The sequence below is a fragment of the Halalkalibacter oceani genome (assembly GCF_023715705.1).
Lineage (GTDB): Bacteria > Bacillota > Bacilli > Bacillales > Bacillaceae_D > Halalkalibacter > Halalkalibacter oceani_A.
Window position 1 is genome coordinate 1 of record NZ_JAMBOS010000011.1, and the last position, 56,737, is coordinate 56,737.

The following is a 56,737-nucleotide window of genomic DNA, read 5'->3' on the forward strand; positions in this document are numbered from 1 at the left end:
CACGGACAGGGCGTAACATACACAACTCACCTCACAATTAATCTACCTATATTATACTATATTTACCCGAATAATCGGATTAATATCTACAAAAAAAGACTGTTGAGAAGACTTTCTCAACAGTCTGAACGCCCATACCGAAACGGATTCGGTATGGGCGTTGTTCCAAAAGAAGATTAATGGTCCTCACTAATGACGGCTTCTGCAATATTCACGGCGTGATCACCAATTCTTTCCAGGTTGCTGACAATGTCAACAAAGATGATTCCAGCCGATCCGGAGCACCGGCCTTCGTTCACGCGTTGAATATGCTGCTTTCTCAGCTTTCTCTCCATCCGGTCGATCATCTCTTCTTTCTCGATAACAGAACGAGCCATGTCACCATCGACTTTATCCAGGGATAGAACAGCTTCTTTTAACGTGGAAATCGTTAAATCAAACATCTCTTGTAGATCAGACATCGCTGTCTCTGATAAGTTCACCTTGTTTGCTTTTTGATAGTCCTTCAATTCAACAATGTTTTCAATATGGTCGCCGATTCGTTCAATATCGCGAACCGTATCCATCAGCATCGAGTGCATTTTTGAATCCGGACCTGACAATGAACGTGAAGAAATCAAAATTAAATAGTCGGTAATTTTGCGATCGAGATTATTAATCGCTTCTTCAAATTGAACGGCCATTTCCGCATGACGCTTCGCTCCATTGTCAAGGTATTGACTGACTTCATAAAGTCCTTTTTCGGAGAAATCGGCCATTCGTAATACTTCCTGCTTCGCCTGTCCCAAAGCGATTGCCGGTGAACTGCCGATAAAACGCGGATCTAAATGCTTTGTCTTATACTCAATGCTGTATTCCTCACCAGGGACGAGTTTCGTCACGATGACCGCCAGCACCGCAATGAACGGCAGCTGAATCAGTGTATTCGATATGTTGAAGATCCCATGGGCAAAGGCAATTGTCATCGGCCGATTCAAGTCTAACGCTACAGCCAAAAACTCGATCAAATTCAAAAAGAGCGGAAAGACAATCAAGACGAGCACCGTCCCAATTAAGTTAAAAATGACATGAGTCAACGCTGCACGCTTTGCCGCAATTGACGCACCAATCGCCGCCAGCACCGCTGTTATCGTCGTTCCGATATTGTCACCGAACAACACCGGCAATGCAGAGTCAAGACCCATAGCCCCTTGTTCATAAAGCTGTTGTAAAAGCGCGATCGCCGCACTGGAACTTTGCACAAGCACGGTAAACACCGTACCGATCAGCACGCCCAGCAGTGGCGTTTCACTCATGCTGATTGTTAATTCTGTAAAGGCTTCAAGACCCCGAAGCGGCTTCATCCCTTCTCCCATTAATTCCAAGCCGTAAAAAAGCGCGCCGAAGCCAAAAATAACTTGTCCATAATTATTCAATTTTTTATTTTTCAAAAAGAAAATTAAGGCGGCACCGAGGGCAATAATCGGCAGCGAATAAGCTGAAATATCAATCCCGATGATAAACGCAGTTACCGTCGTCCCGATATTCGCTCCCATAATAACACCGATCGCCTGCTGTAATGTCATAAAGCCGGCATTTACTAATCCAATGGTTAAGACGGTTGTACCGGAGCTCGTTTGCAAGAGAACTGTTACAAACAGGCCGGCTATAACTCCCATTAACGGATTGGTCGTAAATTTATCAAGGAGATCCCGCAGCCGTTCGCCGGCTACCTTCTGTAATCCATCCCCCATGAATTTAATTCCAAACAGGAAAATCCCCAGACCCCCAAAAAACATGAACAAGAGTGATTGTAAATCCACAAATCCTCATCCCTTCATTTTCATAAGTCATCGTAAACTTTTGTCAGATTCGACAAAGCTCAACATCGACACCCTGTCTATTATTATTCATTTATGAACGTTTTGTAAATATGTATTTCGTATTTTTTCATATACGCTCTTTCTTTTAGTGATTCTTCCCTGAAATACACGGATCATACTAATAGTATTTTCGAATGACATTCGTTAAAATAAGGGAGGGAAAAGGAGGCAGTCATGAGTTTCTGGAAATGGTTTATGAAATGTTACGATCGAAAGGTGGTCGCCTATAGCCGGCTTCGGCCGATCACATCCACAATTTGGCATGTCCTTTTTGTCATGCTTTTGGCCAGCCTTCCATTTGTCCTTTCGACAATGATAAGCGCTGTCCATAATGTCGGACATCTGCAAGAGACATTACAAGCCGATCTTCCTGATTTCCAGCTTATTAATGGTCAATTAAGCATGGAACATCAAGATGTCTTTATCACTGAACATACAAATGATTATCTTTTTGTGATTGATCCCAATCATATGTACGCAAAGGAGGACTTGGCGGCGCTTCAAAATGGGATCGTTCTGCAAAAACAGGAACTGATTATGATTGACGGAGGTCATCTTCAGCCAGTACCATATCTTCTTCTTGGTGGACAGCAGCTTTCTGGTGATCAGCTCAAGGAACGAATAGACGATCTCGCCGGCTTTTTGCCAATTTTGCTCGGAGTCGTGAGCATCCTGATGTATGCCGCATTAGCTGGTACAGCCTTTCTCGGTATTACCGTCCTTGCCTTCATCGGTCTTGCTTTTCGCCGAAAACGACGCTTTCTTACTTATCGTCACTTATGGCTGATGACAGCGCACGCTTTCACATATCCAGTCATCATCCTTTTTTGGATCGACGCGTTATTATGGAAAGTACCATTCAGTGCTTTCGTACTAGCAACCTTTGTCTATCTCCTGCTGGCGATGAATTCCATTCCTTTGCCAAAACAAAAGAAGCGAGCCATTCCTTAGCGCTCGCTTCACATCAATAAAAGAGAGACGGGGCATGTTCCAAAAGGTAAAAAAACAACCCTTTAAACATGCCCCACTCCACTACTCGCTCTCCTTGTTCTCTTCCAGCTTCTTGACGACAATCCGCGTTCCATCAACGGACACAACTTCAATCGGTGCACCTGCTTCGATCCATTGCCCGCCGCTTGTCGCGCTATACTGCGCCCCTTCAATTTCAATCGAGCCGGTCGGGCGGAATGGCGTTAATGTCTTGCCTTCCTTTCCGACTAACGATGTGTAGCTCTCATTGAGAGAATTATAGCCGAGATCTCCCGTCAAGCGATTCTTCAAGGTCATCTTCGCCCACAAATTACGCGATGGAAATACCTTCAGGAAAAGGGCGGAACTAAACCCTCCCAAAAGGAAGCCCATTGAAACAAATACTCCGTAAAGAAACGTCGGAGCAGGGACAGCCAAGCCGATAATCATCAGAACAATTCCGAGTAAAGCGACCGTTCCGTCCGTAATCACCTTGCCATCAATGATGATCAAAGCAAGGCCTACTGCATAAAGAATGACGACCCAAAAGCCAACGTCCCCTGAAACGTGATAGGAAAAATACATCGCCATAATTGCGATACCTAAGAGAGCAAAAAGTCCTTTCGCCCGTACGAGCAATTCGCCAATTAAAAATAACGTCCCAAGAAATACGACTAAAAATCCGATACTAGCTGAATCTAACCATTCCATAACCCCGTCCCCCTTTCCTATACATACGGCTAACCCCCATCACTTGGTTTCAGCAAAACGGAAAAAAAGCATAAAAATTCGCTTTTATCCGTTTTGCCGGCACCAAGGGGCGCAAATCAGGTTCGGTTATGAACTGAAAACACCGCGCAGTGAATCAATCAGGCTGTTAATAAAATCAAGGAAGCTGCGAATAAAGCCTTGTGTTTCTTCCCGATTTAAAAATTCGCCAAGGTTGTCACGCACATTTGAAATCTGTTCCTGCACCTGATTCCAGTCAATGTTCAAGTCCTTCATTCGCATAAACAAGGAAACAAGTCCATTCAACTCTTCGTCAGTCAATGTAATCCCAAGCTCTTGAGCAATTCGGCGAATCAAATCGCGCAAATCATCCTCTGTTTCAACGGGATTGTTGGCGATTTCTTCCTTGATCCGGTTCATTAATTCCGTCGCCTGCTCCATGCCGATTGAATCACTCAGCTCGGCAGTCGTCACCATCTCTTCATTGGCAATTTGCTTTTGCTCTTCGGGAATTTCAATCTCTGTCGCGATTTCATACGCTTTGATCAGCCCGGTTAATGCCGCCGTTCCCGATACTTCGATCGGTGCTGTCACATAAATATCGGCATCCTCCACGCCGGCCGTAATCAGCGCATTGGCGTACATCGCTTCCGACACCCAGTTAATATTATTTGTTTCAACATTAATTCCTGCTCCACTTTCCCGCAAAGTAATTTTCGAAGAGGAAAGCGCGCGCGACCCAATTTGGCCCGCACTAATATAGTTGCCTAAATATTGATGCTCCTCTGCATTTGTCACATAGACAATCGGATCATTCTCCGTTGCCCCCATTTCATTTAACAGTGCCTGGCGCTGCTCCGCGCTAAGAGAATCACCAAGGGTCACAATCACATCCCCTGGTGCGGCATCAGCATAAACAAACATCGGCATCAGCAAACTAAAGACAAGTAAAAGCACCCAGCTTCTTTTTAAACGTTTCATCATAATCGACTCCTTTTTTTGACGAGCTATCTTTGTTCTTTCTAAGCGCTCTGTCAACACTCTATGTAACGAGTGTTCTATACACAAGGAAACACATTTATTGAACAAAAGAAAAGGGTCTTTTGTCTCATTTACCGATCAGCTCAAAGGAAGCGGGCGACAGCTTTTTCCAATTGGCAGGCAAGACCAACTGCTCACGAGCAGCAGTCCAATCAATGTTACACAGAAAAAGGAAGTGTAAATCATTTGCTCCACGTCGATGACCCATTGAGCATATAAGACCGGACCAAAGGCCACTCCCAAAAAACGCAGCATCGCATAAAGCGCAAAGACCGTTCCCCTTTCTTGCTCAGAAACAATCGAAGCGAGCGCCGCATTTGCGGAAGGCAGCATAATCCCAAAGCCCGCTCCGAACAGGAGAAGACCAGCAAGCACAATCGTCAGCTCTATCGAAAAAATCATACCTAAAATCCCGAGAATCATCAAGGCTGTGCCGGACAGCATCCCTCTTTTATAGCTGTCCTCCCGACCGTGCAGCTTCTTTCCGGTCGTATATGAAGATAGGGTCAGGGCAAGGAGCGGAACCGCCAGCAAAAGGCCGGTCCAGATTGGCGATGACCATTGCTGTTCTTCGAGCCGGAAAGACAAATAAAACAAAAAGCCAAACAGCATTAGCATCCCGAGCGCCCCGCCGGTAAAAATCGGCAGAAGCCAGCGCCATTCCCTGCGGAACAAAAGCCGCAAGCGCCGATATTTGAGTCGCATCTCTTCCTGTCCATTTTCCTGATTTTTCCGCGCCGGAAGAAAGGAGGCAATTCCGACAAACGCCAGCAAAGCAAACGCAAACAGCACTACGAAGCTGAGCGACCATGAATAGAGCAATAGCAGCGCTCCGATGACCGGGCTGACGACCTTCCCCGCGCCGTTAAACACCTCAATTAATCCAAATGCCTGATTTCGTTGTTGCCCCTGATACAAGTCACTGACGAGGGCCATTGCCAGCGGCGTGATGCTTCCCGCACCGATCCCCTGCAACACTCTGGCGACAAGCAGCAAAGCAAAGGAAGGCAGCAGGCTGCTCGTTGCCAATGAAGCGAGCAAGGCTCCCCCCATAATAAATGGAAGAGCGGTCAGGGCGACACGTTTCCGACCGTAACGATCTGACAGAACTCCACCTAAAGGGACAAACAAAGCAGCCGGAATCGAAAAACTCGTCAACAGCATCCCGCCTTGAAAGGTGGTAATCATTAAATCTGACTGCATCATCGGCAATAACGGAATAAACATCGAATTCCCAATCACCATAATGAACGGGAGCAGTCCGATAAAAACAATCAAATAGATGGGCTGGCGCTCATTCATCTGAAAAAACCTCCTGTACGTTCAAGCAAATTTGTCATAATTCTTTCTTGTCCACATATACTGGATAATAGTAGAAATAGGAAACAGGTAGAACGTGCCTTGAAGATCAACAGGCGCGTCCTGTTTCATGGAGGAGGACAAGCTAATGAAACGACTCGTGACAGTCGCTGTAGTTTCGATGATTTTATACTGCACTTATTATGATCTTTCGATTGGAACTTTACCCAACGGCTTAACGAAGGCGGCCGAAACCGAGCAGGAGGAACAGTCACACCCCGGGGGCGAGCAGCCTGTCCCTCCTCCTTTGGCGCAAGCACCTTATCAGGAGGTTATCGTTGAACCGGGCCACACCGTCTTGTCAATTGTCGAGCATCTTCATGAAGGACCAATCCCAGCTTCGATTCAGGAAATTGTCTATGATTTCAAAGAGCTGAACCAAGGACTTGAACCGGAGGATATGCAAATTGGCAAGGTTTACCGATTCCCGCTTTATCATTCGCATTAAGTGAGTTTATCCTTGCCAAACCGTAAAGGTCATTGATAGAATGAAGACGATTGTCTAATCTGAGATTAGAAGAAGAGACTGTCTCTTCGATATAAAGGAGCGAGGTCAATGACCGAACGAACACATCGTACAAAAACCCGGCCGGTAAAGGTAGGTAATTTGACGATTGGGGGAAATAATGAGGTTGTCGTGCAAAGCATGACAACAACGAAAACACATGATGTTGAAGCTACCGTTGCAGAAATAAAACGATTAGAAGAGGCAGGATGTCAAATTGTGCGGGTGGCATGTCCCGATATGCGGGCGGCTGAAGCGATTGCGGATATTAAAGCGCAAATCTCAATTCCGCTTGTCGTTGATATCCATTTCGATTATAAGCTGGCTTTAAAAGCGATTGAAGGCGGTGCTGATAAAATCCGGATCAACCCGGGAAATATCGGCAAACGTCATAAAGTAGAGGCTGTCGTCAAAGCGGCGAAAGAAAAAGGCATTCCAATCCGAATCGGTGTCAATGCCGGCTCGCTGGAAAAGCGCATTCTCGAAAAATACGGCTACCCGACCGCCGATGGAATGGTCGAAAGCGCCCTCCATCATATCAGCATTCTTGAGGAGCTGGATTTTCACGATATTATCGTCTCGATGAAGGCGTCTGATGTCAATTTGGCGATCGAAGCTTACGATAAAGCATCACGGGCGTTTGATTATCCGCTTCATCTCGGAATTACCGAATCCGGAACGCTTTTCGCCGGCACGATTAAAAGTGCGGCCGGTCTTGGGGCCATTTTAAATATGGGCATCGGCAACACGCTGCGGATTTCTTTAAGCGCCGACCCAGTTGAGGAAGTAAAGGTCGCACGTGAACTGCTGAAGTCATTCGGCCTGGCAGCCAATGCGGCGACGCTTATTTCCTGCCCGACATGCGGCCGGATTGAAATTGATTTGATCAGCATCGCCAATGAAGTGGAAGAATACATCGCCAAGATCAAAGCACCGATCAAGGTTGCTGTCCTCGGCTGTGCCGTCAACGGACCGGGCGAAGCACGTGAAGCGGATATCGGGATTGCTGGTGCCCGCGGTGAGGGGCTCTTATTCCGGAAAGGAGAAATTGTCCGGAAGGTTCCTGAGGAGATCATGGTGGAAGAGCTTAAAAAAGAAATTGACCAAATCGCCGAAGAGTATTTTGCCAAGCAGCAGGCTGAGCTTGCTTCAAAGGCTTAAACAGGGCGGTTTCGCACATTGCATAGGGGCTGGGCAAAAGATACACTTTTGCCCAGCCCCTCTTTTGTTCCCCGTCCTCTCCGCTAAAAGAACGGAGAGAAAAAGACGGTCATGAGAATCGAAACGGCCCCAATCCCAATCGCCCAGTTCCCGAGCGAAGTGGCACCATTTCGACGTGATACAAAGCCAACTACTATCCCGGCTGCTCCAAGCAATACCGGTAGGAAAAACAGCGAGAGTATGGAAAGAACGATCGCGAATGTGCCGACGCCGCGACCTGCTGTCACGTCATCTTCGTTCATTTCCGCCGTCTCTGCTCTTTCCGTATCCCGCTCTGCTTCTCCACCAAATCCGCGGACTCCCGCCATTCCCTGAACAGGGGCATATTCGGCCGCGCTTTCCTCTTGGAAATTCGATGGAGGTGTATCAACGGTCGGCTGGTTCGACGGCATCCCCTCAGCCTCTGCTTCCCCTCGTAATCCGAGGTTGCGATCATTATCTCGCCCCTCGACGTGGTTATTGACAAGCGTCAAAGAGCGATCGTCTTCATCCAATAACCTGATGGGTTCATCTTTTGGTTTTTGTTCATCTGCCATATGAATCCCTCACTTTCTTTATTTCGGGGAACAGTACTAGTATGACGCTTCCTCCCTGAATTATTGGTGACAATCATTTCTTCATCAGGAAAACAGACTAGACCGCTATTCTGATTTCGTGTATGGTTATAAGATAAGTTTTGTTTTAAATATTGAGGTGATTGTATGACGGCAAAAAAAAGAATCGGACTGGACATTGATGGAACCATCACCGCTCCAGATACTTTTATTCCCTACTTAAACAAGTATTTCAATAAATCACTAACTTTAGATGATATTGTTGAATATGACCTGACCAATATTTTGGAAATTAGCGAACAGCAGTTTTGGGAATGGATGGGAAAGCACGAAGGCATTATTTATGAACAGGCGCGTCTTGCCGAATATGCCGAACAGACGTTACATGAATGGACGAAAGAGCATGATTTGATTTATATTACGGCCAGAAGGGAGCACCTGGCTTCCGTTACGAAAAATTGGTTCACGAGTAGATCGCTGCCGTTTGACCATATTGAATTAGTCGGAAAGCACGATAAAATCGAGGCGATTCGCAGCCATCGGCTTGATATCTTTTTTGAGGACAAGCATGACAACGCTGTGGCGATTGCCGAAGAATTTAAAATCCCGGTTATTCTAATGGACACACCATACAATCGCCTGCCCGTACCCGGCAATGTCATTCGCGCTACAAACTGGCTCGAGGCCAAAGCGTGGGTCGACAAATGGCTTGCTGAATAAAGAAGCTGAGATAAAAGTTTTTTTAACCTTTCACCTCAGCCTCTAAGTAATGAGCGGAACCGCTACGATCTTTTAAAGCCCGTTGTGAGTAGAATTCTCACAACGGGCTTTTGACGAGCGGAACGATTGCTGCCGGATGCTAACCAGTAATGTTCCGCTCACTCTGTTTTTTATTCATCCTTTGCCCGGAAGGTATGGCAGCACGTTTCTTTTTTCTGTCTAGCTTCATGATGGTATTCCGCTTCGCCGTAAGGTTCAGCACCTGCCTCCATGTCAAAGTCAGCCGTTGAATTGGCATCAATCTCAACAAGGATCGCTTCAGCTTGACATTGGTTTCCTTCTCCCCAAAAGGTACAGTTCGCCACATTACATTTGACAAGTGGTTTTGCCATCATTCATCCCCTCCTGCTGTTAGGATGGATGAAAGCGGAGCGAACTACACGCGATAACAGCTGGGATTTTACACAGCTATTCTTGACATTGTTCACATTTCCCATAAATTTCAAACTTATGGCCGGTCACCTCGAAATCAGGAAATGTCGCCTTCAGCATATCCATCGGGCAGTTGTGAATATGCTTCGTCGCGCCACAATCAAGGCAGATCAAATGGTGATGATGCTCATCGGTCGAACAGCTGAACCGGAACCGTTTCTCCCCTTCGAGCTCAGTTGCTTCGAGAATTTCCATTTCTGTAAACAGCGATAAATTGCGATAAATTGTATCAAAGCTCATACCAGGATAATCTCCCTGCAACGACTCCAGTACTTCCTTTGCCGATAAGTACCGTTTTTCATCTGCAAACAGCTTGAGCATATCCTCCCGCTTCCCGGTATGCTTATATCCTTTTTCTTTCAATCGTTCCATTGCTTCATTCACATTCATGTCCAAACCCTCCTTACGAGCTGTGCAACTGGCTGCTGAGCTTCCTCCAGGCCTTTTGCGCATAAATGGTCACCAGCAGAATCATCACCGCGATCATCACGATCATGCCTCCAGGAGCAACATCGAGCTGAAAAGCGGAAATCAAGCCGCCAATGACCGCAATCTCGCCGAAAATAACCGAATAGACAAACATTTGCTTAAACCCTTTCGCGAGGCGCATCGCCGCGGCAACGGGTAACGTAATTAATGAGGAAACAAGTAAAATGCCGACAATTCTCATTGAAGCCGCAATCACAAGAGCGACCATTACAATAAAAATAAAATGAATCAGCCTCCGGTTCAAGCCGGCGACCACCGCCTGTTCTTCATCAAACGACAAAAAGAACAGCTCTTTATAAAACAATAATAGCACAATGAGGACGATAACTGTAATAACGGTGATCGTCCAAAGATCGGAACGACTGACAGCAATCACGCTTCCAAATAAATAATTGAATAAATCATTATTAAAGCCGTCAGCCAAAGAGATGAACACAACGCCAAGACCGATTCCCGCCGATAAAATGATCGGAATCGCAATTTCCTTATAGAACTTGTACACGCTCCGCAGCTGCTCAATCAGGAGGGAACCACCGACCGAAAAAACCATCCCCATGTATAATGGATTCATCCCCTGAAAAAAAGCAACATGCTTGCCGAGTAATAAGCTTGCAGCGATTCCTGAAAGCGTAATATGTGATAAAGCATCGGCGATCAGCGCCAGCCGCCGGACCATCAAAAAGACACCGAGCATCGGCGCGAGCAGGCCAATCATAATACCGGTAAAAAATGCATTCTGAAGAAATTCATATCGAAAAAACGCTTCAAGCATCTGTTAATGACCTCCATGACTATGATTATGGGAAAGCAAATGGACCTCATGGCCATAAAAGGAGGACAAATCCTGGTTTGCTGTAAATTCAGCCGTGTTCCCATGAAAATGTAAATGCTTGTTTAAGCAGGCTACGTCCGTCACATGATCGGTCATCGCGCCAATGTCGTGCGTCACCATGATCAGCGTCATCCCCCGGGCCTGATTTAATTCCTCAAGCAAGCCGTAAAATTGGCGGACATTCGTCACATCGACCCCGACAGTGGGCTCGTCTAAAATAAGCAGCTCCGGATCGCTCACTAAAGCGCGCGCGATAAACACACGCTGCTGCTGCCCGCCTGAAAGCTCACCAATATTTTGATGAAGGTATTCCGTCATCCCGACCTGCTCGACAGCCTGATACACCTTTTCCTTATGACGCTTATTCAAAAAACGAAACAAGCCGACCTTTCCATATAACCCCATCGAGACAACCTCATAAACGGTAGCCGGAAAACCGGAATTAAAGCTGTTCGCTTTCTGCGACACAAACCCGATTTTATCCCATTGCTTAAATTTATCGACACGCTGACCAAACAGGCGCAACTCACCGTGCTGCGGTTCAAGCAGGCCAAGCATCAATTTGATCAGTGTTGATTTACCCGAACCATTTGGACCGACCAGGCCTAAAAAAGCGCCTTTCTCAACTGTCAACGAAATGTTTTCCAGTACATTTCGATTTCCATAATGAAAGGAAACATCATGTATCGCTACGATTTCCTCCACAGTACCACCCTCTTTATTTCCAGTCTGACTCTCATAAGAATCATTACGATTTAAATGAATATCTTTTCTCATTATAATCGAATTTCGCGTTCTGTCCAGTCAGCCGCACATGAACTGCCGTTTTTGTTATAATGAATGAAGAAGTTACCTCTTTATTTAAATGAAACACTTGCTGTTTCTAACGTGATCTCAGTTAGGAGATGAACTAGTGTGATTGAACATGATTTTGCCGTTATTGATATCGGCTCGAACTCGATTCGGCTCGTGATTAATCAAATTGATCATAACGGCTGCTATAAGGAATTACATAACTACAAAACCGTTGCCCGTTTAAGTGCCCATATGAATGAAAAAGGAGCGTTTACCTCGGAAGGAACCGGAATTCTGCTTGAAACATTGACCCGCTTCAAGGAAGTTCTGCTCTTTCACCATGTGCAGAAGGTCACGACAGTCGCCACAGCCGCCATGAGAAAAGCGGCCAACCGTCATGAGATTGTTGAGCTTGTCCATGAGCGTCTCGGCTTTGACATCCGAATTCTATCTGAATATGAAGAAGCCTTTTATGGCTATCTGGCCGTCGTCAATTCGACTAATATGACAAATGGAATCACCGTCGACATCGGCGGCGGAAGTACAGAAATCACGTTATTTCAGGACCGTGAACTGCGACGGTATCATAGCTTCCCGTTCGGCGCAGTCACATTAAAGCAGCACTTCATTTCCGGCTGTGAAGCGACGGAAGCAGAGCTGCAAACAATCAAGGAATACGTCCGCTCCCAGCTTTCCAGCCTCGCCTGGCTGTACGAGTATCCTGATTATCCCGTGATCGGGATTGGTGGCAGTGCCCGGAACCTGTCATTGATTCACCAGCGTCAGAAGGAGTACCCGCTTGCCGGCCTTCATCAATATGAATTCCCGGCGGAGGAGCTGCGCCAATTAACGGACGCGCTCGCTTCCCTTTCCTATCAGGAAAGGCTGACGATCGATGGTCTCTCGAAGGACCGCGCTGATATCATCGTCCCGGCCGCCGAGGTCATTGCTTCACTGGTCGAGCTCGTTCAGGCCAAAACATTCGTCATGAGCCGGAAAGGACTGCGTGACGGAATCTTTTATGAAGAACTGCTGCGGACAATGGATACGGCCTGTTTTCCGAATGTCGCCGAGGAAAGTTTTTATCAATTGTCACATAGCTATGAAGTTAATCTTGACCATGCCAATCATATTTCTTATTTGGCGACAAGGCTGTACGCCGAGCTTGCCGCTGATTGCCAGGTGAGCCATCAGCGTGACGAAGCATTGCAGCTGCTGCGCCAAAGCGCGCGCGTGCTTTACATTGGAGAATTTATCAACAGTGAAGCCAGCAGTCAAAATACGTTTTACTTATTGACGAATATGACGATAGAAGGACTGTCCCATCAGGAGCGGCTGGCGATTGCTTTTATTTCATCCTTCAAATCAAAGTCGCAAATGTTGAAATACGCCAAGCCGTTCAAACACCTGCTCGATAAAAAGCGGCTGAAGCTGTATGAGTTTTTAGGGGCGATTATGAAGCTCGCTTTTTGCCTCGACCGCACAAGAAGAAAAACGATTGTCGAAGTCGGATCGAGCGCCGATGAAGACGGTCAGTTGGTTCTTCCCCTCTACTATCAGGAGGATGCCCATTTTGAACAGCTTCAGGCGCAAAAACATAAAAAACATCTCGAAAAAGCAATTCGCAAAACAGTAACCTTAACGTATCTCTCTAGTGATGCATTGAAAGCCGAATCTTAACATAAAATTTACAATCAACTGTTAAAATGAAAGGGTAAGACATTAGTCCTGCATACCGAGAGTAGGACTTTGTCTCCCTTACTGGCAAAAGATGAATATAGAGATTAGAGAGGTTGAATGCGAATGACAGAGCAAACAAACCAAAACCCGATTGACCTCAACAACCCCAATTATTACAACAATCGTGAATTAAGCTGGCTCGCCTTTAATGAGCGCGTGCTTGAAGAAGCGATTGATGAACGTAATCCTCTCTTGGAACGGCTGAAATTTCTTGCGATTTTCAGTTCAAATCTCGATGAATTTTTTATGGTACGGGTCGCCGGACTGAAAGATCAAGTAAAAGCCGGTTTCAACCGACCTGAAAATAAAGCAGGTCTTACACCGAAGCAGCAGCTGAACAAAATCTCCGAAAAGAATCATGAGCTCGTCCGCCTGCAGGATTCCGTCTATACGGAAACGATTGTGCCGATGCTGTATCAGGCCGGCTTCCAATTCCTGTCGATTGACGAATGCACGCCGGAGCAAATTGAATTCCTGCGCGACCGCTTTCACCATTATATATTTCCAGTGCTTACCCCGATGGCGATTGATGCATACCGGCCTTTTCCGATGCTCCTAAATAAAAGCCTCAATCTCGCCGTTGTGCTAAGCAAATCAGGAGAAAGCAAACGTCAGGATAAGAATCAGCTGGCGATTGTCCAAGTCCCCGCTGTCTTGAACCGCTTTATTCAGCTGCCGTCAGCGAAAGGCGTCGAACAGCTTATTTTACTGGAAAATGTGATCAGTCATTTTATCGGTGAGCTTTTTACCGGCTTCCATGTGAAATCCGTTTCTTCGTTCCGGATCACAAGAAATGCCGACTTAACGATTCATGAAGAGAGCTCCCGCGATTTGCTGCTGGAAATTGAAAAGGAATTGAAGAAGCGGAAATGGGGAGCGGCCGTCCGCCTGGAAATGCAGGAAGGGATGATGGACCCCAATGTTCTTAACCTGCTGCTTGATGTGCTTGAGATCCATAAGGACGACGTCTATTCCTTTAAAGGCCCGATCGATTTGACGTTCTTGTTTAAGCTTTACCAGAAGCTTGCCGCCTGGCATGAGCATCTCGCCAATGAAAATCTGATTCCGCAAACACCGGAGGATTTAATCGGGGAAGAGAATATTTTTCAGGCTATTTTGAAGAAGGACATTTTTTTACATCACCCTTATGAATCGTTTCAGCCTGTCGTTGATTTTATTTCCCTTGCGGCTGAAGATCCGCAGGTACTGGCGATTAAGCAGACGCTTTACCGTGTCAGCGGCGACTCACCGATCATCCATGCCTTGGCCCTCGCCGCAGAGAACGGCAAGCAGGTAACGGTACTCGTCGAGCTGAAGGCACGCTTTGATGAGGAAAATAATATACAATGGGCGAAGAAGCTTGAAAAATCAGGCGTTCATGTCATTTATGGCATCACCGCACTCAAAACCCACAGCAAGATCACGCTTGTCGTGCGCCATGAGAACGACCGGATTCAGCGCTTTGTCCATCTCGGCACGGGAAATTACAATGATTCGACGGCCAAGCTCTATACCGACATGGGCATCTTTACCGCTGATGAGCAGTTCGGTATTGATGCGACAAACTTTTTCAATTATTTAAGCGGGTACAGCGAAAAGCCTTCCTGGCACCATTTATCGACCGCTCCTTTCGAAATCCGGGAAAAATTTCTCGAGTTGATTGACCTGGAGATTGAGGCTCATCAGGAGCATGGGCAAGGACGGATTATGGCGAAAATGAATTCGCTGACCGATAAGCCGATTATTTTGAAGCTTTATGAAGCTTCACAGGCCGGTGTGCAAATTGATTTAATCGTCCGCGGTATTTGCTGCCTTCGTCCGGGAATCCCGGGTGTCAGTGAAAACATCCGCGTCCGCAGCATCGTCGACCGCTTTCTTGAGCATAGCCGGATCTTTTACTTCCATCACGGTGGAGAGGAACGGATTTTCCTCTCGTCAGCCGACTGGATGACACGCAACATGGAAAAGCGGATTGAAATCCTGTTCCCTGTTCTTAACGAACAGAGCAAAAACCGGATTAAGGAAATCTTTAAAGTCACCTTGCAGGATAATACAAAGGCGCGCGAGCAGATGAAGGACGGCACCTATCAATACATCAAACGACTGCCACATGAACAGCCGATTCAGAGCCAGCTATACTTCTACGAGCAGGCCGCCCGCTTCAACGAAGGAGAAGACGACTGAAGATCTTGAGGCCAAGCGCGGTTTATCCTTGGTCTCAAGATCAAAGAAGTGAGCGAAGTCCGCGCCGATTTTATAAAAGCCGTTACCGAAGCGGATTTCTTCGGTAACGGCTTTGCGCCTTCCTTTAATTCACATACGCAACCCAATTGAACTTATCGGCATTTTCCTGAATTTCAACGGCATACCAGCTTTCGGCATGTCCATTTTCGCTCAAATACTTTTCTAGGCCATACATGCCGCGATGATAAGCAGTTAAAGCATGATCCCAGTCCTCATATTCATGATAGAGAAAGCTTAAATATTCCACTGATAATTCAATTGAATAAAGCGGATCAAATAGCAGTTCATCCTCATATGGCAGTCCGGCCATCTCCGCAATCCACGGCGCTGTATTTTTCATAAACTGCGCCATTCCATAGGCATGTCCGTAGCGTGTTTCCGGACCGACCAGCGTCGGGTCAAATGTCCCGCCGGTTTCAGTTCGTAACAGCTCATAGACAAGAAATGGATCGATATCGCGCTGCTGAGCCCTCTCTCCAAGAAATAAGCCCCACTCTTTTTTGAATCTCCCGTCACTGTCCTGATAAAGCTGATCGGCAACCTCTTTTGACCGCAGCCATGTGTCATAATTGGCAGCGGGCACTTCTGCTTTCGGCTGCTGCAAATAATAAAGCTGGATTTGCTCCATTTCCTGAACGGTGCGAAGCTCCTCGTAAGCTAGCTCGTTTTCAGTAATTGTATGATGAAGCTGGCGGTTTTCGACATAAAAAAAGCCAGCTGTCAAAGTTAGTATGACAATGAGACTACTCAGAAAAACACGTTTCATCTCTCATTCCTCCTTTTGTTGCCGTTGCAATTTCAACGAGATCTATCGTACCGAAATCAAAAGTCGAACACAACTGGAGCGAATCGATGAATTTCGACATTTCCCGCGCTAAATGGTTTTTGAAAGAACTGACCCCCGCTTCTTCTTACCATTCCGGCTGCTTTTCGTCCTTTTCCTCTCAAATGCGAAAAATGAACTGGAAGTGATTTTCAAGCATAGGTAAGATTATCCCTTTCTCTTCCATTTATCGACATATTGATCTCCTTTACCATGCCCGCCACCAAGAAAAAAAGCACCCTCTCAAAGGATTGAGAAGCTGCTTTTCAATGAAGGGGAAGCGTGACCGTAACGGTCGTTCCGACATTATATGTACTTTCGATTCTAAAACTTCCGCCGTGGTCTTCGATAATCTTCTTACAGAGTGGAATGCCAATCCCTGTCCCGCTCTCTTTCGTCGTGAAAAATGGTTTGCCGATTTGCTTTAGCACCGATTCGGGCATTCCTTTTCCATTATCTTTGACATAGACGACATACTGTTCGTTTTCAATTCTCGTTCCGATCAAGAGAGTCCGGTTTTTATTGGTCTCTCCGTAAGCCTCTATTGAATTGCGTAAAAGGTTGAGCATCACCTGCTTCACCATTGATTCATTGACATGAACGAGCCTTGACGTTTCCGTTAATTCAATGTTCAGTTCAACATCATGCAGCAAGCATTCCGCATTTATAATTTCAATCAATGATTCCATAATCTGAACCGGAGACTGTCTTTTCCGGTCAATCTTTTTCCGGGAAACGGAAAGAAAGTCCTCGATAATGCCGTTCATTCGATTCAGCTCGGACAAAATGGTATCATAATACTTTTCAAATTCATTCGTTAATTTCGCCAGTTGTAAAAATCCCTTTATGACAGATAAAGGGTTTCGTAATTCATGCGCTACTCCGGCAGCAATATGGGAAACAGCTTCCATTTGGTGATGAAAGGTTAATAAATGTTCAAATTGCTTTTGCAAAGACCGGTCTTCGAGGATGATATACAGGCTTTCCTCTGCCAGAAAAGGCGCGACCCGGATTCGGTAATTTGCCTCTTCGTCCTCATAATCATCTTCCTGCCGCTTTTTCGTCTGGATCGTCTCTTCAAGCAGATCAAGACAAAAAGCGAAGAAAGGTTGCTGCTCCGCCAACTGATCAAGTGTATAAGTTAAATCAGCTTCCTTTATTTTCGTTGCTTCCAGAAAGGCATGGTTCCATTTTTGGATATGTAATTCTTCATCGACTTTCAAATAAGGTATCCCTAATTCTTCAATTAAAAAAAGCTGCTCAGCCAAGTCCTCCTGATTCGCGGTTTGGTAATTTATTTGTGATTGATATACTGTATCCATCGAATTTCTCCCTTTGGGGCTTGGGGCTGTTTGTCTATTTAGATCTTTCTCACTCAATGCGCCCCACTCCTTTTGTTAAACTGCCTTTTCTGCATATTAGCTCACCTGTGAACCTTATTTCGATAAGAAATGAAGGATTTCCTTTTTTTCTGCACATTTTCTTCGTGCTCTCATATACTGTCAGCATCTTGATTTGGAAAAAGGGGTGCTTCCATGAATGTCATCATGCAGCAGTTAATCAATAATAAGGTTAATTCATTGACGTCACCAGAGCTTCTTCAGCTTGCCAAGCAATACCAGATCCCTCTTACGTCGGAACAAGCGGACAAGGTGATTGCCATTCTCCGCTCTGAAAACATTGATGTAGCTGATCAAGCCCAGGTCAACCGGATGATCCACCGTCTGCAGACAGAAGTCGACAGTCATGTGTCCAGCGTCGTTCAACAGCTGCTCCAGCAATTCAGCCATTTTTTATAGCGGCCGGAACAAAAGGTTGTTTTTTGCCTTTTGCCCAACCTCTAAGGCAAAGCTGTTTTTTCTCACCATTTATTCGGTGCGCACAGCAGACGCCCTTCCTCGAAGCAGCCTGGAAATGTTTGTTCCTTTCTTACCCTTCCAAAAAAGCCAGTAAGAAAATGTGCTTTCCTACTGGCCGGCGCGCAGCCACTCCCATGCCTGGTCCCCCGTTAAGAAACGGAAACGTAACCGGGGACCATGGCAGCTATTTTAGTTGAACGGCTTTCAAGACGCTCCTCCCTTTAGTGCGAGGCGATTTTTTCCACTAATTGCGGGTCGAATTGTCCACTGCGAAGCATCGCAATCTCATGCTTATATGGCGGCTTTTTATTCTTTTTGTCTTCACCGACGAACGGCGTCTCCAAAATCTTTGGAATATCCATCAGTTGAGGATGGTGGGCGATCGCATGAAGCGTCTCAAAGCCAAGATGACCGAATCCGATGTTCTGGTGACGGTCCTTCGCTGCGCCTCGTTCATTTTTACTGTCATTCAAATGAACGACCTTCAGACGGTCAAGCCCGATAATCCGGTCAAAGCTGTCGAGCACTCCGTCAAAATCCTCGATCAGATTATAGCCGGCATCATGAGTATGGCATGTATCAAAGCAAACGGAGAGGCGCTCGTTGTGCGTCACCCCGTCAATAATCGCAGCCAGCTCTTCAAATGTCCGTCCGCATTCAGAGCCTTTTCCGGCCATTGTTTCAAGTGCGATTTGCACATCCCGTTTTTCCTCAAAGACGAGGTTGAGTCCCTCGATGATCTTCTTAATTCCCGCTTCGGCCCCTGCACCAACATGGGCACCCGGATGCAAAACGATTTGCTTTGCGCCGAGCGCTTCCGTCCGTTCGATTTCCGAGCGTAAGAAGCGGACGCCTAGTTCAAACGTTTCCGGCTTCGTCGTATTGGCGATGTTAATAATATACGGGGCGTGGACGACGATATCGGCAATTCCGTTTTCGACCATATGAGCCAGCCCCGCTTCAATATTCAATTCCTCTATCGCCTTGCGCCGCGTGTTCTGCGGGGCACCGGTGTAGATCATAAACGTGTTCGATCCATACGACACCGCTTCTTCACTGGCTCCAAGCAGCATCTTTTTCCCATTCATTGATACATGAGAACCTATTTTAATATCCATTAATCCTCTCTCCCTATTTATCGTTACTTCTTGTTTCTTGCCGCGCTTCGGCGCTGTCTCTTCGCTTCCTTTTCCTGCTTGAAACGCGCTTTCTTTTTATAAGCCGGCTTGACTTTCTTCGCTTTGGCGACAGCCTTGCCCCCTGTCCGCTTTTGCGCCGGTTTTACACCTGTTTCGACTGGTGCATCTCCTTTACGGCGCGGCTTGCGCTGACCCGGGACCCCAAGCGGTGCTTTATCAAGCTTCGTCCATGTATTTTGTCTGAAATCATAAAAGGTAAAGTGAATGCCGCGCTTCTGCAGCTTGGCGACAGCGTTCTGATCCTGCTCCTCATAAATCGTATAGGCAATACCGTCAGCCCCTGCCCGGCCTGTGCGACCTACACGGTGAATATAGAAATCCAAATCCTGCGGCAGCCCGTAGTTGATAATATGGCTGACACCCTTGACATCGATCCCGCGTGCGGCAAGATCAGTCGCAACGAGAAATTGCACCTTCACATCATTGACGAGCTTCATCACCTGTTTACGCTGTCGAGGCTGCAAGCCGCCGTGAAGACGTTCGACATTCAGGTTAGCGGCAAGCATCGCATCAGCGACTTCATCGGCCTGCTCCTTCGTGTTCGTGAAAATAATCGCCAAATACGGATTTAACGATTGAGCGAGTTCCACAAGGAAGCTAAGCTTCTCCCGATGGCGGAGCGGGACGATCCGGTGCTCGATTTTGACAGCTGTGACATGCTTCGGCTCAACGTGCACATGGCGCGGGTCCTGCATATATTTCTTTAAAAACGGCTGAAGCTTTTCCGGGACTGTGGCCGAGAAGACCATCATTTGTAGCTGCTCCGCCATCCGCGACGCCACCCGGTCGACCTCTTCGATAAAGCCCATATCAAGCATTTGATCGGCTTCATCGACTACAAGCATATCCGCCGTATACACCTTTAACGCGCCCTCATCAACGAGGTCTGCCAGTCTTCCGGCTGTACCGACAACGAGATGCGGCTGTGTTTTCAAGCCTTCAATCGTCCGCGCCCGGTCAGTCCCGCCAACGAGCAGCTTTGCTTGAATGCCTGTCTGGTCAAATTCAAGCAGCTTCTTTACCTCCTGAAAAAGCTGTGAAGCCAGCTCCCGTGTCGGTGCGGTAATGACGGCTTGTACTTCAGCTCTCTCCGGATCAATCCGGTTTAACATCGGCAATAAAAAAGCGAGGGTTTTTCCCGTGCCGGTCTGCGATTGACCGATGACATCCCGCTTGTTCGCGATCGCCGGAATCAGCCTTTCCTGGATTTCCGTCGGCATGGAAAAGCCTTGCGCGTCGAGCGCTTCTATTAAAAATGGCTTTAATTCAAATCGTTGAAAATTTTTTGAGATCATATACCTTCCTACTTTCATTCATCATTTCGATGTTCCAGCTAAAACCGTAGCGAAATATACTGTTTGCAATGGTTCATTTTATCATAGTTTGCCATGCTGTGGCTAATTTACTTATGACGAGGCTGGGTCAAAAGGATGTTTTGTCCGTTTTGCCCCGCCTCGACGCAATGCGCGGAACCGCCACGATCTGTAAAAGCCCGTTCTGAGTGCGTTTCTCACAACACGCGTGTCGCAAGTGCGCCATTGCTGGCAACTACCTTTATCTCAAGCCCTTCCCCTCTCCCGTTCCTTCACCAATTGAAGGGCTCGTGCATATGACTAGAGTATAACGTGTAAAGCAGAAAGGATCGATGACGAAAGCCGCTATACGACAGCGAGGCGCGGAGGCTGTTGCACGCTCTTTTTCAACAGCTGAATGAGACGGCATACCGCCCTTCCGCAACCAGTCTGAAACGTTTTGATGCTTTCTGAACTTATAAAATATGACGAAAGGAGGAAGGATCGATATGCAGCAAGTATTTGGTCCTCCTTTTGGCCCAATTCCAATGCAGCCTCCCCCTATGGGCGGCATGATGTCCCAGGCGGGCTCATTCGCTCCTGTTGCCGGACAGTTCCCCGCTGCCGGTCTGATGGGAGGAGGGCAGGCAGTAAGAGGCGGCTTATTGGCGCGGTTATTCGGAGGTGGAGCAGGCTTCGGCGTAGGTCCGGGTTCTTCCGCTGCTGGAGGAATCAACTGGACGACTATGCTAACAAATGCGCAGCGTGTTCTTGGCCTGACCCAGCAGGTTGTGCCGATGGTGCAGCAATATGGGCCGCTCGTTCGCAATCTGCCGACCATTTGGCGGATTATGAGAAGCCCCACTGACGGGCAGGAAACCCCGGCTGAAGAGCCCGCGTTACCACTGGCGATCGCGGAGGAGCCACAAGAGACAGCACCCGTCATCCCGGAGCCGGCACCCGCGCGGCCGGAAAAGAAAACGATTGAAGGAATGCCCTTACCTAAGCTTTATATTTAGCGATTGACGGCAATTTTAGCTTCACGCAAAATTTTAGCGCATTTTGCTTACTTTTTTATTGACAACCTTCAACCCGGAGTAGTAAAATTTTATTTTTGCTTTTTTTTATGGTATACTATAAATACTACTCGATTGGAGGAATGCTCATGTTTAAAGTTGGTGACCATGTTGTCTACCCATATCACGGTGCCGGTACGATTCAAGATATTGAAGTGAAGGATGTCTTAGGTGAGACACACTCTTATTTCGTTCTTGATTTTCCGCTCGTGGATGTAAAGCTTATGCTGCCGGAAAATCGCATTGGGGATTCCGGATTGCGTAAAGTCATAGATCCTTCGGAATTAGATGCACTTGTAGAAGCATTACAGAACGGACCAGAAATTCCTCCGTCTACAAGTCACTTTTCACGTGATACCGAGAACCTTCTTAAAAGTGGCAGCATTATCGATGCCGCCCACTTGATTTCCTCTCTATCCAGAAAGCAGACAGAGCGGGCAAACGGCCTCCATATTCAAGATCGAAACCATATGCAGAAAGCGCGACAAATGATTGCCAGTGAATTGATTCTGATGAACGATATGACAGAAGAGCAGGCTTACGAATTTATTGACTTAGCCCTGCAGGAAGTCAAACAAGCGTAATCATTGTCACGAAAAGCAATCTCTATTATACTAATTGAAGAAGACATAATAGACACCATTCGTTAGGATTATAACGGATGGTGCTGTCATGTTCAGGGACATTCTTATTATCTGGACAGTCAAGCATGCCCTGTTTACGAACAGAGCGACTAGGAGGCCTACAATGAATGTAAAAAAAATATCCCCGCGCGGCTATTGCTATGGTGTCGTTGATGCAATGGTGCTAGCACGTCAGGCTGCGGCCAACTTGGATCTCCCTCGCCCGATCTATATTTTAGGGATGATTGTTCATAACCAGCACGTGACCGATGCCTTTGAAGAGGACGGGATTATCTCACTAGATGGACCAAACCGGGTCGAAATTTTGAAGAAGGTTGAAAAAGGAACCGTGATCTTTACTGCTCACGGCGTATCACCGGAGGTCCGGAAACTGGCACGGGATAAAGGACTGACCGTTGTCGACGCGACCTGCCCCGATGTAACGCGGACGCACGACCTCATTCGAGACAAGCAGGCTGAGGGTTATCAATTTATTTATGTCGGGAAAAAAGGTCACCCCGAGCCTGAGGGAGCGATTGGCGTTGCACCAGATGCCGTCCACCTCGTCGAATCTGTCGCCGATGTCGAACAGCTCCAGCTGTCTACTGACAAGCTGATTATTACCAATCAAACGACGATGAGCCAGTGGGACGTCAGTGAAATTATGAAAAAGGCGATGGAACGTTTTCCGACGGCCGAGGTGCATAATGAAATTTGCCTCGCGACCCAGGTAAGGCAGGAGGCTGTAGCGGAGCAGGCGAAAGATTGCGATCTCGTCATCGTTGTCGGCGATCCGAAAAGCAATAACTCGAACCGGCTTGCCCAGGTATCGGAGCAGATTGCCGGAACGACCGCCTACCGGATTGGTGATGTAACCGAGCTGCAGTTGGAATGGCTCAAAGGCGTTGAGACCGTCGGCGTAACGTCAGGCGCCTCGACCCCTACTCCGATTACAAAAGAAGTAATCAGCTTTCTCGAAAGCTATGACGAACATGACCCTTCAACATGGGCCCGTGAACGCAAAGTGACCCTTCAGAAAATTCTTCCGAAGGTAAAAGCGAAAAAATAATCATTGCAGAGATAGCGCACAACGTCTTCTTCACCTTGTGCGCTATCTTTTTTTCAGCGGATAAACGCTGCTTCTTTGCCGGCGAGGGCGTCGCTGAGCCATTGTGGATGCATCGTCAACAGCTGTTTTGGCAGCGCATCAACCGGAAAATATTTTACATCAATCGTCTCTTCTCCATCGCCTTTCAGCTTTCCACCGATAACCTTCACTAAAAAGCAAACCGTAACAAAGTGAATCGCCCTCTGATCCGGATAGACGAACACTTGAGACTCCGGCTCCGAATAGACACCGATCAGCCTGACGATTTCCACGTGAAGATTCGTTTCTTCTTTCATTTCTCTGATCGCCGCTTCCTCCACCGTTTCTCCTAGCTCAACATGTCCTGAAGGCAGCCCCCACAGTCCTACATCTCCCCGCTTCTGCAAAAGAACGTCATTATGCTCATTGAACACGATCATTGCCACTCCCGGTCTGATCTCGTCTATTCTCATCTTCATCCTCCCCTGTTTTCCAATTCCCTGGCTTCCTCCGTTCACTTTTTCGGCAAAAAAAGGGGAAAGGTCTCAGCGCATCACAAATACACTGAACCTTTCCCCTCGGACCTTTTATGTCAATAGGTGCCTTTTACATTTTGTAAAAGATGCAGCCCTCGGTCACTGACCTTCAAAGAAGCGGAACCCTAGCTGCAGTTTTCCAGTTCGCTTCAATTATACATCATATGGCTTCAATCTGACTAGACAAATGTGAAAGGATCGGTATTTCTGCTTGAAGCAATGACCGTCGTCTGATAGCCTTTCTCGGCAATGAACCGCTCTAAATAGCGTTTGACGCCTTCCTTCATCACCTTCTCGACATTATGACCCGGATCGACGATCGCTAGCCCGTCCATCATCGCATCATGGGCGACATGGTAATACACGTCCCCGGTGACGATGACGTCAGCTCCTTTAAAAATCGCATCCTTTATATACTTATTGCCATCTCCGCCAAGCACGGCAATCTTCTGCACCGGCTTTTCCAAATCGCCAACAACACGGGCGCCGCTTACCTCAAAGGCTGCCTTCACCTGCTCGGCAAATTCTCCAAGGCTGACCGCTTGCTCGAGCTTTCCAATCCTGCCAAGGCCGAGTACCTCTCCCTGATTATCAAGAGGGTAAATATCATAGGCAGGCTCTTCGTATGGATGGGATTTGATCAGCGCCTGAATGACGCGATTCTGACGCTCGGCGGGCACGATTGTTTCCAGCTTCAGCTCTTCGACATACTCCAGCTTGCCCTGTTCGCCGATAAATGGATTTGTTCCTTCCAACGGCTTGAATGTACCGGTGCCCGCGCTTTGGAACGTACAATGGCTGTAGGCGCCGATATGCCCTGCCCCGGCTTGACTGACCGCCTGCCGAACCTGTTCAATATGGGTCTTCGGGACAAAGACAGCGATCTTTTTCAGCTGCTGCGCCTGTGTCGGCGCAAGCACCTCTGTCTCCTTCAGCCCAAGAGCCTCGGCCATCATATCATTGACACCGCCCTTAGCAATGTCGAGGTTCGTATGGGCAGCATAGATCGCGATCTCATGCTTGAGCGCTTTCTCAATGATCCGGCCATGCGCGGTCGTCAGATCAATTTTTTTTAACGGCCGGAAGAGTAACGGATGATGGGCGATAATCAGGTCAACCTGCTCTTCAATCGCTTCATCCATCACGTCTTCAAGCACATCGAGCGCGACCATCACTTTATGTACAGGCTTGTTTAACGTGCCGAGCATCAGGCCGATTTTATCTCCTTCTACCGCGTATGATTTTGGCGACCATGCTTCAAAGTGCTGGATCAACGCTTGTCCATTTACCGCTTTTGTCATCCAAGGACCTCCTCTACCAGGTTAATTTGTTTTTGCAGCTGCTTTTGCCTTTGCCGCAGCTCTTCGGTTTCAGTCGCGCGCGCCTGCTGGTCGAGAATCCGTTTCCAGTTCTCCAGCTCGTGGCGCCACTTTTTTTGAAAGGCTTCATTTTTCTCTTCGAGTAAATACGGACCGAGCAAAAGCTTCTTTTCCACTTCGCCGGCGTATAAGCTTCCCTCATCGCCCCGCTCGGCGACAAGGATCTCGTACACCTTCTCATCTTCTTCTAAAATCTCTTCAGCAATCAAGCGCCACTGATTGGCTCGCAGCCATTTACGAATTACTTCCGCGGCGACATTCGGCTGTAAAATGAGGCGGGAGACGCCTTCAAGCTTCTCCTTGCCCTCTTCCAAAATCGAGGTAATCAAACTGCCTCCCATGCCGGCAATTGTAATGACATCGGCTTCTCCGGGCTGAATGACCTCAAGTCCGTTGCCTTTGCGGACATCAATCCGCCCGCTCAAGCCTGTACGCGCCACCTGCTCCTTCGCCGATTGCAACGGGCCTTCATTCACTTCCCCGGCGATCGCCCTCGTGCCTGCATCCTCCAGGCATAAATAGCATGGCAAATAAGCATGGTCAGAGCCGATATCGGCTACCGTTACTCCTTGGGGTACATAATCAGCTACCTTGATGAGCCTCTCTGATAATTGTCTTTCATTCATAGCATCACCTTTTGCTTTACTTGTTTTGACACAAAGAGGAAATGCTCCTCTCCTCCATTGTACTTGCTGTCTATCCGTTTATGCAAAAAGGGATGTCTCAAAAGGATCTCATCCTTTTAAAACATCCCTGAGCAGAAATCTGTTTCTAAGCTGGAACAGCAGAAAACAGCCCGCTCCGTATCACATTCGCCTTATTGCAACCTTATTCAGAAATTGATAATAGATATTGCGCAACCGCATCTGCTTCAACATCGTTTAAACCAGTTGCAGGCATGCTTCCTTGTCCATTTTGAATAATGTCCACAATCTCCTCAACCGTGTATGCCCCCTCAAGAGAGGTCAAACCCGGACCTGCTCCACCGCTCAGGTCGCCGCCGTGACAGGCGATACATGATTGTTCAGCCAATACTTGACCTTCTGCAATCGGATCTTCAAACTCTTCTACTTCTTCTGCTCCCTCACCGTCTGCGTTCATTTCAGCACGCTGATTTAACCCGACGAAAGATAGCGACACCATAAGAAGAATCCCGACAATGGCTGTGATCGCGAAAGGCATTAATGGTCTTCCCTTCATTCTTAAATCCTCCTTTAATCACCATACGTTCAACGCTTGTCGTCAAACAATTTTATGTAGACGCTTAAGATTACCCTTCTCATTTTACTTGAATTTGATTCCAAAAGAAAGGGTCTGCTGCAGATTTGCGTTTTTTGTCACTCTTTTAGCGAAATAAAAAGTAAAGCAGGAGCAGACCACCGAGCAAGCTGGCAATCGTGAAGAAACGCAACTTCCATTTCCAGCCGATCAGAAACCATGCCAGGCAATGAACAAATGTCGCCAGCGCAATATACATAGCCTCCCCTGCAAAGATGGTTCCCACTGCATGAATCGTAATGAGAAAGAACAACACTGCCGCTTCCAGCAAATATACATACGTAAGAGCAAGAGCCTGCCGCTTCGTTTGATTGGCCAGAAGGATAATGGCGATTGTAAAAAATATTCCAGAGGAAATTTGCAATCCCAATGGAAACTCTGTAAAATAAATGACAAGAAGAGCTAACAAGAACAACGCTTGTACGATGATACATATAAGAAGCGTCCGATTCGGCTGAAAACGCAGGGGAAGCGACCGTTTTTGTTCCGGCTCCTGCTCAAGCTCGGGCTCTCCTTCCGTGTAAAGCGTAAGTAAATAATCACAATACTGGTCCGGTAACAGCTTTGACTGTTTCCAGTATTTGATTTCATTGATAATCGTCGCTTTTCTCTGCTCGTTCATCCCTTCTCCTCCCAAGCTTACCTGATAAGGGAACAAAAAAGGGCCGACTCTGACAGTACACCAGTCGGAATCTGACCCTTTTTATACAGTAACAACATGTTATTCGAGAAAATCCTTCAGTCTCTTACTTCTGCTCGGGTGACGAAGCTTGCGTAAAGCCTTCGCTTCAATTTGTCTGATTCTCTCCCGTGTCACGCCAAATACCTTTCCGACTTCCTCCAATGTCCGCGTTCGCCCATCATCAAGCCCAAAGCGTAAACGCAGTACATTTTCTTCCCGGTCGGTCAGCGTGTCAAGTACATCTTCCAGCTGTTCTTTTAGAAGCTCATAGGCCGCCGCATCAGAAGGAGCGAGCGCTTCCTGATCTTCAATAAAGTCGCCAAGATGGGAATCGTCCTCTTCCCCGATTGGCGTCTCCAAGGAAACCGGCTCCTGGGCAATCTTCAGAATCTCACGCACTTTCTCTGGCGTCAATTCCATTTCCGCTGCCACTTCCTCCGGTGTCGGCTCTCTTCCGTAATCCTGGAGAAGCTGCCGTTGAACGCGGATCAGTTTATTAATCGTTTCCACCATATGCACCGGAATCCGGATCGTTCTCGCCTGATCAGCGATCGCCCGCGTAATCGCCTGACGAATCCACCATGTCGCATACGTACTGAATTTAAACCCTTTTTCAAAGTCAAACTTTTCCACGGCTTTGATCAGGCCCATGTTTCCTTCTTGAATCAGATCAAGAAACAGCATGCCACGGCCGACGTAACGCTTGGCAATCGAGACGACGAGACGGAGATTCGCTTCCGCTAGACGGCGCTTTGCTTCTTCGTCACCTTGTTCGATGCGCTTCGCCAATTCAATTTCTTCTTCGGCTGAAAGCAACGGAACCCGCCCGATTTCTTTTAAATACATCCGGACCGGATCATTTATCTTTATCCCAGGAGGAACGCTTAAGTCGTTCAGGTCAAACTCTTCTTCATTTTTGACCGCCTGCTGGATATTCGGTACATCATCGGATTCATTTAATATTTCTACACCGTGTTCGCCAAGGTATTCAAAAAACTCGTCCATTTGGTCGGAGTCCTGATCAAACGCCGCCAGTTTCTCTGTAATCTCGCTATACGTTAAAACTCCTCGCTTCTTTCCTGTTTCAACTAATTGTTCTTTCACCTGATCGATCGACAACTCACCTTCCGCTAGTGGGCGTATTGGTTTATCTGCCATTCGATCCCCTCCTTCCATTGTTCACAACTAAAGCTACATGCCGGGGTCGATTCTTTTAATGAAGCTCCTGCTTCAGGCGATTGATTTCCATGAGAAGTCTGGCTGCTTCTACAGGATCCTCTATTCGCTTCATCTCCAATTCCTTCTGCTCTATTTGTACCCTTTTTGGATACTTTTCAATCTGAGCCATATAATCAAGCAATTCCTGCTCCTGGCAATTCTCATTGACAGGGAGCATGGCAAGCTCAGTTACGATGCGTTTCAGCCGCTCATCGTCCACTCCCTGAATAAAGTGACCCGGATTCGGCGGATGGCCTTCACCGTAATAAGCAAACAAATACGCTGCAATTGCCTGGTGATCATCGATGTTAAATCCACCGCCGATCCGTTCTTGGACGCGCTCGGCAATCTCAGCATCCCTCAGCATATGAGCCAACAGAAGCCGTTCGGCATTATGATAGGCCGGCAACAGCTTTTTCTTTTCAAAATGCTTGGAAACAGGTTTTCTCTGCTCCGTCTGATGCGCCTGCTCTTTCCTGCGCCGCGCGCGGTAAATTTGAATTTGCTCCTGTTTCAACGCTTCAAGCGACAGGGAGAATTCATCCGCCAGCTGTCTTAAATAGTGATCGCGTTCAACGGCGCGCTGCAAGGTTGAGATCTCTGTCAGGACCTCTTCAATGTAGCGCATCCGGTCCGCTTCATGCTGTAGATTCTTCCCTTGACGGAAATAGCGCATTTTAAAAGCCATCATCGTCAGGCTGGCCCCTATTACATTCGATTGAAACCGCTCTGCTCCGTAAGTTCGAATATAGTCATCGGGATCAAGACCATCAGGCATTTGCGCCACTTTCACAAAGCAGCCTGCCTCCTCCAGCAGACCAGCCGAACGAAAAGCAGCATCGGTACCGGCCTGATCGGAATCATAACAAAGGATTACCGTTTCGGCATTGCGCCTCAGCAGCCTGGCCTGCTCCGCCGTTAAGGCCGTACCGAGGGTCGCGATTCCGTTGCGTACTCCGGCACCCCAGGCGGCAATCACATCAACATATCCTTCAAAGAGGACCGCTGTCGATTCCTTCCGCATCGTCGGCCGGGCTAAATGAAGACCATACAGAGTCTTCCCTTTTTGAAAAATAGGCGACTCTGAACTGTTCAAATACTTCGGCTGCTCTCCGGTAACAGTTCGCCCTCCAAAAGCAATAACATTTCCTTGTCCATCCCAAATCGGAAACATCAACCGCTGACGAAACCGATCAAAATGGCCACCGTCCTGCTGGCGAGTGCCAAGCAGGCTTGCCTGGGCCATCAGGTCGAGCGGAAACTGCCGCTTCGACAAGATCGTGGTCAGCGCATCCCAGCGATCCGGGGCAAATCCAATCTGAAAATGCTCGATCTGTTCTTTTGTGAAAGCGCGCTCAGCGACATAGTCCCGGCCGGCCTTTCCTTCCTCTGTCAAAGTCAGGACGTGATGATAGAGCTTTGCCGCCAGTTCATGACCTGCCCGCATCATGCTCTGCGGACCGTTTTCTTTGCTCTCGGTCTCCCGGTTTACGACGATCTCCGGCAAATCAATATTCGCCCGCTTTGCGAGCTTTTGCGCGGCTTCCACAAACGTCAGACCTTCCAGCTCCATCAAAAATGAAAATACATTTCCTCCAGCTCCGCAGCCAAAACAATGATAGAGCTGCTTATCGGCCGAAACGGAGAAAGAAGGTGTTTTCTCCCCATGGAAAGGGCATAATCCGGTGTATTGCCGCCCTTGTTTTTTCAGTTGGACATGTTCTCCAATGACTTCAACAATATCTGACGAGCGTCTTATCAATTCCACCTTTTCTTCAGGTATCCGAATGCTCATTGTGTCATCACCAATCTTACATCCTCACAAGTCTTTAAACATTCGAGCTTTTTTGCGATCTTCCTGCTTTTTTTGCAAGAATTTCCTTAAGCTGCCGGGCAAAACGCAAACGATCTGTCTTTGTGAAAGCTTTTGGCCCTTTTGTTTTCGCCCCCATACGTCTTTGTTTTTGGGAAACATAACGAGCATCAAGCATTTGATCAATCGTATCCTCTACATAAAGATGGCCGCGCGGCGATAGTACGTCAGCCCCCTTCGCCAACAAAATGGAAGCGAGCGCATGGTCCTGGGTCACACATAGATCGCCTTTTCTTATTCGGTTCATCACATATAAATCCACCGCTTCTTTCTCACTGTCCACAGTTACAATTTTGACGAAAGGCGGTGCGTTGAGATGATGTGCATAAGAAGACACGAAAATAACATTCAACTGAAAAGCCTGAGTCGTGTCAATGATTTCATTTTTCACCGGACACGCATCAGCATCCACATATAATGTCTGCAATGAAGGATTCATGGTAGTTGAATTCAACACCTCCTTCAAAAATCCTGCCCTTAAATAAAAGAAATGCGTTGATTTTTGTCGAACAAACCAATTTATTCCTCATTTGCTCTTATACCTTTACTATCATTTCCAAAAAACGAAGAAAAAGTCTTGACTTTTTAAATTTATTTGTTCTTTTTCAATTTATGCGTTTAAAATTCAATAAGAATCACAATTCTTTATTATACGCAAGATTTCCTCCTTTGACTAGCAAAAAGATTAAAAGGGGTGTGCCAAAAGGACGTTTTTTCCTTTTGGCACACCCCCTAAGTAATGCGCGTAGCCGCTGCAAGACTTTGGAGTCTGATAGGGACGGGGTTCTCCTACCAGACGGGCAGCAACAGCAGCCATCCCCTCCAGGGAGATTTCCTCATTTATTTCTGAAACATACTTGAAATCAGATTCGCCGTCTCCTCGACCGCTTTGTTCGAGACGTCAATCACTGGACAGCCGATCCGTTCCATAATTTCGTCGGCGTATTTCAGCTCTTCCTTAATCCGGTCAAGATTGGCGTAATTGGCCTGCGCTTTTAAGCCGAGCGCCTTTAGCCGCTCTGCGCGGATGTCATTAAGCTTCTCCGGACTGATTTTCAGCCCGACGCATTTTTTCGGCGCGATTGAAAACAGCTCCTGCGGCGGCTCCACTTCCGGCACAAGCGGAACGTTGGCGACCTTTAAGCGCTTATGGGCCAAATATTGCGAAAGCGGCGTTTTTGATGTCCGTGATACGCCGATTAACACTAAATCGGCCCGGACAATGCCGCGGGGATCACGACCGTCATCATACTTGACAGCAAATTCAATCGCCTCGACTTTGCGGAAATAATCTTCATCGAGCCGATAGATTAACCCCGGCTCATAGCGTGGTTCCTCATTCGTAATCACGCCGATTTTTTCCAGCATCGGTCCGATAATATCAACTGTCTCGACATTGACTTCCTTCGCTTTTGCCAGCAAATAATTCTTCATATCCGGAACGACAAGCGTAAACGCAATCAACGCCCTTGCCTGTTGGGCGAGTATGATCACTTCTTCAATCGTTGCTTTATCTTCAACATAGGGAATACGTCTAACCTCTAAGCCTGCTCCGCTAAATTGGCTTGCCGCTGCTTTGACGACCAGCTCCGCCGTCTCACCAACTGAATCGGAAACGACGTACACGACAGGACGTTGCTTTATTCCTTCCATCATGACCTCCCTCGCTTCTTTCTAAAATTGATTGTCCGAGCATCTTGATTAAATCATTTCGTCATTCGCCAAATCAACAAGAAGCGCGGTGATATTCGTCTTTGTAATCCGGCCGGTCACTTCAAAGCCCGAACCGTAATCAACCTCTGTCACAATCGGGAGGCTGTCGATTTGCTTATCAATCAGCTTCTTGGCTACTTCGATAATCAAATCCTCGGCTTTACAGACCGTAATATTCGGCATCCTCGTCATAATGATACTGACCGGAATCGATTCAAGGCTCTGCTTCCCAAGGCTTGCCCGAAGCAGGTCCTTCCGCGACAAGACGCCGACGAGCGTCGCCTGCTTGTCGACGACAAACAAGGAACCGACGTCTTCAAGAAACATCGTACAGATCGCATCGTAGACCGATGCCGATTCCTGTACGACAACTGGACGGGATTGATAATGCTTGACCGATATATGTTTGACCTTCTCAGCTAATAGCTGTGTTCCTGACTTGCCCTTGTAAAAGTATCCTACCCGCGGTCTGGCATCCAAATAACCGGCCATCGTTAAAATAGCGAGATCCGGTCGCAGCGTCGCTCTCGTCAATGAAAGTCGCTCTGCGATTTGTTCTCCCGTAATCGGACCATTATTTTTGACGATTTCCACAATAGTTTCTTGCCGGCTTGTTAGTTCGATAGCTACTCACCGTCCTTAGCACGCACCGTGCCCTTCTAATCTAAAATTATTATATATGATTATTCTCAGAAGTAAAACGATTGAGCCTTTTCCTCTTTACAACACGAGCGCCTGAAAATGAGCAAATGAGCGAATCACCTCTGCAAAAGCATGCATTTGCGCAAGACGATTTGCCTTCAGTTCTTCATCGTCCGCCATGACCATAATATGGTCGAAATAACGGTGGATCACCGGTTCGCAGTCAGCCAGCAGCTGATAAGCATAGTCAACCTTACCTTCGGCCAATGCTTGCGGAACACCGCTTTTCACCGTCAAATAAGATGAATACAGCTCTTTTTCCTCATTTTTCTCAAATTTCTCTTCGCTGATCTCCTCAGTACCGCTCGCTTTTTTGGCGATATTGGTTACTCGGCTGAGCGCTTCAACAACTTTCTTGAAATCAGGCTGGTCGTGCTTTTCCCCGATTAGCAGCGCCTTGTTTACGAGCGTCGGAATATGACCGATCCGCTCGGTTAACACCGCATCAATCACATCGTAGGAGACGCCTTTTTCCTGCAAGGCAGCTTTGACCCGCAGCGCGAAAAACTGAACAAGTTCTTCTTTAAGCTCCTGATATGGACGCTTCAGCAGCTCCTGCTCTCCGGCGACAGCTAAGGCGATGTCAACCAGGTCTTCAAGTTCGACTTCCAATTGATGATCCGAAACCATTTGCACAACTCCCGCCGCTTGTCGTCTGAGCGCATACGGATCCTGCGAGCCGGTTGGAATCAGACCGATCGCAAAGCAGGTCACAACCGTATCAAGCTTATCGGCGATGCTGACGACCGTGCCGGAAAGCGTCGCCGGACTCGCGTCGCCGGCAAAGCGTGGCTGATAGTGCTCGTTAATCGCCTGGGCAACTTCCTTTTCCTCACCTGCCAGCTCAGCGTATACTTCGCCCATCCGGCCCTGAAGCTCCGGAAATTCATAGACCATCTGCGTGACGAGATCGAATTTGCAAATTTCCGCTGTCCGCCGTGTCACCTCAGCTGTCCGGCTGTCTGTCTTCAGAGCGGGGAGCAGCTTATCAGCGCCAGCTTGAATCCGTCTGACCTTGTCGCCGATTGAACCGAGTTCCTCGTGATAAACAATGTTCTCCAGACGCTTCAAAGCATCTTCAATCTTTACCTTTTGATCCTCCTGATAGAAGAAGTCAGCATCAGCCAAACGGGCCCGCAGCACCTTTTCATTCCCGCGCGCGACATTGTCCAAATGCTTATGGTCACCGTTACGGACGGTCACGAAATAAGGTAGAAGTTCTCCCTGCTGATTCTCGACCGGAAAATAACGTTGATGCTCACGCATGGAGGTAATCAGCACTTCCTTCGGCAAAGCGAGAAACTCCTCATCAAAGCTGCCGGAGAGCGCTGTCGGGTACTCCACGAGATGATGAACCTCTTCCAGTAAATCCTCGTCAATTGGAATGACCCAGTTTTTCTCCGCCGCCATCTCCTCTAGCTGGCTGCGAATCGCCTGTTTTCTTTCCTCGGGCCGACTGATGACATATTCCGCCAGTAAAGCCTGCTCATAGTCGTTCGGCGCTTTCAGTTCAATTTTCTTTCCGAGAAAACGATGGCCATATGTCGTCGTTCCCGTCTCAATGCCGGTGATCTCAAACGGGATTACCTCGGTGCCATATAGCGCGACCAGCCATTGAATCGGGCGGGCAAAGCGAAGCTCATGGCTTCCCCAACGCATATTCTTTGGAAAATGAAGGCTTAAGATCAACTCCTTCAGTGCCGGAAGCAACTCACGTGTTTTCTTACCGGCTATGAAGCGGTTGGCGTACACATACTCGACCCCTTTCAACTCTTTGAAGAAAAGTTGATCGGTTGCCACACCTTGGCCTCGGGCGAAGCCTTGCGCCGCCTTTGACCAGTTTCCAGCCTCATCAAGCGCGATTTTCTTCGCTGGTCCCTTCGCTTCTTCTTCAATATCCGGCTGGCTGTCAGCCAACCCGCCGATTAAAATCGCTAGTCTTCGCGGCGTGGCGAATGCTTGTATGTTGTTATAATCAAGCCGTTCATCGGCAAGCCATTTCTCCATTTTCTCCTGCAGCTGGTCAATTGAGCTGGTCACAAAGCGAGCCGGTAATTCCTCGACTCCGATTTCCAGCAGAAAATCCTGTTTACTCATGGCTTTCTCCCTCCTTCTTCAACATTGGAAAACCGAGGCGTTCCCGCTCCTCGTAATAAATCCTCGCCGCAGTACGAGCGAGATTGCGGACACGGCCGATATAGCCGGTGCGCTCCGTCACTGAAATCGCTCCGCGCGCATCAAGCAAATTAAAAGTGTGAGAGCATTTCAAAATATAATCATAGGCTGGAAAAACAAGGTTCTCGTCCAAGGCGCGCTTCGCTTCCTGCTCATAGGTTCCAAAAAGAGTGAACAGCATCTGGCTGTCTGACACTTCAAATGTATATTTCGAATGTTCATATTCCGGCTGCTTGAAAATATCGCCATAGGTAAAGCCCTCGACCCATTCTAAGTCAAAGACATTTTCCTTATCCTGAATATAGGAGGCGAGCCGCTCCAGTCCATATGTAATCTCCGCTGAAACTGGATTGGCTTCAAGTCCGCCAACCTGCTGGAAGTAGGTGAACTGGGTAATTTCCATCCCATCGAGCCACACTTCCCAGCCTAATCCGGCACAACCGAGCGTCGGATTTTCCCAGTTATCCTCAACGAAACGGATATCATGCTCCAGTGGATCAATTCCCAATGCTTTCAAGCTGTCAAGATATAGCTCTTGAATGTTTAAAGGAGACGGCTTCATGATTACCTGAAACTGGTGATGCTGATAAAGCCGGTTCGGATTTTCACCGTAGCGGCCGTCAGCCGGCCGCCGTGACGGCTCAACATAAGCGACATTCCACGGTTCTGGACCAATCGTCCGCAAGAGCGTAAACGGACTCATCGTTCCGGCCCCTTTTTCGGTATCATAGGCTTGCATAATCATGCAGTTCTGTTTTGACCAGTACTGTTGCAGGGTCAAAATCATCGTTTGTACATTCACAATAAAACCCCCTTGAAAAAATTCGAATAAGAAAACTGCAAAAAGCTCCCGCCCCTATGTCAGATATACGACATAGGGACGAGAGCTTATTTCCCGCGGTTCCACCCTACTTATTTAAGCGGCTTCTCCCGCTTAAATCACTTTCCTCTTACGTGCTCCGGAGTGCCTTCCTTATCAGGCTAAATCCCTAGCTCACACCATCCTAGGTTCGCTTTCTTTACCTGCTGATAAGTACTTCTTTCCTTCTGCGCACATTATTCATTTAGTAGCATCATAACTGAACTTCCACTGCTCTGTCAATATTTATGAGGAGGGGAAATCCATGCGTTCCAGCTGCTCTAAAAACCGCTTTGACTTTAATTTCAACCCTGAATATTCATCATAATAGCTGGAAATAATCGTTTTCATCTGCTGTTTCGTCTCCGGCTTCAAGGAAATTTGTCCAAGTCGATCTAACTCAATATAAAAAAACAACCGTAACAGTCGCGCTACTTGAGTCGTCAGACGGTAAGCATGCGGATCGCGATACAAGCAGCGCCCACACAAAAAACCTGCTTCCTTCACTGAAAAGGCAGCCGGCTCATCGGCGCGGCCACAGCTTGCACATTGATCAAGCTCCGGGCGGATCCCGGCTACCGCAAGCATTTTCATTTCAAAAATATAGAGCAGAACGTCGCGATCCATTCCTTCATCGATATAATGAAGCGTCTTAGCCAAAAGGTCAAACAGCGCCGGATTCGGCTGCCTTTCGTCCGTCAGCTTATCGGTCATTTCGACGATGTAGGCCGCGTAGGCGGCCAAAAATAGATCGTGCCTGACATCTTTAAAGGAGTCGATGATCTCCGCCTGCTGGAGCGTCCCGAGTCCGCTGCTTTTCTGAAAGAGAAAGGTTCCATGAATAAAGAGCTGCGACACGGCCGTTAACCGGCTTTTCGGCTTTTTCGCCCCTCGTGCCATGACACCTATTTTTCCGAATTCCCGTGTATATAGGGTGACAATTTTGTTTGATTCTCCATAATCGGTTGTCCGTATCACAATTCCTTCTACTTTTTGCATCATTGAGGTTCACCACACGGTCTGATTGTGAGGTGTCAAAACCTTTTAATGGGTTGGAGCGTCAAATGCTTCACTTTCCTCCGTGTCCTCTTGTCCAAACTGATCGTCCGACTCACGTTCAAGCTCTTTCATTAACAAGTACGTATCCAGATTACCCGTCATTGAAAAGATTTTCCAGGAAAAATCGAGCATAACAGTTTTCCACCTTTCGTCATAAACGTCAACGCTCTATACTTGTATGATGACCTTGTTCACCCGTAATCATGTTAAGGAAATATTGCTAATTGACCGCTCTTGACAACGACACAATGACAAATTTTTCTTGCTTTCTTTCATCATAATCGTTTTCTTTTAAAAAAACAATGGCTGTTCGCCCAGACCAAAAAGCCACAGGGATAAAGCGCCCTGTTTCCGAATTGGAGCGGCTTCGCGGCGCTCGGGGAGAAGAAAAGCGCTTCTCCCCTTTAAAAACCCGGCGCCGGCTTCGCTCGCTCTTCGACCAAAAAGCCACAGGGATAAGGCGCCCTGTGGCTTTTTGGTCTAATATTCGTCTTCGCGGAAGCCGAAGTCGCGGAGGTGGGTTGGTTTGTTGCGCCAGTCTTTTTGGACTTTGACCCATAGCTCGAGGTAGACTTTGGAGCCGAGCAGCGTTTCGATGTCGGTCCGCGCCCGCTTGCCGACCTCCTTCAGCATCGCTCCCTGCTTGCCGATGATAATTCCTTTTTGCGAACTGCGCTCGACGATGATCGTTGCGCCGATGTAAACGGTATCGCTGTTATCCCGCCGCTTCATCTGCTCGATATTGACAGCTACGGAATGAGGGATTTCCTCGCGCGTTAAATGGAGCACCTTTTCACGGATTAATTCCGCCACGACAAAGCGTTCTGGATGGTCTGTCACCTGGTCGCTTGGATAGTATTGCGGTCCCTCGTCAAGATATTCCGTAATCTGCTCCATTAAAGCTGGTACGTTGTTGCCCTGTAAAGCGGAAATCGGGATTACTTCTTTAAAATCGTGTTTTGTCCGGTACGTCTCAATCACCCCAAGCAAATCATCGGGCGAGATTTTGTCAATTTTGTTAATAACGAGAAAAACAGGAGTAGCCGCCGTCTTTAAGCGTTCAATAATAAACTCCTCACCAGGACCAAACGCTTCAGCCGCATCAACGACATATAAAATCAGGTCGACTTCTCCAAGCGTGTTTTGTGCGACCTTCATCATGAAGTCACCCAATTTATGCTTTGGCTTATGAATGCCCGGCGTATCGATAAAAATAATTTGTGCTTCGTTACTCGTATAGACACCTTGAATTTTGTTGCGCGTCGTCTGCGGTTTATCGGACATAATCGCGATTTTTTGTCCGATAACATAATTTAACAATGTCGATTTTCCTACATTCGGACGGCCGATAATTGAGACAAAGCCTGATTTAAATTTTGTTTGATTACTCATCCATATCCTCCGCTGTAAATGCTCCGGGGAGCAATTCTGCCACCGTCATCTCGACGGTATCACCTTGTAAATTTGTTAACACTACTTTTGTGTCTGGTCGGCACAGTTCGACCATCACCTGCCGGCATGCCCCACATGGCGGGACGGGGCGGTTTGTATCCGCCACGACGGCAATCGCCTGTACGTCACGGTTTCCTTCCGAATATGCTTTAAACAATGCGGTCCGCTCCGCACAATTGGTAAGGCCGAAGGAGGCGTTTTCGATATTAGCGCCGTGATAAATCGTGCCGTCCGCCATTAACAGCGCAGCTCCTACCGGGAAATTTGAATAAGGTACGTACGCCTGCTCTCGGGCAAGCTTGGCTTCAGCAATTAGCTGTTGGTCGGTCATTCTTTCTCATCCTTTCGCTTGGAGCGCACATGAATGACCATGTTCGCTTCATCTACTTGTGTTTCCATCTGATCAACAACCGCTCCTGGATCAGGAGGGACAACGACTCCGCCTGAAATAATAAACTTCAAGCCTTGTTCCACAGACATGTCGAGCACAATCACATCCTCCTTCGGTACAAGGACGAGCCAGCCGGAGGTCGGATTGGGCGTGGTCGGCAGAAAAATATTAATGCAATCTTTCGTTGTCAGCCGTTGCACCTCTCCTTTTGATTCTCCCGTTTGAAACCCTACCGTATAAAGACCTTTACGGGGATATTCCACAAGCACAACATTTTTAAACGAGGTGCGCTCCTGGGCAAACGCATGAATCACCTGCTCTACAGATGTATAAATTGAATTGGCAATCGGGATTTTCCGGAATGTCCGGTCGATCGAGCCGAAGATTCCTTTTCCCCTCCCCTGAAGCCGCATTGCTCCAACCCAGGTAACTAAAAGAATGGTTAAGACAAACCCGATGCCGAGAAGCCGTTCAGAGAAAGGGGTATAGACGCCAAGAAAGTAAATGCGCCCATCATGTGTCGTAATAATATTTAACGCCTTCAGCACTCCTGTAATAAAGGAACCGAGAAAAGCATCCACCAGTCCAAACAGGAGCTGTAAGACATATATCGTTGCAATAGCCGGCAATAAAAAGATGATACCGGCAATAATGTTTTTCTGAAACCTCTTCCACACGGGAGGTTGCTCCTTTCGCTCAGACTCTTTGATATCAACGGCCCGTCCTATTTCAGCAATCGAAGTATCGGCGGAAGAAACAGGATGATACCAATCACGACGGCAAACAAACAATACGTGAAGACAGCACCGGCGGCAATATCCTTTGCCCGCTTGGCCAATGGATGAAACTCCTCCGTGCAGAGATCGACGACCCGTTCAACCGCCGTATTCATCATTTCCAAGGCAAAGACTCCTGCTATCACCAAGAGCAAAAGAACCCAGTGCAAAAGCGGGAGCCTTAAAAAACCTGCCAGCGCAAGAACAACTGCTGCGATGATCAAGTGAAGCTGCATATTCTTCTCATGTGTGATCACATCACGAACTCCCTGCAAAGCAAAAGCAAAGGCTGCCAGTAACCGCTTGACTCCTCTTCTATTTCTATCGCGAAAGTCCATAGGCGCTCAAGATATCCTCTTGGCGAGAGAACATTTCTTTCTCTTCGTCTTCGTTAAGATGATCATAGCCGAGCAGATGCAGCATTCCATGTACCGTTAAAAAGCCAAGCTCCCGCTCAAAGGAATGGCCGTATTCTTCTGCCTGGGAACGGATATGGGAAACCGAAATGATGATATCACCGAGGACATTTGGAAGCCCTTCAGCGACGACATCAAGCTCCTCTTCATCCTGTTCGTTTAAGGCAAATGAGATGACATCTGTCGGCTGATCCTTGCCGCGATAGTCACGATTGATCTCCTGAATACGATCAAGGCTGACAAATGTGACCGATACCTCAGTCTCCCCTTCCACCTTTTCCAATTCGGCGGTTTTCGCCAGCAGCTCCTTAACGAGGTTTTGCTGAACCTCCGTGATCGTTGCCGTTTCATCGTTAATATCAACAGTTAGCTTCATTTTTTGTCTCCCTTTCCTTTTACATCCTCCGGATATTCAATCCGTTGATGGAAGGTCCCTTTTAACGTTTCACAAATCGAAACTGCGATTTTATCCAGCTCTTTCAACGTCAGGTCCGATTCATCGAATTGCCCGTCTTCCAGACGGCTTTGGATGATTTTGCGCACGAGTGACTCAATTTTATCAGGAGTCGGCTTTTGAATCGTCCGCACGGCAGCCTCGACGCTGTCGGCAATTCCGACGATCGCGGCTACTTTCGTTTGCGCTTTCGGTCCCGGATAGCGGAATTGCTCCTCAGGCAACGGATGGTCGGAATCCTGATTCGCTTTATGGTAAAAATACTTTAATAAGGTTGTGCCATGATGCTGTTCGGCAATATCAATAATTTCTTTTGGCATTTTGTATTCCCGCAGCATATCGGCTCCATCGTATGGATGGGCGATAATAATCGTTTTACTCAGCTGTGGTGATATTTTATCATGCGGATTCTCCATCTTCATCTGGTTTTCAATAAAGAAATGAGGCCGCTTTGTTTTTCCAAGATCGTGGTAATAGGAGCCGACCCGGGCCAGTAAGCCGTTCTCGCCGATCGTTTCGCAAGCCGCTTCTGACAAATTCCCAACGACGACGCTATGATGATAGGTCCCCGGCGCCTCGACTAAAATCTTGCGCAGCAACGGATGGTTCGGATTTGATAATTCAATCAGCTTTGTCGTCGACAGAATGCCAAAGCCCGCCTCAAAGAACGGCAGCAATCCGATTGTCAGCACGGCCGCCGTAAACCCTGACAAAAAGGCAAATCCGACATGCATGCCAAGCTCGATCCAGTTGCTTTGCACAGTTTTCAAAAAGAGCAAAGATGCCACCGCGATAACGTTAATCGCAGAAACGAACAGTCCCGCCAGCAAGATCCGTGAAATTCGCGTCGACCTGCTTAGGAAATAGGCACCGGCGAACGAGCTGAACAGCATATAGAAGCCGTAGGTGAAATGAAACGTTCCGGCACTGTTCGGATCACTGTAAATGACGCTGCCGATCACGGCAAAGATAATGCTCGTAAAAATCGCAAGCCGGGTATGGATCAGAAGCGTAATCAGCATCGCTCCTAACGAAACAGGAACGACAAAGCCAATCCCCTGAACTTGAAAGACTTCTAAAATACTTGTAACTTTAATCAGGGAAACCGTCAAAATAAAAATCAGTGTAAACATCAGCAGATGACTGTTATTGCGCTGGACCGAGGTCTGCGATTCATTTACATAATAAGCAAGCATGCTCATGATAAGCACGACGAGCAGCGCCAGCCCGATATACGGATAAATGTTAAAGGAATCGTCCAGCAATCCAACAAGACGAAGCTGTTCGTAGAGATCGTGATTAATAATCTCTCCTTCTTCGACGAGCAGCTGCCCTTCGCGGATGATCACCGGTTCGACGCTTTCCGCCGCCTCCTGACGCAGACGCTCTGTCGCTTCGGCGTCATAAATGTAGTTTGGAATAATCGCAAACTCGGCGATTTCCACCATTGCCTGCAATAAACGGTTACTGACGGTGGAAAACGAAATTTGATTGCTGACGTCACTCTTCGCTTCAGCGAGATCGCGAATCGTGACCCGCTCACTCATAATCTCATATACGGCATTGGTCGTCGCTTCCCTGGCAATTTGCAGCTGCGTTGGCGATGCGGAAAGTAGCGTAAGCAATGTTTCCTCGCTCAGATCATTGCTTGTCCCATCCGAAAGCTCCTGCTCAACAAGGGCCAGCTGTTCATTCAGCTTCTCTTCCTGTGAAAGCTCCGATTCCGTCTCAGCCTCCGCTTCGGCAGTCTCATAGTCACTTTTCACCTGAAGGACAAGCTCAAAAATGTCATTGACTTTTACTACCTGATTTTGCGCATATTCGCGTTTCTGGTCATAAACTGGAGCGATCGCATCAATCGCTTCATTTTGTCGCCGCTCCGTTTCCACTTTATTTTCTACGGTAATAGGTGAACGAATATCCCGATCGGCAATTTGCGAAAGGCGCACATCGAGCGTGTCCGGAATTACGCTTCCGAGCATAAGCAAGTATAGAAGAATCCCCATGATAAAAAAAAGGATTGTGCGAATATATTGATGGTCACGTAGCTGTTTCCACCATTTTTGCTGATCTATCGGCGCGCGTCTTCTCATGATCCTTCACCCCGGTTCTCCTTTAATATCCCTTTTTACTTTTGAAGAAAGAGGCTGCCTCCCTGTCATCTCCGCAAGCAGCGCCAATGACAACTAGTTTCGAGTCAGCCTCTTCCTTATAAAGCGCCTCCTCTAAAAAGACGTCTTCTCTTTCCACTTTTCCTTACTCGTCCCCGCTTTGGTCATAGGCTTGGATAATTTGTTGAACAAGCGTGTGGCGTACGACATCCGATTGCTGCAAATAAATAAAGGCAATGTCTTTTACCGCGGTTAAAATGTCAATCGCGACCTTCAATCCGGACTTCTTGCCTTTAGGCAAATCAACTTGGGTCAAATCACCATTGATTACCATTTTTGAACCGAAGCCGAGACGGGTAATAAACATCTTCATCTGTTCTTTCGTCGTATTTTGCGCTTCATCAAGAATGACAAACGCATCGTCAAGCGTCCGACCCCGCATGTAGGCGAGCGGAGCGACCTCAATCGTCCCACGCTCCATTAAGCGGGCCGTCTGCTCAACGCCAAGGACGTCATGTAAGGCATCGTAAAGGGGACGCAAATAAGGATCGACCTTTTCTTTTAAATCGCCTGGCAAAAAACCGAGACTTTCGCCAGCTTCAACCGCCGGGCGGGTGAGCACAATCCGTTTGACCAGCCCTTCTTTAAGAGCGGTAACAGCCATCACAACCGCAAGATAGGTTTTCCCCGTACCAGCCGGTCCGATTCCAAAAACCATATCCTTCTTTTGAATAGCTGACACATAGTGCCGCTGACCGAGCGTCTTGGCCATAATCGGCTTCCCTTTAACGTTCACGGCAACTTTTTCATTATAGAGTTCATTCAGCTCATTAAGACGATCCGCCTCAGCGAGCTGGACGGCATAAACCACATCCCGCTCCGAGACGGTTATGCCTTTTCTAATCAGTTCAATCAGAGCTGCAAGAATCGAATGAACAAGCGCCACCTTTTCTGCTTCCCCCGTCACCAGGACTTCCTCTCCCCTTGTGACGAGCGTGACAGCCAGTAATTCTTCAATCCGCTTTAAATGTCGATCATTCGGACCGAGAAGCGCCTGGGTTTCGCTCGCATTCTTAACTTCCAGCTGAATGGTTTTCGTTTCTGACAATAGACTCAATCTCCTTGAATAATCGGCTTCTCCGATGTAATATCTTCGAGTACTTGGTAATGAATCTGTAAGTTAACTTTACCATTCCCTACGGCTTCGTGCAAAACTTTTTCGCCAAGGATTTCCGCTCCTTCCGGTAAATGTTTCACTAAATCGACACGAGCCCGTTCTTTCGCTGCTTCAATCGCTTCCTCCTTTGTGTACGAACGTGCATACTGATCTGTTTCATAATAATCAATTCGCTTGTACGACAACGGAAGCGTCCATTTCCAGATCCGAACCGGATTTTCCTGTTCAAATGGCTGATAATTCTCTAACGTTTGCCGGGAAAAGCCCCATATCGGCACGCTAATGTCGGAAAAGGTCAGATAGTGCTTCGTCTGCCTTTCTCCGGTCAATGTCGAAAACACTGTCTCAAGTGGAATGGAAACCGTTGACTTGTACCAAATTTCTCCACGTACAATTGCCTGGGCCGGTACGATCTCCGCCTTATCTTCTTTTCCAATATATCCGGAGACGAGAATATCGCCCTTGCGCACAAAATCATTCGGCTTAACCATTGCCTGGCCATGCTCAACGAAAATATCGTGAATGACCGCTTCCTTTGTCGCGATCAGATGACGCGGGCTGTGCCGTTCCGCTTCCTCCGGCAGTTGTTGCTCAACGACTTCGAACTCAAAGGTCGTCCCTTTTTTCCGTACACCAACCCATGTCGCGCCGGCGACCGCCTCTGTCACATCACGCTGAATCAATTCGACACTGGGAAGCGAAAAGTGAAACGCGCCCGGCTTAATCCCCATTTCCGTCATCACTTGGCGCAGCTCATGCTCTACTTGTGGAGAAGCACCTTTAATTTCGATATGCCAGATCATATTGGATAAGACAAACATGATCGCAAAGAAGCTGCACAGACCGACGACAAAGCCGGAACGTCCAACCATCCGCTTGAAAAAGAAAGGCCCGCCGCGCTTCTGGATAAATGTCGCATTACAGCTTGTCAGACGCAACAGCGGTCTTAACCGCCGGACATCCTTTACGTACATGTAGAAAACAATCCGACTTTCGCTAATGCGGCGAATTTGCCAAATCGTGATCTTTTCCTCTATGCAACGATTGAGCAATCGCTCCGGGTAAGCGCCATCGACGCTGACTCGCACATATCCATAAAGCAGGTTGGTGATAGTCGTATTCATTGTTAATTGTCTCCTCCTTTAACACTCGGTATACGTCACTTATGTATCGGTGTCATCTATATACAGAACCTGATCAATTCTTCCTTCCAGCAATAATTCTTCAGGCAATATCGTCTTAATGACAAAGTGATCTCCTTTAATTAAGAGGTGTCCATTTTTCAAGAGCAATCTAAGCTCCTGATTTGAGAAGCGCAAGACCCCACGGTGATTCTCGATGTAAATATGAAGCTGACCGATCATCGTAATCCGTGGCAGGTCCATCATGACATCAGCGGGAAGCTGCATTTGTTTTGTCATCCATGTTGTCAGCTGCTGCCTAACCTTTTTCATTTTATCCTGCACCCCCTCTCCTTCATCTTTATGTGAAAGCGGCGTTGGATAGCACTCAAATCTGCACGGGGAGACCCTGCTGAACGGCTGGACTTCTGCGACTCTTCCATCGGGAACGCTATGAGCGTCGAGACCAGCTTACAAATAACGAACATACGAACCCTTTTTTTGTTCATTCCCACGCAAAAAAAAAGCAAGTCTTACCGGATAAAATGTATCCAGTAAGACTTGCTTCTTACATGTTAGCGGGGACGCTGAAAGGTTTGATGCGGCTTGCGCGCCCGTGGCTGACCGAGCACTTCAGCCCAGACAACAGCTTTCATCGCCTCATTGTTGGACAAACGGTTTAACTGAAGATCGAGCTTCTCGTTTGCACGCTGTGGCGTTTGCTGGCTGTTTCTTGCTGATTCGGCCGCCCGTTGTTGCCGGCGGCGCGCCTCCTCATAGCGTTTCTTCAGCTGTCTCTGCTCCTCTTCTATCTCGGCGACCGGACTCTCAAACTGCACCTCAGCTGTCTGCCGGGGCTGCTCTTCGCCCAAGCCGTCTGGTCCAGCATAAGTCGACCTGCGCGGACGTTCCGGCTCAGCTTCCTCCTGCTGGAAAATCTCACGCCAGTCGATTTTTCCCTGCCCCTGTTGCGGGCGACCGGAGCGTTGCTGCGGACGTGACTTCTGCCGCTGCTGCTCATTCTGGTTACCGCCTAAACGGTTAAGGAAGCTGATGATCCCGCCGATGATGATTAAGACGAGGAAGATATTGTTGAAGATAAACTCAAGCAAATTTTCCATTATGCGTTCTCCTCCTTATCATCTTGGGGAGACTTCTTATTGATTTTTGTCAGTATGAGAATCATTACCGTCTGTAGCTTTACTGATCGAGTCACGCATGTCAGTATCGGCCATCACATTTTGATAATTCATATAGTCCATGACACCCATGTTTCCTTTACGCAATGCTTCGGAAAGCGCCATTGGTACTTCGGCTTCCGCTTCGACAACTTTCGCGCGCATTTCCTCGACCTTTGCCTTCATTTCCTGTTCCTTCGCTACGGCCATCGCGCGACGCTCTTCCGCTTTCGCCTGGGCAATCTTCTTGTCGGCTTCCGCCTGATCGGTTTGCAACTCCGCCCCGATGTTTTTACCGATATCGATATCGGCAATATCAATTGAGAGGATTTCAAATGCCGTTCCGGCATCAAGCCCTTTGGCAAGGACAGTTTGTGAAATCATATCTGGATTTTCAAGCACCTTCTTATGGTTGTCAGCTGAACCGATTGTCGAAACAATCCCTTCCCCGACACGGGCGATAACCGTATCTTCACCGGCACCCCCGACAAGGCGGTCAATATTGGCCCGCACTGTAATACGCGCCTTCGCCTTTACTTCAATCCCATCCATCGCCACACCGGCAATGAACGGCGTTTCAATAACCTTTGGGTTAACGCTCATTTGTACCGCTTCAAGCACGTCACGTCCGGCAAGGTCAATCGCTGCCGCACGTTCGAAGCTCAAATCAATATTCGCGCGTTGCGCGGCGATGAGAGCATTGACGACGCGGTCGACGTTCCCTCCGGCAAGATAGTGACCTTCAAGCTTCGATGTACTCAGATCAAGTCCCGCTTTTACCGCTTTGATTAACGGATTAACAACGCGGGCTGGAATAACACGACGTAAGCGCATTCCAACAAGCTCGAAAATTCCGATACGGACTCCTGCAGCTAATGCGGAAATCCACAGCATAACCGGTACAAATGTAAACAGTACCGCTAACAAAATGATGATGACTGCCAAACCGATTAAAATGGTAATATCCAATGGCATCTTCTCATTCCTCCTCTTTTTTTCATTCCTTTACTTCACGTACAACAATTCGAGATCCGGCGGTATAGACGATCTCAACTTGCTTTCCCTGTCCAATATAGCTTCCCTCGGTAACGACGTCAAGCCGTTCCTTTCCAAAAACAGCGGAACCTGACGGTCGGAGGGGGGTAAGTGTTTCCCCTTTAGCACCGATCAGCTCTGATCTTGTCACATTGCTGATGTACCCTTTTTCCGTGCTGGTCGAATCCGTGTGCACCACCCTTTTCATCGGGCCTCTTTGCCCGAAATAGCGGAAAATAAAGACAGCGGCAATCGCCGTCACGACAAAGGCAATTGCAAGAGAAATCAGCATAACGGTCGTTGAAAACGAAGCAAGCAGCATCCCGCCGATAAGCGCGCCAATTCCCAGCAGACCGAAAATTCCAAACCCGGGGACAAAAATTTCAACCAAAATCAGAATAAAGCCAATGATAAACAGAATCAGTGCTTCCAAACCGGCAAATCCAGCAAACATATGGCCGAAGAAAAATAGCAGCAATGCTGAAAGACCCATAATGCCCGGAACTCCAAATCCGGGTGAATACAATTCAAGCACCAGCCCGAGGCTCCCGACTGACAAAAGGATCGGAATAACGATTGGGTGGGTAACGAAACGCGCCAACTGCTCAGCAAATGTGATCTCCATCTCGCGTTCAACGGCATCTTCTAAGCCAAGATGGGCCAACAGCTCTTCGCGACTCGTCACAATCGCTTCCGCATAGTCGATCTCCAGCGCCTGATCGGCCGTTAAGGTCAACAGCTCTCCGGCGGGGGCGCCAAGTTCAGGCAGGTCAATCCGTTCATCGGCCATCGCCGCGGCATAGACCGGATCGCGCCCGTTTAATTCAGCTGCACCGCGCATTTCCGCAAGCCAATAGGACTGCGTTTTCTCTTCCGCAGCATTTCCGGCGCCGTCAATAACCTTCGCTGACCCCATCGTTGCCCTCGGCGTCATAATAATTTGATCGGTATTCAGTGCGATGTAGGCTCCCGCTGAAATCGCCTTGCTTCTGACAAACGTAATGACGGGCACATCCGTTTCCTGGATGAGCGTAGCGATATCTCCCGCCGCATCGACGGCTCCCCCCGGGGTATCCATTTCGAGTACTAAATGTGTCGCCCCTTCGGCAATCGCCGTCTCAAATGACCTTTTCATAAAGGCTTCCAGACCACGTTCAACCGTCTGTTCCACCGGGATGTAATAAACGAGTGGTCCATCTCCTCGTTCTTCATAGCTATGTACAGCGGATGCCGGAACAAGGAAACAGCAGACGACGACAAACAGCAACAGGGAAACAGCGAGCCACTGACGTCTTTCTCTCATACCTTCCCTCCTCTCTTTTTTTCTTATCTTCTTCTTACGGATAAACGACACGGATGGTTTCACTTCTTTCAAAAATATTTTATCCTCTATCATTTTCTTTAGCAAATTTGTCCTGCCATCCTTCAAACAAAAAACGCTCCATCCCCCGTTTTAAAAGAGATGAAGCGTTTGTGTCATAGTTATGATAAGTGTTGTTGCACGAGACGATTCACAAGACCACCATCAGCTTTTCCTTTAACCTTCGGCATGATTGCTCCCATGACCTTACCCATATCTGCTTTGGTGGTAGCTCCGACTTCTTTAATCGTTGCTTGAACGATCTGCGAAACTTCTTCATCAGAAAGCTGCTCTGGCATATAGTCCTCAAGCACAGTAATTTCATCACGTAGCTTGGAAGCTAAATCTTCACGGTTTGCTTGTTCAAACTCATGGAGGGAATCCTTGCGTTGTTTCAGTTCGCGATTAAGCACCGTAAGGCTATCATCGTCTGTCAACTCACGTCCGAGCTTAATTTGCTCGTTTTGCAACGACGACTTTACCATACGGATGACCGAGAGTTTTTGCTTTTCCTTGTTCTTCATCGCAGTCTTCATATCCTGATTTAAACGTTCAAGAAGATTCAATGGAAACACCCTCTCACCAATTAGAACTTACGTTTTCTTGCTGCTTCAGATTTCTTCTTGCGTTTCACACTCGGCTTTTCGTAGTGCTTGCGCTTTTTAACCTCAGCCAACGTTCCTTCTTTAGAGAGTGATCTCTTGAAGCGACGAAGTGCAGCATCAATCGATTCGTTTTTGCGAACACGAGTTTCTGCCATTATATTTCCCTCCCTCCGAAACAACCAACTCAAGACATACATCTCTTCATGCACGTCTTATAGCATTATAATATAGAGAGATATGCTGGTCAACTTAAAATCAGGAAATAAGCGAAAAAAAAGGCGATCTCATCACCTCCCGCTCCAATCTTATTAATGTAAAATAATATCCTCCACCCCGCTCCCCCATCCGTTATTCCGACGGATTTTTTTCTTGTCATGCTTGTCAGCGTTTGTCCATAGAGTGAATAGAGAGGTGAGTGGCGTCATGAAAGAGTTATTTTCCTTGCTTGCTGTTTTTATCGCTTTATTTCTATTTGGGATGACGGTGATGCGCGCGGGACTGCTGCACCTTGGAAAAAGCAGATTTCAATCCCTGATCGAACGGATGACGCGAACGGCCTGGATGGGGCTGTTGATCGGCGCTTTCGCGACCGCGGTCCTGCAAAGCAGCTCGGCGATTATGGTGATGACGGTCGGGCTGGTCGCTGCCGGATTGCTCAGCTTCCGAAACTCAATCGGCATTATTCTCGGGGCGAACATCGGCACGACGATGACAACCGAACTGCTGGCACTCGACCTTACGATGTTCATTGGGCCGCTGCTGCTTTTAGGCTTGCTTTTTTTACTGCTGCCTCATTCCGCCGCTTACTCATTTGGCTGCCTGTTTTTTGGCCTTGCCTGTATTTTTATTTCCATGAACGGGCTGGAGCAGCTCGCCTATCCGCTGGCAACGATCCCGTTTGTCCATTCATTTTTCGACTTAACGAATGAGTACGAGCTGTTAGGGGTCGGGATCGGCACTTTGCTGACGGCCCTGATTCAATCGAGCACCGCGACTACCGCCATCGCGATGGGATTTATGAATGATCATCTGCTCGAGCTGTCGGCCGGCATTTCAATTATGCTCGGCGCAAACATCGGTACATGTATTACGGCGTACCTCGCCAGCATCGGTTCAGGTAAAAACGCCAAGCAAGTTGCCTATGCCAATATCTGGTTAAACGTCCTGGGCGTGCTCCTGTTCCTTCCATTAATCGGCTGGCTTGGTGATCTGGCCAGCAGCCTTAGCTCAGTACCGATGACGCAGCTCGCCCATGCGAGTTTACTCTTTAATCTTGTTTGTTCTCTTGTTATGCTGTTTTTAGTCACGCCGTTTATCCGCTTTATCGAGTGGCTTCATGCTGATCTCCGCTAACCGGGAAGCGCGTATCTTTGCAATGCTAAAAAAAGGAGGCGACATCTTGGGCATACCAAAACCTCTCGTCCAATTGAACCAGCTTTTTATCGTGATCACGGTCAGCGCCGGACTGCTTTTTTCAAACTGGATCTTGCTGCTCCCTTTTCTCAACGGCGTCATTACTCTGCTGAGAAAGCGCAATCCCTTGATTGAAGTCGCCAGCCTCTTCCTGAGAAAGCCTTTATTTTCCTATATTCAGGAAGACCGAAAGCAGCAGCTTTTCAATCAATGGATCGCGACGGTCTGCCTCGGCTTGGCGCTAATCAGCTCTCTCTTACACTTCGACCGTCTCACTTTAGTTTTCGGTCTTGCCGTCGCAGCAGCTGCATTGCTTGCTCTTTTCGGCTTCTGCATTGGCTGCACGATCCGCTATCGCTATCTTATGTGGAAACAACGCCAATCCTAATGACTGCTTCGACCTTGAGACAAAACTAGCTTTGGACCTTTTGGCAATGGCTTCACACGCCACAAGCCCGTTGTGAGAAACCCACTCACAACGGGCTTTAAAAGATCGTGGCGGTTCCGCTCATTGCTTAGAGGCTAAGCAGAAGGTAAACAAAACAACCTTTTGGTCCAGCCTCTTTTTGGCGCAGGCATCGAGTCTGATGCTTGCTGTCGTCCTTCCTTAGAGGTAAACTATACTTTGTTTTAATAGAGTAAGAGCTTGGAGGAAGATAAATGGACATCAAGCAAAATATTATACAGGTCACCAACTTACGGAAAGAGTTTAAATCCTACTCAAGCCGGTCGGGTCTGACCGGCGCCTTTCGCGATTTATTAACGCGGAATTATAAAGTGATGGCTGCTGTCGATGATATATCCTTAACGATTAAGCAGGGGGAGATGGTCGGCTATATCGGCGAAAACGGCGCAGGTAAATCAACGACGATCAAAATGCTGACAGGTATCCTGACGCCGACTTCAGGCACCGTACTCGTTAATGGGATGAATCCACACAAAGAGCGTGAACAATTCGTCCGGACAATCGGTGTTGTCTTCGGCCAACGCTCTCAGCTCTGGTGGGATATTGCCGTGCAGGAGTCATTCAGGCTGTTAAAGAAGGTGTATCGCGTCTCTGACGAAGATTACAACTCGCATATGGGTCATGTGATAGAGACATTGGACATCGGACCGTTGCTGGACAAGCCGGTCCGCAAGCTTTCTCTCGGCCAGCGGATGCGCTGTGAATTAGCCGCCGCTCTGATTCATAACCCGCCGCTGCTCTTTTTGGATGAGCCGACAATCGGGCTTGATGTACTCGTCAAGCTGAAAATCCGGGAATTTTTAAAGGAAATCAATCAAACGTACAATACGACGATTTTATTGACTACGCACGATCTCAGTGACATTGAAGCGCTTTGTGAACGGGTCGTGCTCCTCGATGAAGGAAAAATCGTCTATGATGGCCGGCTTGATCAGCTTCAGGCCGGGGCGGTCGAAGGAAAGCAGGTCGAATTCGAGTTTCTTGAACCTGTTACGGCTGCTAATCTGCCACAGCTTCCGCAAGTCTACTGGGAACAACAGGACGAGACGACGTGGCTCGCTCACGTCAATGGCGATGAACGCGCTGTATCAAAGCTGATCAGCACCGTTGTCGAGGCTAATCCGATCAATAATGTCCGCCTGAACAAGGTGTCGACTGAGGAGATTATCCGCAAGATTTACGAAGAAGGAATGGCGATCTCATGAGTTCCTATATCGAAATGATTCGGATCCGCTTTTTAATGATGCTTGCCTATCGGACAAATTATTATAGTGGCATTTTAATCTACAGCATTAATATCGCCGCCTATTACTTTTTATGGACGGCAATCTATAGCGGCAAGGAAGATATCGAGGGGCTGAGCGCGCTGCAGATGACGACCTATATCGCCGTAGCCTGGATGGCGCGCGCTTTCTATTTTAATAATATTGACCGCGAAATCGCGATGGAAATTAAAGAAGGAAAAGTCGCGATTGAAATGATCCGTCCCTATAACTATTTAGGGATGAAAACGATGCAGGCGCTCGGTGAGGGCATCTTTCGTCTGTTATTCTTTTCCGTGCCCGGAATGGTGATCGTCGCTTTGCTGTTCCCGGTCAGCTTTTCCGCAAGCGCAACGACGTGGCTCTTCTTTTTTGTTTCTCTGCTGTTCAGCTTTATTGTCAATACACAAATCAATTTGCTGACGGGGATTTTAACGTTTTTCTTATTTAATAATTCGGGCTTGATTCGTGCGAAACGAGTCGTGATTGATTTATTTTCCGGCCTGCTTCTTCCGATTTCTTTTTATCCGCTGTGGGCCCAGTCGGTCATGATGTATCTGCCATTTCAGGCGATCAGCTATATTCCAAGCATGATTTTCACTGAAGGATTCAGCGGCAATGAAATGTATACCGCCTTGATGCTGCAAGCCTTTTGGGCCCTTGTTTTGCTGATCCCACTTCAGCTCCTATGGATGTTGGCGAAAAAACAGCTGATCGTGCAAGGAGGTTAGCTGATGTTCTATTTATCCATTTTCTTTCAATATGCCTCACAGTATTTAAAAACGCGGCTCACGTACCGGGTCGATACAGTTGTTGAAATCTTTTCAGACTTATTATTTCAAGCGGTTAACTTTGTCTTTATTTTAGTCGTCTTCGGTCATACTACTTTGTTAAGTGGCTGGAATCGGGAGGAAATCATCTTTATTTATGGCTTTTTTCTCGTCCCGTACGCCTTCTTTAGCGCCTTCTTCAACATTTGGGATTTCAATGAGCGCTACATTGTCAAAGGTGAATTCGACCGGGTTCTGACAAGACCGATTTACAGCCTGTTTCAAATTATAATGGAAAGGATGGAGCTTGAATCGTTATTCGGAGTGATCACCGGGATTGTGATCATGCTCTATGCCGGATCAAGTCTCGACTTGTCCTTTGCCTGGTATGACGCGCTCGTCTTTGTTGCGATGGTCGGCGGCGGCACGCTCATTTACGCTGGTATTTTTATCTCAATTGCCAGCATCAGCTTCTGGTCGGACAGCCGCACCGACATTATGCCGATGATGTATAACATCGGCAACTACGGCCGCTACCCGGTCGACATTTACCACCGTGTCATCCGCTTCGTCCTGACGTGGATTTTGCCGTTCGCCTTCGTCGGCGTCTATCCGGCCGCTTATTTCCTTGAGCGGGAAGAGTGGTATGGCTACGCCTTTCTAACACCGGTGATGGGGCTGATCTTTTTAACGCTCTCCGTCCTGCTCTGGAACGCCGGAGTCAAAAAATACCGCGGAGCCGGAAATTGATGAGAGTGGGATAAAGGTTGTTTTTCCCTTTTTTCCCACTCTCTAAGCAATGAGTGGAACCGCCACGATCTTTTAAAGCCCGTTGTGAGTGGGTTTCTCACAACGGGCTTGTGGCGAGTGGAGCCATTGCCAAGACTGCGGACACTTTTGACCCTTTTTCCCGAAGCAGCGAGGTGAACTGCCCATCCAACAATCGATAGGATAGTAGATAAGGAGTGACTCACTTTTACTATGTGACACTCCTTATTATTTTAAACAAACGCTTTTCTACTGAGCCCCTTCACATATCCATGTAAAGATTTCATTAAGAATACCTGGTCGTTATTGTGGAAAAGGAAGTGTTTTGGTAGATTATCGATATCGGCTTTCGATAACACTTACAACTAAAAGGAGGATGGTGCTTTGGAGGAAAAAGTTTTGCGCAAACTGTTTTTAGGCTTCATTCACATTCACATCCTCCATCATGCGAAGGAGCATCCGATTTTCGGCCTGTGGATGCTGGAAGAATTGAAAGCACACGGCTATCAGATCAGCGCTGGAACATTATACCCAATTCTGCACTCGATGGAAGAGGATGGGCTTTTGGCGAAGGAAGAACAGAAGGTCGAAGGAAAAATTCGCAAATACTACTCGACTACTGCTAAAGGCGAACTGGTGCTAAACGAAGCAAGAGCGAAAGCATATGAACTCTTTAAAGAAATAAACGAATAATAAGGAAGGTGATCACTATGCCGGACAACCGGACATCGACTTTCAAGTCCTTACTGGAAATTCTGCTTGTTTCCACAAGGCTCGGCTTCACTTCATTTGGCGGTCCGATCGCTCATTTAGGCTATTTTCACGAAGAATATATCCGTCGCAGGAAATGGATCGACGAAAAAAGCTACGCCGATTTAGTTGCGCTCTGTCAATTTCTCCCGGGTCCCGCGAGCAGCCAGGTTGGTATCGGGATTGGAGTGATGCGTGCGGGCGTATTGGGAGGGATTGTCTCCTTTATCGGCTTTACCCTTCCTTCGGTAATTGCCCTTATTCTTTTTGCATTAGCGTTGCATCAGTTTGGATTCGATGACAGCGGCTGGATACACGGGCTGAAAATTGTCGCTGTCGTCGTTGTCGCTCATGCGGTTTTAGGAATGGCGCAAAATTTAACACCGGATCTGCAAAGAAGAACGCTCGCTCTTCTCGCGCTCGTTGTTACGCTGTTGTGGCAAACGGCCTTTACTCAGGTCGGTGTGATTCTGGCAGCCGGATTTGCCGGGTTTTTGCTCTATCGCCAGCAAACGCTTGATCATTCGGCGAGCGAGGCAAAATTCCCGATTTCGCACCGTTTTGCTGCGGTCTGTTTAACGTTGTTTTTCGCTTTACTCGTTGCGTTGCCCATTTTGCGGGAAGTATCCGGTTTGCAGGCGGTGGCGTTGTTTGACAGCTTTTATCGCGCCGGCTCGCTTGTCTTTGGCGGAGGTCATGTCGTATTGCCTTTACTGGAGCGGGAATTTGTGCCGACCGGCTGGCTTACGGAAGAGCAGTTTCTGGCTGGATATGGTGCCGCGCAGGCCGTTCCTGGGCCGCTGTTCACATTTGCCGCTTACATTGGCGCGGTGATCAATGGCTGGCAAGGAGGACTACTTGCGACAATTGCGATCTTCTTACCGGCATTTCTGCTTATTTTCGGAACGTTGCCGTTTTGGCAATCATTGCGGCAAAACGCCAGCATTAAAGGGGTATTAATGGGGGTCAATGCCGCGGTTGTCGGGATTCTCTTTTCCGCGCTCTACCAGCCAATCTGGACGAGTTCGATTCTCTCCGCGATCGACTTTGCCTTTGCGGCGATTTTGTTCGGCATGCTTGTCTTTTGGAAGCTGCCGCCGTGGGTCATTGTCCTTACAGGGGCCGCAGGGGGATTTTTGCTGGCGTTAGGCGGGGCTTAAAGGTTGTTTTTATCTTTAGCCCCGTGTAAATAAGTGGAAGCTCCATAATTTTTCAAATCCCGTTGTGAGTCGGTTGCTCACAACGGGATTGGGGTTTGGCTCGGATTGATTTAGATGCTAAGCTAGTAAACTACTAGCGGCTTTTGACAAGAAGCTGAATCGCCTGTTCAACGGCCTCCTCTGTCTCTTCGCCTTTTTCCACCTGTTCTAGCAGACGATGCTGCATATTTTTCGCTACGATGTAGGCCATCGCCTTATCCATCGCGGATTTCGCAGCTGACATTTGCGTAATAACAGATTTACAATCCTGCCCCTCTTCCATTAAACGCAACACGCCTCTCACTTGTCCTTCTATCCGTTTCAAACGATTTTTCATCTCTGGCGTATATTCCATTGAGTATCCCTCTCTTTCACGAGATACCGAGCTTCCTCAACCGGCACGTCAAGATCCGGCTTGTCCAATGTCTTGCAAATGGCTCGGTTTTCTGACTCATAATACTCACGTAAGCATATAATTAATCACCAAAAACTGTCAATCGTTTTAATAGTCTGATTCACCTTTTTCACCGTTAACAATCGCAACTCCCGCACTAGCCCCGATTCTCGTCGCACCGGCTTCGATCATCTTCCGCGCTCCTTCTAAATCACGAACGCCGCCAGAGGCTTTCACTCCGATCTCCGGACCGACCGTTTCCCGCATCAGCCTAATATCTTCCACCGTCGCTCCGCCGGTTGAGAAGCCGGTTGATGTCTTGACATAATCGGCGCCAGCCCGCACCGCTATTTGGCACGCTCTCTTTTTTTCTTCGTCGGTCAGAAGGCAAGATTCAATAATGACTTTTGTTAATGCTTTCCCTTTAGCAGCTTCGACAACCGCCCGAATATCGCGTTCCACGTATTCGTCGTCCTTTGCTTTTAAAGCGGCGATATTGATGACCATATCGACTTCGCCGGCTCCATTTTCAATCGCATTGACGGTTTCAAAGTGCTTGACCTCCACTGTCGATGCCCCGAGAGGAAAGCCGATCACCGTGCATACTTTGACGTTTTCTTCATCCTTTAACAGCTCGGCGGCGAGCTTCACCCA

Annotated in this window: 60 protein-coding genes (1 of these 60 cut by a window edge); 17 read left to right on the plus strand and 43 right to left on the minus strand. The window is 47.8% G+C overall.

Annotated elements, in window-relative coordinates; all coding sequences use genetic code 11:
• Positions 1 to 176: 176 nt before the first annotated feature.
• On the minus strand, positions 177 to 1,802 hold the full coding sequence (locus tag M3212_RS11780; protein WP_251194178.1) for a Na/Pi cotransporter family protein: 1,626 nt from the start codon (positions 1,800 to 1,802) through the stop codon (positions 177 to 179).
• Positions 1,803 to 2,036: 234 nt separating this feature from the next.
• On the opposite strand from M3212_RS11780, the gene M3212_RS11785 reads away from it, so the two are divergent.
• Positions 2,037 to 2,813: a DUF1189 domain-containing protein gene (locus M3212_RS11785; protein ID WP_251194179.1), complete on the plus strand. Its 777-nt coding sequence runs from the start codon at positions 2,037 to 2,039 to the stop codon at positions 2,811 to 2,813.
• Between the two features lie 81 nt (positions 2,814 to 2,894).
• On the opposite strand, the gene M3212_RS11790 is transcribed toward M3212_RS11785, so the two are convergent.
• The 3 genes from M3212_RS11790 to M3212_RS11800 form a co-directional block, all read right to left on the minus strand.
• Positions 2,895 to 3,542 carry an NfeD family protein gene (locus M3212_RS11790; RefSeq protein WP_251194180.1) on the minus strand — a complete coding sequence of 216 codons (648 nt, stop codon included), beginning with the start codon at positions 3,540 to 3,542 and terminating at the stop codon, positions 2,895 to 2,897.
• Positions 3,543 to 3,668: 126 nt separating this feature from the next.
• Positions 3,669 to 4,544, minus strand: a complete 876-nt coding sequence (locus M3212_RS11795; protein ID WP_251194181.1) for a DUF1002 domain-containing protein — start codon at positions 4,542 to 4,544, stop codon at positions 3,669 to 3,671.
• Positions 4,545 to 4,679: 135 nt separating this feature from the next.
• Positions 4,680 to 5,903 (minus strand): MFS transporter, encoded by a 1,224-nt coding sequence (locus tag M3212_RS11800; protein WP_251194182.1) that lies wholly within the window; start codon positions 5,901 to 5,903, stop codon positions 4,680 to 4,682.
• Between the two features lie 145 nt (positions 5,904 to 6,048).
• Between M3212_RS11800 and M3212_RS11805 the strand changes: the two genes are divergently transcribed.
• Complete coding sequence (locus M3212_RS11805; RefSeq protein WP_251194183.1) at positions 6,049 to 6,408, plus strand: hypothetical protein; 360 nt, start codon at positions 6,049 to 6,051, stop codon at positions 6,406 to 6,408.
• A gap of 108 nt (positions 6,409 to 6,516) precedes the next feature.
• On the plus strand, positions 6,517 to 7,626 hold the full coding sequence (gene ispG, locus M3212_RS11810; RefSeq protein WP_251194184.1) for a flavodoxin-dependent (E)-4-hydroxy-3-methylbut-2-enyl-diphosphate synthase: 1,110 nt from the start codon (positions 6,517 to 6,519) through the stop codon (positions 7,624 to 7,626).
• An 83-nt stretch (positions 7,627 to 7,709) separates the two neighbouring features.
• Here ispG and M3212_RS11815 read toward each other — a convergent pair whose 3' ends face one another.
• Positions 7,710 to 8,222 carry a DUF4190 domain-containing protein gene (locus tag M3212_RS11815; protein WP_251194185.1) on the minus strand — a complete coding sequence of 171 codons (513 nt, stop codon included), beginning with the start codon at positions 8,220 to 8,222 and terminating at the stop codon, positions 7,710 to 7,712.
• A gap of 165 nt (positions 8,223 to 8,387) precedes the next feature.
• Between M3212_RS11815 and M3212_RS11820 the strand changes: the two genes are divergently transcribed.
• Positions 8,388 to 8,960, plus strand: a complete 573-nt coding sequence (locus M3212_RS11820) for a hypothetical protein (protein WP_251194186.1) — start codon at positions 8,388 to 8,390, stop codon at positions 8,958 to 8,960.
• 170 nt (positions 8,961 to 9,130) lie between these two features.
• On the opposite strand, the gene M3212_RS11825 is transcribed toward M3212_RS11820, so the two are convergent.
• The 4 genes from M3212_RS11825 to M3212_RS11840 form a co-directional block, all read right to left on the minus strand.
• Positions 9,131 to 9,355 (minus strand): DUF1540 domain-containing protein, encoded by a 225-nt coding sequence (locus M3212_RS11825; protein WP_349774191.1) that lies wholly within the window; start codon positions 9,353 to 9,355, stop codon positions 9,131 to 9,133.
• A gap of 73 nt (positions 9,356 to 9,428) precedes the next feature.
• Positions 9,429 to 9,842, minus strand: coding sequence for a Fur family transcriptional regulator (locus M3212_RS11830; RefSeq protein WP_251194187.1), 414 nt, complete (start codon positions 9,840 to 9,842; stop codon positions 9,429 to 9,431).
• A 13-nt stretch (positions 9,843 to 9,855) separates the two neighbouring features.
• Positions 9,856 to 10,713, minus strand: a complete 858-nt coding sequence (locus M3212_RS11835; protein WP_251194188.1) for a metal ABC transporter permease — start codon at positions 10,711 to 10,713, stop codon at positions 9,856 to 9,858.
• A gap of 3 nt (positions 10,714 to 10,716) precedes the next feature.
• On the minus strand, positions 10,717 to 11,478 hold the full coding sequence (locus M3212_RS11840) for a metal ABC transporter ATP-binding protein (RefSeq protein WP_251194189.1): 762 nt from the start codon (positions 11,476 to 11,478) through the stop codon (positions 10,717 to 10,719).
• 210 nt (positions 11,479 to 11,688) lie between these two features.
• On the opposite strand from M3212_RS11840, the gene ppx reads away from it, so the two are divergent.
• Together ppx and M3212_RS11850 are read left to right on the plus strand one after the other, a co-directional pair.
• On the plus strand, positions 11,689 to 13,248 hold the full coding sequence (ppx, locus tag M3212_RS11845; protein ID WP_251194190.1) for an exopolyphosphatase: 1,560 nt from the start codon (positions 11,689 to 11,691) through the stop codon (positions 13,246 to 13,248).
• A gap of 123 nt (positions 13,249 to 13,371) precedes the next feature.
• A complete protein-coding gene (locus tag M3212_RS11850; RefSeq protein WP_251194191.1) occupies positions 13,372 to 15,492 on the plus strand; it encodes an RNA degradosome polyphosphate kinase in 2,121 nt (706 codons plus the stop codon).
• A gap of 124 nt (positions 15,493 to 15,616) precedes the next feature.
• Here the strand turns inward: M3212_RS11850 and M3212_RS11855 are convergent, their stop codons facing one another.
• Together M3212_RS11855 and M3212_RS11860 are read right to left on the minus strand one after the other, a co-directional pair.
• Positions 15,617 to 16,318 carry a lytic transglycosylase domain-containing protein gene (locus tag M3212_RS11855; protein ID WP_251194192.1) on the minus strand — a complete coding sequence of 234 codons (702 nt, stop codon included), beginning with the start codon at positions 16,316 to 16,318 and terminating at the stop codon, positions 15,617 to 15,619.
• Positions 16,319 to 16,641: 323 nt separating this feature from the next.
• Positions 16,642 to 17,697: a two-component system sensor histidine kinase NtrB gene (locus M3212_RS11860; protein ID WP_251194193.1), complete on the minus strand. Its 1,056-nt coding sequence runs from the start codon at positions 17,695 to 17,697 to the stop codon at positions 16,642 to 16,644.
• A gap of 213 nt (positions 17,698 to 17,910) precedes the next feature.
• Between M3212_RS11860 and M3212_RS11865 the strand changes: the two genes are divergently transcribed.
• A complete protein-coding gene (locus tag M3212_RS11865; RefSeq protein WP_251194194.1) occupies positions 17,911 to 18,174 on the plus strand; it encodes a DUF2624 domain-containing protein in 264 nt (87 codons plus the stop codon).
• Between the two features lie 281 nt (positions 18,175 to 18,455).
• Here M3212_RS11865 and M3212_RS11870 read toward each other — a convergent pair whose 3' ends face one another.
• On the minus strand, positions 18,456 to 19,352 hold the full coding sequence (locus M3212_RS11870; RefSeq protein ID WP_251194195.1) for a deoxyribonuclease IV: 897 nt from the start codon (positions 19,350 to 19,352) through the stop codon (positions 18,456 to 18,458).
• A gap of 23 nt (positions 19,353 to 19,375) precedes the next feature.
• The gene (locus tag M3212_RS11875) at positions 19,376 to 20,728 is read right to left on the minus strand and encodes a DEAD/DEAH box helicase (RefSeq protein ID WP_251194196.1); all 1,353 of its coding nucleotides are present in this window, start codon (positions 20,726 to 20,728) and stop codon (positions 19,376 to 19,378) included.
• Between the two features lie 506 nt (positions 20,729 to 21,234).
• Here M3212_RS11875 and M3212_RS11880 point away from each other — a divergent pair.
• The 3 genes from M3212_RS11880 to M3212_RS11890 all read left to right on the plus strand — a co-directional run bounded on the left by M3212_RS11880 (position 21,235) and on the right by M3212_RS11890 (position 23,493).
• Entirely contained in the window at positions 21,235 to 21,744 is a 510-nt protein-coding gene (locus tag M3212_RS11880) for a YqfQ family protein (protein WP_251194197.1), read from the plus strand.
• Between the two features lie 146 nt (positions 21,745 to 21,890).
• Positions 21,891 to 22,385 (plus strand): CarD family transcriptional regulator, encoded by a 495-nt coding sequence (locus M3212_RS11885; RefSeq protein WP_251194198.1) that lies wholly within the window; start codon positions 21,891 to 21,893, stop codon positions 22,383 to 22,385.
• Between the two features lie 163 nt (positions 22,386 to 22,548).
• Positions 22,549 to 23,493, plus strand: coding sequence for a 4-hydroxy-3-methylbut-2-enyl diphosphate reductase (locus M3212_RS11890; RefSeq protein WP_251194199.1), 945 nt, complete (start codon positions 22,549 to 22,551; stop codon positions 23,491 to 23,493).
• 53 nt (positions 23,494 to 23,546) lie between these two features.
• Here M3212_RS11890 and M3212_RS11895 read toward each other — a convergent pair whose 3' ends face one another.
• The 28 genes from M3212_RS11895 to rpsU all read right to left on the minus strand — a co-directional run bounded on the left by M3212_RS11895 (position 23,547) and on the right by rpsU (position 49,216).
• Positions 23,547 to 23,984: an NUDIX domain-containing protein gene (locus tag M3212_RS11895; RefSeq protein WP_434084047.1), complete on the minus strand. Its 438-nt coding sequence runs from the start codon at positions 23,982 to 23,984 to the stop codon at positions 23,547 to 23,549.
• A 242-nt stretch (positions 23,985 to 24,226) separates the two neighbouring features.
• Positions 24,227 to 25,348, minus strand: coding sequence for a Nif3-like dinuclear metal center hexameric protein (locus M3212_RS11900; protein ID WP_251194201.1), 1,122 nt, complete (start codon positions 25,346 to 25,348; stop codon positions 24,227 to 24,229).
• Positions 25,345 to 26,052, minus strand: a complete 708-nt coding sequence (locus M3212_RS11905) for a tRNA (adenine(22)-N(1))-methyltransferase (protein WP_251194202.1) — start codon at positions 26,050 to 26,052, stop codon at positions 25,345 to 25,347. Before M3212_RS11905 ends, M3212_RS11900 begins: the two co-directional genes overlap by 4 nt.
• 202 nt (positions 26,053 to 26,254) lie before the next feature.
• Positions 26,255 to 26,626: a cytochrome c550 gene (gene cccA / locus M3212_RS11910; RefSeq protein WP_251194203.1), complete on the minus strand. Its 372-nt coding sequence runs from the start codon at positions 26,624 to 26,626 to the stop codon at positions 26,255 to 26,257.
• Positions 26,627 to 26,771: 145 nt separating this feature from the next.
• Positions 26,772 to 27,326 carry a hypothetical protein gene (locus M3212_RS11915; protein ID WP_251194204.1) on the minus strand — a complete coding sequence of 185 codons (555 nt, stop codon included), beginning with the start codon at positions 27,324 to 27,326 and terminating at the stop codon, positions 26,772 to 26,774.
• 99 nt (positions 27,327 to 27,425) lie between these two features.
• The gene (rpoD, locus tag M3212_RS11920) at positions 27,426 to 28,544 is read right to left on the minus strand and encodes an RNA polymerase sigma factor RpoD (RefSeq protein WP_251194205.1); all 1,119 of its coding nucleotides are present in this window, start codon (positions 28,542 to 28,544) and stop codon (positions 27,426 to 27,428) included.
• Positions 28,545 to 28,599: 55 nt separating this feature from the next.
• Positions 28,600 to 30,399 carry a DNA primase gene (gene dnaG / locus M3212_RS11925; RefSeq protein ID WP_251194206.1) on the minus strand — a complete coding sequence of 600 codons (1,800 nt, stop codon included), beginning with the start codon at positions 30,397 to 30,399 and terminating at the stop codon, positions 28,600 to 28,602.
• A gap of 34 nt (positions 30,400 to 30,433) precedes the next feature.
• Complete coding sequence (locus M3212_RS11930; RefSeq protein ID WP_251194280.1) at positions 30,434 to 30,934, minus strand: YaiI/YqxD family protein; 501 nt, start codon at positions 30,932 to 30,934, stop codon at positions 30,434 to 30,436.
• A 383-nt stretch (positions 30,935 to 31,317) separates the two neighbouring features.
• The gene (locus M3212_RS11935; RefSeq protein ID WP_251194207.1) at positions 31,318 to 32,130 is read right to left on the minus strand and encodes a pyruvate, water dikinase regulatory protein; all 813 of its coding nucleotides are present in this window, start codon (positions 32,128 to 32,130) and stop codon (positions 31,318 to 31,320) included.
• A 48-nt stretch (positions 32,131 to 32,178) separates the two neighbouring features.
• Positions 32,179 to 32,814 carry a helix-turn-helix transcriptional regulator gene (locus M3212_RS11940; RefSeq protein ID WP_251194281.1) on the minus strand — a complete coding sequence of 212 codons (636 nt, stop codon included), beginning with the start codon at positions 32,812 to 32,814 and terminating at the stop codon, positions 32,179 to 32,181.
• A 96-nt stretch (positions 32,815 to 32,910) separates the two neighbouring features.
• On the minus strand, positions 32,911 to 34,989 hold the full coding sequence (gene glyS, locus M3212_RS11945; RefSeq protein ID WP_251194208.1) for a glycine--tRNA ligase subunit beta: 2,079 nt from the start codon (positions 34,987 to 34,989) through the stop codon (positions 32,911 to 32,913).
• A complete protein-coding gene (gene glyQ, locus M3212_RS11950; RefSeq protein WP_251194209.1) occupies positions 34,982 to 35,869 on the minus strand; it encodes a glycine--tRNA ligase subunit alpha in 888 nt (295 codons plus the stop codon). The genes glyS and glyQ overlap by 8 nt, the downstream gene beginning before the upstream one ends.
• Before the next feature lie 303 nt (positions 35,870 to 36,172).
• Positions 36,173 to 36,928, minus strand: a complete 756-nt coding sequence (gene recO, locus M3212_RS11955; protein WP_251194210.1) for a DNA repair protein RecO — start codon at positions 36,926 to 36,928, stop codon at positions 36,173 to 36,175.
• 42 nt (positions 36,929 to 36,970) lie between these two features.
• Positions 36,971 to 37,117, minus strand: coding sequence for a YqzL family protein (locus M3212_RS11960; protein WP_251194211.1), 147 nt, complete (start codon positions 37,115 to 37,117; stop codon positions 36,971 to 36,973).
• A 348-nt stretch (positions 37,118 to 37,465) separates the two neighbouring features.
• Positions 37,466 to 38,377: a GTPase Era gene (gene era / locus M3212_RS11965; protein WP_251194212.1), complete on the minus strand. Its 912-nt coding sequence runs from the start codon at positions 38,375 to 38,377 to the stop codon at positions 37,466 to 37,468.
• The gene (locus M3212_RS11970; protein ID WP_251194213.1) at positions 38,370 to 38,768 is read right to left on the minus strand and encodes a cytidine deaminase; all 399 of its coding nucleotides are present in this window, start codon (positions 38,766 to 38,768) and stop codon (positions 38,370 to 38,372) included. The genes era and M3212_RS11970 overlap by 8 nt, the downstream gene beginning before the upstream one ends.
• Positions 38,765 to 39,505 (minus strand): DUF502 domain-containing protein, encoded by a 741-nt coding sequence (locus tag M3212_RS11975; RefSeq protein WP_251194214.1) that lies wholly within the window; start codon positions 39,503 to 39,505, stop codon positions 38,765 to 38,767. The genes M3212_RS11970 and M3212_RS11975 overlap by 4 nt, the downstream gene beginning before the upstream one ends.
• A 47-nt stretch (positions 39,506 to 39,552) precedes the next feature.
• Complete coding sequence (locus tag M3212_RS11980) at positions 39,553 to 39,942, minus strand: diacylglycerol kinase family protein (RefSeq protein WP_251194215.1); 390 nt, start codon at positions 39,940 to 39,942, stop codon at positions 39,553 to 39,555.
• A complete protein-coding gene (ybeY, locus tag M3212_RS11985) occupies positions 39,926 to 40,396 on the minus strand; it encodes an rRNA maturation RNase YbeY (protein WP_251194216.1) in 471 nt (156 codons plus the stop codon). The genes M3212_RS11980 and ybeY overlap by 17 nt, the downstream gene beginning before the upstream one ends.
• A complete protein-coding gene (locus M3212_RS11990; protein ID WP_251194217.1) occupies positions 40,393 to 42,567 on the minus strand; it encodes an HD family phosphohydrolase in 2,175 nt (724 codons plus the stop codon). Before M3212_RS11990 ends, ybeY begins: the two co-directional genes overlap by 4 nt.
• Before the next feature lie 163 nt (positions 42,568 to 42,730).
• Positions 42,731 to 43,693 (minus strand): PhoH family protein, encoded by a 963-nt coding sequence (locus M3212_RS11995; RefSeq protein ID WP_251194218.1) that lies wholly within the window; start codon positions 43,691 to 43,693, stop codon positions 42,731 to 42,733.
• A gap of 5 nt (positions 43,694 to 43,698) precedes the next feature.
• Entirely contained in the window at positions 43,699 to 44,886 is a 1,188-nt protein-coding gene (gene yqfD, locus M3212_RS12000; RefSeq protein ID WP_251194219.1) for a sporulation protein YqfD, read from the minus strand.
• A gap of 39 nt (positions 44,887 to 44,925) precedes the next feature.
• The gene (yqfC, locus tag M3212_RS12005; RefSeq protein ID WP_251194220.1) at positions 44,926 to 45,216 is read right to left on the minus strand and encodes a sporulation protein YqfC; all 291 of its coding nucleotides are present in this window, start codon (positions 45,214 to 45,216) and stop codon (positions 44,926 to 44,928) included.
• Positions 45,217 to 45,458: 242 nt separating this feature from the next.
• Positions 45,459 to 46,004, minus strand: a complete 546-nt coding sequence (locus tag M3212_RS12010; RefSeq protein WP_251194221.1) for a hypothetical protein — start codon at positions 46,002 to 46,004, stop codon at positions 45,459 to 45,461.
• Between the two features lie 36 nt (positions 46,005 to 46,040).
• The gene (gene floA / locus M3212_RS12015) at positions 46,041 to 47,036 is read right to left on the minus strand and encodes a flotillin-like protein FloA (RefSeq protein WP_251194222.1); all 996 of its coding nucleotides are present in this window, start codon (positions 47,034 to 47,036) and stop codon (positions 46,041 to 46,043) included.
• A 22-nt stretch (positions 47,037 to 47,058) separates the two neighbouring features.
• Positions 47,059 to 48,399 carry an NfeD family protein gene (locus M3212_RS12020; protein WP_251194223.1) on the minus strand — a complete coding sequence of 447 codons (1,341 nt, stop codon included), beginning with the start codon at positions 48,397 to 48,399 and terminating at the stop codon, positions 47,059 to 47,061.
• A 179-nt stretch (positions 48,400 to 48,578) separates the two neighbouring features.
• Positions 48,579 to 49,022 (minus strand): GatB/YqeY domain-containing protein, encoded by a 444-nt coding sequence (locus M3212_RS12025; protein WP_251194224.1) that lies wholly within the window; start codon positions 49,020 to 49,022, stop codon positions 48,579 to 48,581.
• A 20-nt stretch (positions 49,023 to 49,042) separates the two neighbouring features.
• The gene (rpsU, locus tag M3212_RS12030; RefSeq protein ID WP_003323311.1) at positions 49,043 to 49,216 is read right to left on the minus strand and encodes a 30S ribosomal protein S21; all 174 of its coding nucleotides are present in this window, start codon (positions 49,214 to 49,216) and stop codon (positions 49,043 to 49,045) included.
• A gap of 268 nt (positions 49,217 to 49,484) precedes the next feature.
• On the opposite strand from rpsU, the gene M3212_RS12035 reads away from it, so the two are divergent.
• From M3212_RS12035 to M3212_RS12065, 7 genes are all read left to right on the plus strand, one after another.
• Positions 49,485 to 50,414, plus strand: coding sequence for a Na/Pi symporter (locus tag M3212_RS12035; RefSeq protein WP_251194225.1), 930 nt, complete (start codon positions 49,485 to 49,487; stop codon positions 50,412 to 50,414).
• Between the two features lie 46 nt (positions 50,415 to 50,460).
• Complete coding sequence (locus M3212_RS12040) at positions 50,461 to 50,862, plus strand: DUF4395 family protein (RefSeq protein WP_251194226.1); 402 nt, start codon at positions 50,461 to 50,463, stop codon at positions 50,860 to 50,862.
• Between the two features lie 272 nt (positions 50,863 to 51,134).
• Complete coding sequence (locus M3212_RS12045) at positions 51,135 to 52,145, plus strand: ABC transporter ATP-binding protein (RefSeq protein WP_251194227.1); 1,011 nt, start codon at positions 51,135 to 51,137, stop codon at positions 52,143 to 52,145.
• Positions 52,142 to 52,933, plus strand: a complete 792-nt coding sequence (locus M3212_RS12050) for an ABC transporter permease (RefSeq protein WP_251194228.1) — start codon at positions 52,142 to 52,144, stop codon at positions 52,931 to 52,933. Before M3212_RS12045 ends, M3212_RS12050 begins: the two co-directional genes overlap by 4 nt.
• 3 nt (positions 52,934 to 52,936) lie before the next feature.
• Positions 52,937 to 53,722: an ABC transporter permease gene (locus M3212_RS12055; RefSeq protein WP_251194229.1), complete on the plus strand. Its 786-nt coding sequence runs from the start codon at positions 52,937 to 52,939 to the stop codon at positions 53,720 to 53,722.
• A 402-nt stretch (positions 53,723 to 54,124) separates the two neighbouring features.
• Entirely contained in the window at positions 54,125 to 54,433 is a 309-nt protein-coding gene (locus M3212_RS12060; RefSeq protein ID WP_251194230.1) for a PadR family transcriptional regulator, read from the plus strand.
• Between the two features lie 17 nt (positions 54,434 to 54,450).
• A complete protein-coding gene (locus M3212_RS12065; RefSeq protein ID WP_251194231.1) occupies positions 54,451 to 55,650 on the plus strand; it encodes a chromate transporter in 1,200 nt (399 codons plus the stop codon).
• A gap of 133 nt (positions 55,651 to 55,783) precedes the next feature.
• On the opposite strand, the gene M3212_RS12070 is transcribed toward M3212_RS12065, so the two are convergent.
• Complete coding sequence (locus tag M3212_RS12070; RefSeq protein WP_251194232.1) at positions 55,784 to 56,044, minus strand: metal-sensitive transcriptional regulator; 261 nt, start codon at positions 56,042 to 56,044, stop codon at positions 55,784 to 55,786.
• 147 nt (positions 56,045 to 56,191) lie between these two features.
• A protein-coding gene (gene deoC, locus M3212_RS12075; RefSeq protein ID WP_251194233.1) for a deoxyribose-phosphate aldolase crosses the window boundary here: on the minus strand, positions 56,192 to 56,737 show its 3' portion. It continues 129 nt past the right edge of the window; 546 of the gene's 675 nt are visible here — the last part of the coding sequence; the start codon falls outside the window, past its right edge; it ends in the stop codon at positions 56,192 to 56,194.

What these genes read in the sequence shown, in the direction of transcription:
- M3212_RS11895 (WP_434084047.1), bottom strand. Translation starts at nt 23,984, where the DNA reads ATGAGAATAGACGAGATCAGACCGGGAGTGGCAATGATCGTGTTCAAT.
- M3212_RS11820 (WP_251194186.1), top strand. Translation starts at nt 8,388, where the DNA reads ATGACGGCAAAAAAAAGAATCGGACTGGACATTGATGGAACCATCACC.
- rpoD (WP_251194205.1), bottom strand. Translation starts at nt 28,544, where the DNA reads ATGGCAGATAAACCAATACGCCCACTAGCGGAAGGTGAGTTGTCGATC.
- M3212_RS11805 (WP_251194183.1), top strand. Translation starts at nt 6,049, where the DNA reads ATGAAACGACTCGTGACAGTCGCTGTAGTTTCGATGATTTTATACTGC.
- M3212_RS12010 (WP_251194221.1), bottom strand. Translation starts at nt 46,004, where the DNA reads ATGGAAAATTTGCTTGAGTTTATCTTCAACAATATCTTCCTCGTCTTA.
- floA (WP_251194222.1), bottom strand. Translation starts at nt 47,036, where the DNA reads ATGCCATTGGATATTACCATTTTAATCGGTTTGGCAGTCATCATCATT.
- dnaG (WP_251194206.1), bottom strand. Translation starts at nt 30,399, where the DNA reads ATGAGCATTCGGATACCTGAAGAAAAGGTGGAATTGATAAGACGCTCG.
- M3212_RS11860 (WP_251194193.1), bottom strand. Translation starts at nt 17,697, where the DNA reads ATGGATACAGTATATCAATCACAAATAAATTACCAAACCGCGAATCAG.
- M3212_RS12070 (WP_251194232.1), bottom strand. Translation starts at nt 56,044, where the DNA reads ATGGAATATACGCCAGAGATGAAAAATCGTTTGAAACGGATAGAAGGA.
- yqfD (WP_251194219.1), bottom strand. Translation starts at nt 44,886, where the DNA reads ATGAATACGACTATCACCAACCTGCTTTATGGATATGTGCGAGTCAGC.
- M3212_RS11890 (WP_251194199.1), top strand. Translation starts at nt 22,549, where the DNA reads ATGAATGTAAAAAAAATATCCCCGCGCGGCTATTGCTATGGTGTCGTT.
- recO (WP_251194210.1), bottom strand. Translation starts at nt 36,928, where the DNA reads ATGATGCAAAAAGTAGAAGGAATTGTGATACGGACAACCGATTATGGA.
- M3212_RS11900 (WP_251194201.1), bottom strand. Translation starts at nt 25,348, where the DNA reads ATGACAAAAGCGGTAAATGGACAAGCGTTGATCCAGCACTTTGAAGCA.
- M3212_RS11870 (WP_251194195.1), bottom strand. Translation starts at nt 19,352, where the DNA reads ATGGATATTAAAATAGGTTCTCATGTATCAATGAATGGGAAAAAGATG.
- M3212_RS11830 (WP_251194187.1), bottom strand. Translation starts at nt 9,842, where the DNA reads ATGAATGTGAATGAAGCAATGGAACGATTGAAAGAAAAAGGATATAAG.
- M3212_RS11815 (WP_251194185.1), bottom strand. Translation starts at nt 8,222, where the DNA reads ATGGCAGATGAACAAAAACCAAAAGATGAACCCATCAGGTTATTGGAT.
- M3212_RS11790 (WP_251194180.1), bottom strand. Translation starts at nt 3,542, where the DNA reads ATGGAATGGTTAGATTCAGCTAGTATCGGATTTTTAGTCGTATTTCTT.
- M3212_RS11990 (WP_251194217.1), bottom strand. Translation starts at nt 42,567, where the DNA reads ATGAGAAGACGCGCGCCGATAGATCAGCAAAAATGGTGGAAACAGCTA.
- rpsU (WP_003323311.1), bottom strand. Translation starts at nt 49,216, where the DNA reads ATGGCAGAAACTCGTGTTCGCAAAAACGAATCGATTGATGCTGCACTT.
- M3212_RS11935 (WP_251194207.1), bottom strand. Translation starts at nt 32,130, where the DNA reads ATGGAAGGAATAAAGCAACGTCCTGTCGTGTACGTCGTTTCCGATTCA.
- M3212_RS12045 (WP_251194227.1), top strand. Translation starts at nt 51,135, where the DNA reads ATGGACATCAAGCAAAATATTATACAGGTCACCAACTTACGGAAAGAG.
- era (WP_251194212.1), bottom strand. Translation starts at nt 38,377, where the DNA reads ATGAGTAATCAAACAAAATTTAAATCAGGCTTTGTCTCAATTATCGGC.
- M3212_RS11915 (WP_251194204.1), bottom strand. Translation starts at nt 27,326, where the DNA reads ATGAACGAGCAGAGAAAAGCGACGATTATCAATGAAATCAAATACTGG.
- M3212_RS11850 (WP_251194191.1), top strand. Translation starts at nt 13,372, where the DNA reads ATGACAGAGCAAACAAACCAAAACCCGATTGACCTCAACAACCCCAAT.
- glyS (WP_251194208.1), bottom strand. Translation starts at nt 34,989, where the DNA reads ATGAGTAAACAGGATTTTCTGCTGGAAATCGGAGTCGAGGAATTACCG.
- M3212_RS12020 (WP_251194223.1), bottom strand. Translation starts at nt 48,399, where the DNA reads ATGAGAGAAAGACGTCAGTGGCTCGCTGTTTCCCTGTTGCTGTTTGTC.
- M3212_RS11800 (WP_251194182.1), bottom strand. Translation starts at nt 5,903, where the DNA reads ATGAATGAGCGCCAGCCCATCTATTTGATTGTTTTTATCGGACTGCTC.
- M3212_RS11905 (WP_251194202.1), bottom strand. Translation starts at nt 26,052, where the DNA reads ATGAATGAAAGACAATTATCAGAGAGGCTCATCAAGGTAGCTGATTAT.
- M3212_RS11855 (WP_251194192.1), bottom strand. Translation starts at nt 16,318, where the DNA reads ATGAAACGTGTTTTTCTGAGTAGTCTCATTGTCATACTAACTTTGACA.
- M3212_RS11875 (WP_251194196.1), bottom strand. Translation starts at nt 20,728, where the DNA reads ATGATCTCAAAAAATTTTCAACGATTTGAATTAAAGCCATTTTTAATA.
- cccA (WP_251194203.1), bottom strand. Translation starts at nt 26,626, where the DNA reads ATGAAGGGAAGACCATTAATGCCTTTCGCGATCACAGCCATTGTCGGG.
- M3212_RS11825 (WP_349774191.1), bottom strand. Translation starts at nt 9,355, where the DNA reads ATGATGGCAAAACCACTTGTCAAATGTAATGTGGCGAACTGTACCTTT.
- M3212_RS11880 (WP_251194197.1), top strand. Translation starts at nt 21,235, where the DNA reads ATGCAGCAAGTATTTGGTCCTCCTTTTGGCCCAATTCCAATGCAGCCT.
- M3212_RS11885 (WP_251194198.1), top strand. Translation starts at nt 21,891, where the DNA reads ATGTTTAAAGTTGGTGACCATGTTGTCTACCCATATCACGGTGCCGGT.
- M3212_RS11865 (WP_251194194.1), top strand. Translation starts at nt 17,911, where the DNA reads ATGAATGTCATCATGCAGCAGTTAATCAATAATAAGGTTAATTCATTG.
- M3212_RS11980 (WP_251194215.1), bottom strand. Translation starts at nt 39,942, where the DNA reads ATGGACTTTCGCGATAGAAATAGAAGAGGAGTCAAGCGGTTACTGGCA.
- ybeY (WP_251194216.1), bottom strand. Translation starts at nt 40,396, where the DNA reads ATGAAGCTAACTGTTGATATTAACGATGAAACGGCAACGATCACGGAG.
- M3212_RS12055 (WP_251194229.1), top strand. Translation starts at nt 52,937, where the DNA reads ATGTTCTATTTATCCATTTTCTTTCAATATGCCTCACAGTATTTAAAA.
- M3212_RS12065 (WP_251194231.1), top strand. Translation starts at nt 54,451, where the DNA reads ATGCCGGACAACCGGACATCGACTTTCAAGTCCTTACTGGAAATTCTG.
- M3212_RS12035 (WP_251194225.1), top strand. Translation starts at nt 49,485, where the DNA reads ATGAAAGAGTTATTTTCCTTGCTTGCTGTTTTTATCGCTTTATTTCTA.
- M3212_RS11835 (WP_251194188.1), bottom strand. Translation starts at nt 10,713, where the DNA reads ATGCTTGAAGCGTTTTTTCGATATGAATTTCTTCAGAATGCATTTTTT.
- M3212_RS11785 (WP_251194179.1), top strand. Translation starts at nt 2,037, where the DNA reads ATGAGTTTCTGGAAATGGTTTATGAAATGTTACGATCGAAAGGTGGTC.
- ispG (WP_251194184.1), top strand. Translation starts at nt 6,517, where the DNA reads ATGACCGAACGAACACATCGTACAAAAACCCGGCCGGTAAAGGTAGGT.
- M3212_RS11960 (WP_251194211.1), bottom strand. Translation starts at nt 37,117, where the DNA reads ATGCTCGATTTTTCCTGGAAAATCTTTTCAATGACGGGTAATCTGGAT.
- M3212_RS12050 (WP_251194228.1), top strand. Translation starts at nt 52,142, where the DNA reads ATGAGTTCCTATATCGAAATGATTCGGATCCGCTTTTTAATGATGCTT.
- M3212_RS11795 (WP_251194181.1), bottom strand. Translation starts at nt 4,544, where the DNA reads ATGATGAAACGTTTAAAAAGAAGCTGGGTGCTTTTACTTGTCTTTAGT.
- yqfC (WP_251194220.1), bottom strand. Translation starts at nt 45,216, where the DNA reads ATGAAAAAGGTTAGGCAGCAGCTGACAACATGGATGACAAAACAAATG.
- M3212_RS11970 (WP_251194213.1), bottom strand. Translation starts at nt 38,768, where the DNA reads ATGACCGACCAACAGCTAATTGCTGAAGCCAAGCTTGCCCGAGAGCAG.